Below are 57,671 nucleotides of genomic sequence, written 5' to 3'. Positions count from 1 at the left end.
TGCTGAGTTTACTGCGAATATGGAACAGAATTTGGACCATGTTGAAGAAGGTGAAGAGAACTGGGTTCATGTTTTGAGCGAGTTTTACGAGTCTTTTGAAAAGCGCTTAGAATTTGCAGAAGAAGAAATGAAAGAAATCGAAATTGAAGACGAAGTGTCTGATGAAATTTGTGATAAATGTGGATTACCACTTGTATATAAATTAGGACGTTTCGGTAAATTCTTAGCTTGCTCAGGCTTCCCAGATTGTCGTAACACGAAGCCTATTATTAAAGACATCGGCGTAACCTGTCCAACATGTAAAGAAGGACATGTCGTTGAACGTCGCAGTAAAAAAGGAAGAGTCTTTTATGGTTGCGATCGTTACCCTGATTGTGATTTTGTATCATGGGATCGTCCATCGCCTAAACCTTGTCCAGTCTGCGAATCGATGATGGTCGAAAAACGCAACAAACAAGGTGTGAAGTTGCAATGTACTCATTGTGATCATACGGAGATGGTTGAAGAACAAGAAGATGAGGCATTAGAGGTGGATTGACGTTTAGTTGCTAAGAAGTAGGATTTTGAGACTTTTTCACGTATAATACGTATCATTAAATAAAGTGTGGATCATTGTATCCACTTTACCTATAACTTGTATCTTATTTATTCATTTAAATAGGGTACAAGTTATAACTATTTAGATTAAGTGCATTATGCAGGAGGTTTTTTATTGTGTCAGATATTCAAAAAGTAACGGTTATTGGGGCAGGACTTGCAGGTAGTGAAGCGGCTTGGCAAATCGCAAGTCAAGGTGTGCCTGTCACTTTATATGAAATGCGTCCTGTTGTAAAAACACCAGCGCATCATACGAATCAATTTGCAGAATTGGTATGCAGTAATTCATTACGTTCGAATACATTAGCAAATGCAGTAGGGGTAATGAAAGAAGAAATGCGTATGCTGAACTCTTTGGTACTTGGAGCAGCAGATCGTCATGCCGTTCCAGCAGGAGGAGCTCTTGCTGTAGACCGTGATGGGTTCTCCGGTGAAATTACATCTACTCTTCATAACCATCCGTTGGTGACTGTAGTCAATGAAGAATTACAACAAATTCCTACAGACGGTATTGTAGTTATTGCTACAGGCCCGCTAACTTCACCTGCATTGTCACAGCAAATTCAAGCTTTATTAGGTGAAGAATATTTCTATTTCTATGATGCTGCGGCACCTATCGTTGAAAAAGATTCTATTGATATGAATAAAGTCTACTTAGCTTCACGTTATGATAAAGGTGAAGCCGCTTACCTGAACTGTCCGATGAATGAAGAAGAGTTTAATGCGTTTTATGAAGCACTGATCGAAGCAGAAACCGCTCAATTAAAAGATTTTGAAAAAGAAATCTATTTTGAAGGTTGTATGCCTATTGAAGTGATGATGAAACGTGGTAGACAAACTGCTTTATTTGGACCGATGAAACCTGTAGGTTTAATTAATCCTCATACAGGTGAATTACCTTATGCGGTTGTTCAATTGCGTCAAGATAATGCAGCAGGTACGTTATATAATCTAGTTGGATTCCAGACGCATTTGAAATGGGGCGAGCAGCGTCGTGTATTTTCAATGATTCCTGGTCTTGAAAATGCAGAATACGTTCGTTTTGGAGTAATGCATCGTAATACATTTATCAATTCGCCTAGACTGTTAGAAGATACGTATCAGCTTAAAAATGATCATCGTATTTTCTTTGCTGGACAAATGACAGGTGTAGAAGGATATGTAGAATCTGCGGCATCTGGATTGATAGCAGGTATGAACGCAGCACGTCTAGCTAAAGGGCAAGAATTGCTTCATTTACCTTTGGAGAGTACACTAGGAAGTATGGCTCACTATATTACACATGCTGATCCAGATCATTTCCAACCGATGAATGCGAACTTTGGTCTACTACCTAAACCAGAAAAACGTATTCGTAATAAAAAAGAGAAAAACGAAATGCTGGCGCATCAAGCTTTAGAAAGTATTAAAACATTTTTTGAGCTAGAGCCATCAGAAGTTACACAATAATTAACGTTTGACTATGTAAAGGAGGGGAAGTATAAATGGATCTCTCATTTCACGCTACAACGATATGTGCTGTTCGTCACAATGGTAAAGCAGCTATCGCGGGTGACGGTCAAGTTACATTCGGACAAAATGTTATTATGAAGCAACATGCCAAAAAAATACGTCGCCTCTATCGCGGACAAGTACTCGCTGGATTTGCAGGTTCTGTAGCTGATGCGATTACGTTGTTTGAAAAGTTTGAAGAAAAGCTTGAAGAACATCATGGTAATTTGCAACGTGCTGCTGTAGAGCTAGCGAAAGAATGGCGTTCTGATCGTGTACTTCGCAAACTAGAAGCTTTATTGATCGTTATGGATCAAAGTGGTATTTTATTGATTTCAGGTGGCGGAGAAATTATTGAACCTGACGATGATGTGATTGCTATCGGTTCTGGAGGCAATTTTGCATTGTCTGCGGCTCGTGCACTTAAACGTCATAGTAAAGATATGGAAGCTAAAGATATCGTAGAAGCCTCTTTGCATATCGCTGCGGAGATTTGTGTATATACGAATGATAATATTATTGTAGAAGAATTGTAAGAGGGACCGGTGCTACTGCGTACTTTAGTAACAGGTGCGACGAAGCACCGGTTTTTATATAATCGTATCTTTGTTTAATAATGATCATTAATATCAGTTCACTACTTTTATCGATATGGAGGTAAGATCATGACAACCACTGCTTTGACCCCTAGAGAAATAGTTACCGAATTGGATAAGTATATTGTTGGACAAAAAAATGCTAAAAAATCAGTTGCGGTCGCACTTCGTAATCGTTATCGTCGTAGCCTATTACCGGAAAATATGCAGGATGAGATCGTACCTAAAAATATTTTAATGATCGGTCCAACAGGTGTAGGTAAAACAGAAATTGCTCGTCGCTTAGCGAAGTTGGTTCATGCTCCGTTTATTAAAGTAGAAGCAACCAAGTTTACTGAAGTAGGTTATGTAGGACGAGATGTTGAATCTATGGTACGTGACCTAGTAGAAACAGCTATTCGTATGGTGAAATTAGAACGTACTGAAAAAGTAAAAGATCAAGCAGAAGAAATGGCGAATGAACGTATCGTCGAAATCCTAGTACCTTCTGGTTTTAAAAATAAATCACAACGTAATCCGCTTGAAATGCTATTTGGTAATCAAAGTCAGCCTGAAGAACCTCAGACGAATTTTGAACAAGAGGGTTCGATTCAAGATAAAAGACGTAGAGTACGTTTTGATCTGTTGGCAGGCAAGTTAGAAAACGATGTGATTGAAGTTGAAGTTGAAGATTCTATGCCATCTTTGATGGATATGTTTGCAGGTCAAGGCAACGATCAAATGGGTATGAATATGCAAGAAATGTTAGGTAGCTTTTTACCTAAAAAAACAAAAAAACGTAAACTCCCGATTAAAGATGCTCGTAAAATATTAACGCAACAAGAAGCGAATAAATTGATGGACATGGACGATGTGAATCAAGAGTCGCTACGTCGTGCAGAACAGACTGGTATTATTTTTATCGATGAGATTGATAAAGTAACCAGTTCTGGGCGTGGTACAGGACCTGACGTTTCGAGAGAAGGGGTACAACGCGATATCCTTCCAATCGTTGAAGGTTCTACCATTATGACCAAATATGGTCCGGTCAAAACCGATTATATTTTATTTATCGCAGCTGGAGCTTTCCATACGTCCAAGCCTTCAGATTTGATTCCTGAATTACAAGGACGCTTCCCGATTCGGGTAGAATTGGATAGTCTAACTCTAGAAGACTTTGTAAATATTTTAACAGAGCCTGAAAATGCGTTAACAAAACAATACATTTATCTTTTACGTTCGGAAAATATAGAGTTAGAATTTTCTGCTGAAGCGATTCGTGAGATTGCTTCGATCGCAGCAGCCGTTAATCAGAATACTGAAAATATTGGTGCACGTCGATTGCATACGATTTTGGAAAAACTGCTTGAAGATTTATCTTTTGAAGCACCTGAATTGACGTTAGAAAAAATGATTATTACCCCTCAATATGTTCAAGAGAAATTAAGAGAAATTGCTCAAAACAGAGATTTGAGTCAGTATATTCTGTAAATTTCTATGGCTATAGTACTTGTACTAGTCGCTAAAGACTAAAATTGAATAGGAAATCATCTTTTTAGGAAAAAGGTGGGGTACTGTTTCTCAAAGTTCCCCGCCTTTTTCCTATATTTTCATACTCGCGAAAGTTGTATGATGAGTACAGAAAGAAAAACACAGTACAAGATCAGTTGAGATGATCCGATATAGTAAAGAACACGTATATATTATACTAGCCAATTTACAATGAATACGTTATGATTGATTCATTTTCGCAAACATGCAAATTCTTTTTCCCCAGCATGCACTATTCTCTAAAAAGCACATTTAGTCAAAAATAAAATGGATAAATGAAATAAAATTCACAAAACCTTAAAAAATTATTTTTCAGTAAGTAATATGCACTAGGCTATATGTCGCTAAATCGTGCTAAAAGTTGTTCAATTAACTAATCTTCTTAATTTTTATCAGGACGCTATAGATGATAAAAGACCTAAAATATTTAAAATTAAATAAAACCTTTAAAAGTTAAGTTAGTTAATTTCGTGCATAATCGACAAAAATTACATGGTTTAATTCATCTTAAATGGTATTTTCTTCATGTAATTTGGAAGAATTTTTTTAAAACAAGACAAAAAGACTCAGTTTTTGTCAAAAGATAGGGCTTTATTCTCATTGTGTTATGTCCAATTCTCTAGGAAACTTATGGTATAAGATTTTAGGAAGAATGACGCACAAAATAACTTCAACTACGAACATGATTTGCAATTATTTTGTCGAAAAAAAAGGAATTATGATAAAAATATGGAATTTACTTTCCAGATCAGCATGGATATTGAAAGGAGTGATGTCAATGAACCTTTTAAATGATGTTGGATTTAAAAGATTAGAAGGAGCAATGGGAGCAGCTACACTCAGACAGCAAGTTATTTCAAATAACATTGCCAATGCAGATACTCCTTATTTTAAAAGATCAGATGTATCTTTTGAAAATATGCTTAAAAGCCAAATGGATGATTCTCAGATGCCATTTAGTGGTAAAGTTGAAGATAAAAGACATTTTCAATTAGGTAATACAAATTCTATTCCTCAAGCAATGGTCACTAGCAACGAAAGCACAGTCATGAATAACAACTTAAACAATGTGGACATGGATGTAGAAATGAGCAATCTTGCTGAAAACCAACTTCGTTACAATGCTTATATTGAACAAATTAATCATCAGATTAAAATGATGCGAACCGCTATTCAAGGAGGAAGCTAATCCATGAGAATTAGTAGCAGTTTTGATATTAGTGCTTCTGCGTTAACAGCACAACGACTTCGAATGGATGTTGTCTCCTCCAATATTGCGAATGCAGAGACAACAAGAGCACAAGTCGTTAATGGTGAAGCTGTTCCTTACCGTCGTAAAGAAGTTGTGTTATCGACAAACAAACCATCTTTCGCAGATACACTTGATTCCGCAATGAATGGAAGCCGCAACGGGATTAACGGTGTTAAAGCTTCAGCCATTCAAGAAGATCCAGAACCTTTCAAACTTGTATATAATCCGACACATCCAGACGCAGACAAAGATGGCTATGTAAAAATGCCTAACGTCGATAATTTAAAAGAAATGGTGGACATGATATCGGCTTCGCGTTCATATGAAGCTAACGTAACTGCACTCAATGCTTCTAAAGCAATGATTACCAAAGCACTACAAATTGGTAAATAAACGATCAAAGATAGAAAGGCGGGGTAAATAATGATAGAGAACACAATGTTCAATGCTGCATCCCCTTTGAAGATGACGACGGGAATGACGACACAAGCCAAAGCAACACCTGGTGAAGCAATGGAACAATTTGGTTCTTACTTAGAAGATGCTATGAATCAAGTTGGACAACAGGAGAAAACAGTTCACCAGATGAACGATAAGTTCTTGCTAGGACAAGTAGATGTGGATCAAGTAATGGTCGCCTCTGAGAAATCACTACTTAGTCTACAAATGGTTTCTCAAGTTCGTAACAAAGCGCTTGAAGCTTATCAGGAAATCATGCGTACTCAATTGTAAGTAGCTGTATATGTTCCATAGCATAGTTTCGAGTGGGGTGACATTGTGAATGAAAGAGTTGCCCAGTATAGAGATAAACTTGTCCAATACTGGAAGAATTTTAATAAAAACCAAAAAATATTACTGATCTCAACGCTGGCATTTATTATTATTGCTATTGTTGTACTAACTATTCAATTTTCTAAAGTCCAATATGAAGTAGCATTCCAAAACTTAGATGCTACAGATTCCGCTTCGATTATGGAATACTTAGATGGACAAGGTATTCCTTACCAGTTAAGTAGTGATGGTACAAGCATTTCTGTAGCAAGTGAAAGTGCTGCTAGAGCCAAAGTCGCTGTAGGATCACAAGGATTAATGCAAAACGGAACAATCGGATTTAGCGAATTTAATGCAAGCTCTTCTGCTATTGGTATGACAGATAATGAATTTAATGTGAAATATAATAACGCTTTGAATGGCGAAGTATCGCAATTGCTCAAACAGATGAACGGAGTAAGCAATGCGAAAGTATTGGTAAATTTGCCACAAGAAAGTCTTTTTGCTAGTACAGAAGACGAAGATACAGGAACAGCATCAGTAGTTATGCAGTTCAAACCAGGATTTCGTGTAACGCAAGAAGCAGTTGATGGTTATTACAATTTAGTAAGTACTGCTGTTCCACATTTACCGATTGCGAATATTACAATCACGAATGGGACAGATGGTAGTGAACTAGTATCTACCGTTAAAGGTGGCGGACCTTCTGGGCTGGCTGGAGCAGTACAAGAAAATATGGCTTTACAGAAAAAATATGAAGCTGATGTTGAAAATAATGTAAGACAGTTTTTGGGAAGATTGCTAGGACCTGAACGTGTAAATGTACTGGTTGCTTCGAACTTGAATTTTGATCAAAAAAATTCTAAAGAAGATCTTGTACAACCTGTCGATACGGAAAATATGAAAGGTATCGAGATCAGTGCACAACAGATCCAAGAAAGCAGTACAGGTACTTCTACTCCAGATAGTGGTGTTGCTGGAACAGGAGGTACAGATACTCCGACGTATCCAGGTGGCTCATCATCAGGTAGTAATGAATCCGAAAAATCTCAAAGTACAATCAATTATGACGTAAACAAAATTCATAATGAAATTGTATCTAGTCCTTATTTTGTTAAAGATTTAACAATTAATGTAGCTATTGATCCAGTAGCAGGTCAAACAGCAGCACAACAAACAGCTGTGAATACAGAAGTTCAAAAAATGCTTGAAAGTATTGTTAGAACTTCATTAGCCGAAAACGGTGTAACATATGCAGCTGGTGATGTGAATCTTACTTCAAAAGTAAATGTGTTCTCACAAGCATTCGCTACAGATACAACAGATCAAGGATTTTTTGCTAATAATATGACTTGGATTATTGCAGCAATCGCAGCACTTGTTATCGCGGCTGTTGTGTTTATAATCTTACGTCGTCGCAAACAGCAACAAACAGGAGACTATGAAGAAGATATGCTGTTACCAGTAGTAACTGAGCTTCCTTCGATTAGTTTGGACAACTTGACGAATGATAGTCAGGTACGTAAGCAACTTGAATCACTTGCCAAAAAGAAACCGGATGAATTTGTTAACTTATTACGTACATGGCTTGCTGATGAATAAGAGGTGAATCGATGGCAAAGGGAAGTACTCAGGCGCTTAACGGAAGACAAAAAGCAGCCATATTATTAATCTCACTCGGACCGGAAGTATCGGCTCAAATATTTAAACATCTACGTGATGAAGAAATAGAACAATTAACACTTGAAATTGCTAATGTACGTAAAGTAGAAAGTGCTGAGAAAGATTCAGTCGTTTCTGAATTTCATCAGATTTGCTTAGCTCAAGAATATATTTCTCAAGGCGGTATTAATTACGCTAAAGAAATTTTGGAAAAAGCATTAGGTGAGAACAAAGCTCTTGAAGTGATTAACAGACTAACAGCTACATTACAAGTAAGACCGTTCGATTTTGCTCGTAAAGCTGATCCTAGTCAGATTTTGAACTTTATTCAAAATGAAAATCCACAAACGATTGCTTTGGTACTTTCTTATCTACAATTTGAACAAGCGGCTGCTATTCTTTCTTCGCTACCTCAGGAAAAACAAGCTGAAGTAGCAAGAAGAGTGGCGATGATGGATAGTACATCACCGGAAGTTATCTCGCAAATTGAACGTGTATTGGAGCAGAAATTATCAGCTACGGTTACACAGGATTATACAAATGCAGGTGGTATCGAATCGATTGTTCAAATCTTGAATGGTGTTGACCGAGGAACAGAAAGAACGATCCTTGATTCACTAGAAATTCAAGATCCTGAACTTGCTGAAGAAATCAAAAAACGGATGTTTGTTTTCGAAGATATTGTCAATATCGACGATCGTTCGATTCAACGGATTGTACGGGATGTCGAGAATGCCGATCTTCAATTGGCACTCAAAGTGGCAAGCGAAGATGTACGCGAATCGGTATTCAAAAATATGTCCAAACGTATGGCTGAAACATTCAAAGAAGAAATGGAATTTATGGGACCTGTCCGCTTGAAAGATGTAGAAGAAGCACAGACTCGTATAGTTGGAATTATTAGAAGACTTGAAGAGTCAGGTGAAATTATCATAGCACGCGGTGGAGGAGATGATATCATTGTCTAATTTGATCAAATCATCCCAATATATTCCGGTAGAAGTGCTTAAAAAGCTCGATTTCAGCCGTGATTATTACAAGCAATCTGATGGAGCTACTCAAGACACTTATACGGTTTCTCATCCACATGCTTATGATCAACCTCATGTGGATGAACATACCGTTCGTTTAAAAGAAGAAATGCTGACAGATGCCAAAGAATTTGCAGAACGTCAAGTACGCGAAGCGGCTGAAGAAGCAGAACGTATTCTCCAAAATGCACAAGAAATGATTGCAGCTTGGTGGGAAGAGCGTCGTCAGCAAGATGAGCACTTGATTGAAGCGATTAAAGTACAAGCTTTTCAAGAAGGTTTTGAAGAAGGAAGAGAACGTGTTGAAGCTGAAATGCAAATTCACATGACTGAAGTGATGCAAGAAGCACAGACAGTTCTCGGTCAAGCTTATGAAGCCAAAGAGCAAATTATTCAAGAAGCAGAACCATTCTTAGTAAACTTAAGTTGTGGTATAGCTGAAAAAGTGATTAATAAAAAGCTTGAAGAACAAGAAGATTATGTGATTGATTTGATTAAAAGAACACTCGCTCGCAAGCGAGAGCAAGGTGTCATTACATTGTGTATTAGTCCAAGTCAATTCGATTTTGTACATGCTGCTAGAGAAGAGTTAACACTGTCAATCGACTCTCAAGCAGAACTTCAAATCTTACCGGATTCGACGGTAACCGATCGCGGCTGTGTCATTCGATCAGCATTTGGTAGTGTGGATGCTCGTATTGATACTCAACTAAGCGAAATTAAAAAAGAATTGGTTCGCTTAGCGCTTCATGATGAAGAGCGGGGGAATGGAAATGCAGGATCTTAATTCTTCACGATATTTAGAATATTTAAAGCAACTTGATCCGGTTCGTATCAACGGTAAAGTGACTCAGGTGATAGGATTAATGGTTGAGTCTGAAGGGCCGGACGCAAGCATTGGAGATGTATGTTATATCTATCCAACAAAAGGTATTGCTCCATTACGAGCTGAGGTAGTTGGTTTCCGGGATAACAAAGTTCTGTTAATGCCACTCGGTGAATTACAATCGATTGGTCCAGGATGCGATGTTGTCGGTACAGGGAAGCCGCTTACTGTTCAAGTAGGTTCAGAATTACTAGGTAAAGTGCTAGATGGATTAGGACAACCTTTAGATGGTTCATTGATTCCAGCAAGAATGACCCATTATTCTACTTTTAACACACCACCTAATCCACTTTCAAGACCCAGAGTTCAAGATCCTATAAGTATAGGAGTAAGAGCGATTGACGGACTGTTAACCATAGGTAAAGGTCAGCGTGTAGGTATCTTCGCTGGTTCTGGTGTTGGTAAAAGTACGTTAATGGGAATGATTGCTCGTAATACAGAAGCAGATGTGAATGTAATTGCACTTATTGGAGAACGTGGACGTGAAGTACGCGATTTTATCGAACGCGATCTAGGTCCAGAAGGGTTACAACGTTCTGTCGTTATCGTGGCTACATCTGATCAACCTGCACTCATTCGTATCAAAGGTGCTTTGATTGCTACAACGATAGCTGAATATTTCAGAGATCGCGGAATGAACGTGATGTTTATGATGGATTCAGTCACTCGTTATGCTATGGCTCAACGTGAGGTAGGATTGGCTGTCGGCGAACCACCTGCAATGAGAGGATATACACCATCTGTATTTGCTGGATTACCCAAGTTGTTAGAAAGAGCGGGTACAGGACCTACAGGCTCTATCACTGCTTTCTATACTGTACTGGTAGATGGTGATGATATGAATGAACCGATAGCTGATGCTGTCAGAGGAATCTTGGATGGTCATATCGTGCTGAATCGCTCTATTGCTAACAAAGGACAGTTTCCAGCGATTGATGTATTAGCCAGTATCAGCCGGGTAATGAAAGACATTGTAGAAGAAGAACAGACAGATGCAGCAGATAATATCAAGCGACTGATGTCTGTATTTAAAGAATCAGAAGATTTAATTAATATCGGTGCTTATCAAAAAGGATCCAGTCCTGATATTGATGAAGCGATTGAGCGTATACAAGATATCTGGAGATTCACCAAACAAAAAGTACATGAAAAAACGACACTTTCTGGAGCACAAGAACAGATGATTGCCGAATTTGCGAGGAGCTGATAATTTATGAAATTCCAGTATACTTTTCAAAAAGTTGTTGATATCAAATCGAGTGCAAAGAACCAGGCAGAATGGCTATTATCTTCAGCACTGGGAGAACTACAAGCACAGGAACAAACATTAGATCAACTGCTGGAAGATCAAGGCCGCACGTTGGAAATGATTAATCAAGCGATTGAAAATAGAGCGCCTATTTCTGAATTGCAAGATTTACAACGTTATGTCGTTTATCTCGATCAATGTATCTCACGCAAAATTATCGATATTCGTGAAGCTCAGGTAGAAGTAGAGCACAAAAAACTTCATTTAACTGAAAAAATGGTTGATGAAAAAGTATGGTTACAAGCCAAGGATAAAGCAAAGACTAAATTTACTCATGAACACATGGTTCGTGAGCAAAATGATCTCGACGAAATGGCTACAGTGCGTTATGTAATGAACTCCAAGTAATATATACACCAATTGATACCAGTATGACGCTAATTAGAATTAAGTATGTTTGGCTCAAGGAGGTTTACCGTGGCGAAGAAAAGTCCAGAAATGGAAGTGGAAAAGGAATCAGGTGGAATGGGAAGATTCCTTTTTATTGCAACTCCAATTCTGTTTACCCTTGTATTAGTAGGCGTAATCGTTATGTTATTCAACGTAGATTTACGTAATAGTATGTTTAATACACTAGACAAAATTCCTATAGTGAAAAATTGGGTGCCTTCTGCCGATAAAGGTAGTAGTGCTACTGCAAGTACTACTCAATCAGAAAGTGATAGTGCTACAGTAGATAAATTAAAAAAAGAACTTGCTGCTTCCAAAGCAACTCAAGAAGAACAAGCAAAAGAAATTGAGACTCTTAAAAAGAATGCTACAACAAATACGAACGGAACATCGACAACACCGGCAACGACTGGAACCACACCAGCAACTACAGGCACGACAACTGGAACAACAGCTACAGGGACTACGAGTACAGGCACATCAACACTTAATGATTATCAAAAACAAGTTAAAAATGTTGCGAAAATATACTCTAATATGAGTTCTTCCAAAGCAGCAGCAATTTTGCAAAATATGACTACACCTCAACAAGTAGAAATATTAAATGCAATGAATGCGACAGACCAAGCAGGAATTTTGCAAAAAATGGATGCCAAAGTTGCTTCAGTGACTTCACTAGCTTTGCAAAATGCTACAACAACAGTAGCTCCTACACCAGCTTCATCTACTACGAGTTCTAAATTAGATGATCAAGCATTGGCTCAAACATTTACAAGTATGCCAGCAGCTAGTGCAGCAGATTTATTATTGCAAACAGCTAAAGGTAGCCAGGCGAAAGTATTGAAAGTGTTAAACACAATGGATGACACTACAAGAGCAGGAATTCTTTCTGCGATGTCTACTAAAGATCCAGCAGCAACAGTGAAAATTATTAATCAGCTTATGGCAGGTAATTAATAATGATAAGAACAGTCGGAAGCATTTCCTATTGTATGGCTATAGGGCACAGTTGGGAAGTCTGTCTTATTAACCTTTTCCTTAAAGGAGGTGATAATAAATGAGTATGATACTTCAAAACTTATTAGGCAATGCAGGCGCAACGACGGCAACCAAAGCATCAGGTACGAATGTAGCTTCGGCTCAAGGATTTAATCAAGCTCTTGTGCAAGTGATGGGAACAAACGGTACACCAGCTAATCCACTAGCTCAAACAGCTTCTGGAATTATGGGTACAGCTGCTTCTTTATTAGAAACACTACAGGCGATGATTTCTGGTGGTCAGCAATCTACTGATGTTACAGGTGAGGGCACAGATGGAGAACAAGTTGAAAAAGTAGGTAAACTTCTAGATGACTTGTTAGACAAACTGCAAGATATGGACCAAGCGATTACAACGGATCCTGCTCTTGTTCAATCATTACAAGGTTGGCTAACACAAGTTCAACAAGTTTTATCTGGTTCTTCAGAACAGACTTCTTCTACAGAAGGAACAGAAGCACAAAATGTAACAGGTGCTAACGTTTTGAATACAGGTCAGGAAGCGATGAACAATCTAGCGAAAAACCCGGAAACACTTCGCTTTGCAGTTGCAGATGCTGTGACACAAATTGTAGATACTTTACAAGCTGTTAAAAATGGTACACAAGCTGCTAATCCTGAACTTGAACAATTGCTAACAGGATTACAAACGATGTTACAAAAAGCGAGTACTCAAACACCTGATGCATTAACAACTTCTGTAAATAATCAAGGAGCTATTATCACAGCACCTAAAGATGAAGCGAAAGCTAATACAGCGGCACAGATCACAGTAGTGGATGAAACGAAAAAAGCTGCTGAACAAGGTGCAGTACAAAGCATTGTTCAAAATGCTGCGAAAGATGCAAGTGGAGATCAAGCTGCAACATCTGATCAATCAGACGAGCAACCTGAACCAGTAGTGATGACTGTAGGACAATTTGCAATGCGTGCTGAAGCTGCTCCAACCGCTAAAGTTGTAGTGCCAACTACTACAGTGAACATTCAGAACTTTCCAGATGAAATGAGTAAATTTATCGTTAACAAATTAGACGTTCAACAAGTTAAAGGAATGTCTGAAGCGACTATCTCTTTAAACCCGGAAAACTTGGGTCAAGTGGATGTCAAAATTACGATACAAAATGGTCAAGTGTTGGCTCAGTTTATTACTGAAAAGCATATGGCTAAAGATATGTTAGATCAGCAAATGTCTCAATTACGTTCAGCACTTCAATCTCAAGGGCTTCAAGTTGAAAAGCTAGAAGTAACGCAAAGTTCTTCATTACAATCACAGATGTATAACGGCGGACAAGGATTTGGTTCTAGTGCAGGTCAACAACAATCCGGAAGACGTTCTAACGGAAGAGAAGAACAAAATGACGATGCAATCCTTGCTGTTGAGTTGAATGGTGAATTGAAAGAATGGCGCGAAGAAACAAAAGCAGCTACAGCATCAAGCACTATGAATTACGGTAGTACGTATGTAGCGAAAGCATAAACGAACGGAGGTGAATATAATTGGCAGATGCAATATCAACATCCAACATGTGGCCTAATTATTCAACAGGCAATGTACAAAAAGCAGCATCGACAAGTAAAAGTGAACTAGGTAAAGATCAATTTCTAACTATCTTAGTCGCTCAATTGAAAAACCAAGATCCAATGTCTCCTATGGAAAACACAGAATTTATCGGACAGATGGCTCAGTTCTCTTCACTAGAACAATTGATTAATATCGGTAAAAAAATTGATTCTGTAGGTTCATCTGTAGATAATTCACTCGGAGCTTCTTCACAATTGATCGGTAAAAAAATCACGTGGCCTGAAGAAAAAACCGATAGTGCAACAGGTGAGAAAACAACAACGTATCAATCCGGAGTTGTAGGATCAATCGTTCTCAAAGCTGGCGTGCAATATGCGCAGGTAGGAGAAAATGCGGTTCCGCTTAGTATCATTGCTATGGTAGAAGCAGCAAATGCAACGACAACACCAACCAAAACAGATACAACAACGCCTACACCAGCGACAACAACACCATCAGGCGTAACTGAGACACCAACAGCACCTGTAGAAACAACAACACCAGCTACAACAACTGAACCAGCAGCAACAACGCCTACTACAACTACTGAAGAAACAGCTACTCCATCTTCAGGAGAACAAGCAAGTACGCCTACAGAAGCAACACCGACAACACCAGAACCTGTAACGGATACAACAACACCGGCTAGTGAAGAAGGTTCATCATGAGTGGTCCTATCCAAGTAGGTCAGTTATATCCGACTAATCTCAATTCAGGTCTACTGGGACGTACTAAAAATGTAAACAACGAAAATTCAACATCTGACTTTCAAAATATTTTAGATAACAAATTACTAAAGTTCAGCAATCATGCTTCTAAACGATTAGAGCAGCGAGGAATCGAACTTAGTGCCGATCAGTTAAAAAGTGTAAATCAAGCAATAGATAAAGCCGCTGCCAAAGGTGCTAAAGAGTCACTGATACTCATGCAGAATAGCGTTGCTTTAATAGTGAATGTACCCAATCGGACCGTTGTTACCGCCATGGATGGCAAATCAATGAAAGACAACGTTTTTACTCAAATCGACAGTGCCGTAATTATTTGATTGCTGACTGGACCATCACTGGAAAGTCAGGAGACTGCCGACCGACTGAAGCAGTCTCAACCCACTAATTGAACATCCATAGGAGGAAACACAATGTTAAGATCTTTATATTCAGGAATTTCAGGTATGAAAGGCTTTCAAACAAAATTAGATGTTATTGGTAACAATATTGCCAATGTAAATACAGTAGGTTTCAAACAATCACGCGTTATGTTCCAGGATATTTTGAGCCAAACAGTCAAAGGAACTTCGGCTCCTACAGATACAGCCGGTGGTGTAAATGCTCAACAAATCGGGTTGGGTTCATCTGTATCTTCTATCGATACTCTTCATTTAGCAGGTAGTGCACAGACAACAAACAACCCTACAGACTTACGTCTAGATGGTGATGGATTCTTCGCTGTTAAATTATCGGCAGATCAAGAAACTCCTTATTTAACGCGCGCAGGGGACTTTCACGTCGATGCTAACCGTAACCTTGTAACTTCTGATGGTGCTTATGTAGTAGATAGTGATGGCGCTCCTGTAGTCGTTGGAGAAGAAGCAACTTCATTTACGATTCAGCAAAATGGTCAATTATTATACACATTGGCAGATGGTACGACAGCTACAGGTCAGACTTTAGCAGTTGCTAAAGTAACTAACCCTGAAGGTTTGGAAAAAATCGGAGGTAGCTTGTATCGTGTAACACCAAATGCGATTTTAGATGGACAAATTACTCTAACTACAGCAAATAATGCTGAAACAGGTACTGGTGCAATCGTAGCAGGTCAGCTTGAAATGTCTAACGTTGATTTAACAAGTGAATTTACAGAAATGATCGTCGCTCAACGTGGTTTCCAAGCGAACTCTCGTATTATTACAACTTCTGATTCTATTCTTGAAGAAATTGTTAACTTGAAACGATAATTAATGAAAGGTTCGAGAAGGATGATATTATCCTTCTCATCCTTTTGCTGTATAAGGACATTTTTTGAGGAGGGGCAAAATGATCCCTGTAACAAGATTAAATGGTTCGCCAATGTGGCTTAATTCACTCTTAATCGAGATGATCGAAGAAACACCTGATACGTATGTCACATTAACTACAGGCAAACGAATTATCGTTTTAGAAAAAGCAGATCAATTAAACAAACTCATCCACGAATACAACAAAAGTATAGGCACATTAACAGGAACTATTAAAGTGCAGCATATGGAGGAATTATCATGAAAAAGTTACTACCTTGGCTCGTTAGCGGGGTATTGGCAGTAGGATTAATCGGTGTAGTAGCCTATTTCTTAATGGGAAATATGTTCGGAGAGAAAGAACCCGTAAGTGCTGCCGCCGCAGCTGCTGCTGAAAAAGAAGCCTTATCTAAAATGACAGCTTCTGAAATAGCCGAGGTCTCTTCAACAATAGACGATATCAAAACAAACTTGGGTGATCCTTCATACGTAGTTAATATGAGTTTCTCCTTCCAACTTCAAGATGGTAAAACAAAAGAGGCTTTTGAATTGATCAAAGATTTGAAAGTAAAACCATTGATCATCAAAACACTTGCTGATACGAACCCTGATGCGTTAAATGGAGCAAAAGGAAAAGATGCTCTAAATGACAAGTTACTCAAATTGATTAACAGTTCTCTTCCAGAAGATGGAGGTAAAGTCGTAGATATTGAGATCACTAATTTTATTGTAAGTGCGATTTAATCTTGGAATAAGATGATCCTCATTACAAATAAACTAGCAAGGGGGGTGAGATTATGGTAGATGTATTATCCCAAAATGAGATAGATGCTCTTTTAGCAGCACTTTCTTCTGGTGAGATGGATGCAGAAGAACTGAAAAAAGAGGATACACAGAAAAAAGTTAGAGCATATGATTTTAAACGGGCTGTCCGTTTTTCTAAAGATCATATTCGAAGTTTGACAAGGATTCACGAGAACTTTGCCAGATATCTGACAACCTATTTTTCTGCTCAACTTCGTACTTTTGTTCAAATTAGTGTGGTACAGGTAGAACAACTTCCGTATGATGAGTTTATTCGTTCTATTCCTAAAATGACGATACTTAATATATTTGAAGCTGAACCGCTTGAAGGTCGAATGGTCATGGAAGTTCATCCTAATATTGCTTATGCAATGCTAGATCGTTTGCTTGGTGGTGTAGGTAATGCTCCTTCTAAAATAAACGCGTTGACAGAGATCGAGACGACAATTATTGAGCGAGTATTTAGCCGTACATTCGATAGTTTGCAAGAAGCTTGGAAAACGGTGATCGATCTTACACCGCGAATGGAAGCATTAGAGACGAATCCACAATTTATGCAGATTGTCTCACCCAATGAAACGATAGCCTTGATCTCACTAAGTACCAAAATCGGTGACACGACAGGGATGATCAACTTATGTATTCCTCATGTGGTTATTGAGCCGATTATGACGAAGTTATCTGCGCATCACTGGTTCGTTTCTCAGAAGAAAGAGCCTGCTCCAGAAGAAGTAGAAGCTCTACAACATCGTGTGAATCGTGCTACATTGCCTGTTATTGCTGAATTAGGAGAATCTAATTTATCAATTCAGGAGTTTATCGGCTTATCTATAGGTGATGTGATTTCACTGAACAAGCCTGTACATGATGCACTATCGATCAAAATAGGAAATAAAGTTAAATTTATTGGCAGTCCGGGAACAGTAAAAGACCGGGTAGCTATTCAGATTGATGAAATTGTGAGTGAAGGAGTGGAAGAATTTGACGAGTAAGGATTATTTGTCACAAGAAGAAATCGACGCTTTGCTTAAGCAGTCTGCAAGCGATGAAGATACTTCTTCGTCATCGTCTGTCAAAACGGTGGACGACTTTTTGACTCCTATGGAGCAGGATGCTCTTGGTGAGATTGGTAATATTACTTTTGGTAGTGCAGCAACAGCATTATCTACACTACTTGGACAAAAAGTAGATATTACAACTCCTCAAGTAGGAATTATTACACGTCCTGAGTTTGAAAATGAGTTCCCTAAACCTCATGTTGCTGTTCATGTTGAATATGTAGATGGATTTCAAGGGATAAATTCATTAGTGATTCAAAAAAGAGATGCACAAGTAATCGCCGATCTGATGTTAGGTGGCGAAGGAGAACCAAAAGACGAAGAGTTGAATGAGATTCATATCAGTGCGGTTCAAGAAGCGATGAATCAAATGATGGGTTCCTCAGCAACATCGATGTCGACTATTTTTAACCGTTTTGTTAATATTTCACCACCAGGAATTGATATCCTTGATGTAAGCAATGATCAAGGGGTAACGATGTTGCCTAATGATGAGACCTTAATCAAAATTTCATTCCGACTTTTGATTGGTGATTTGATTGATTCTACAATTATGCAATTGTTAACAGTCGAATTTGCTAAATATATGGTAGATATATTAATTAATGGAGGTGCTGAAGAAACAGTAGCCGAACCAGAAGTTCCAGTCGCACCACCAGCACCTACGGCTGCCGTACCACCTCAACAGGCTCCACAGCAACCTATGGCACCGCCTAATATGCCACAACCAGGTATGCCGGGTATGCAACCGGATTATAGCCAACAGCCTCCATACGGAGCGCCAGAACAGCCGTATCCGCCTTACCCACCGTATCCGCAATATCCACCAGGGTATGCGATGCCACCACAGGCTTACCCGCCTCAGGCTTATCCACCACAGGCTCCACAGCATTATGGTGGTATGGCTGGAAGAGAGGTTAATGTTCAACCTGTTCAGTTTGCAAACTTCCAATCACCGTCTGTGACGAACATGGATGAAAATAATTTGAACTTATTGATGGACATACCGCTCAAAGTAACCGTAGAATTAGGTAGGACCCAAAAGCAAATTAAAGATATCCTCGAATTGTCTCAGGGCGCAATCATTGAACTAGACAAATTGGCAGGTGAACCGGTAGACATCCTTGTAAATAACAAACTGATTGCTAAAGGCGAAGTTGTTGTTATTGATGAAAACTTTGGTGTTCGTGTTACGGATATCATCAGCCAATGGGACCGCATTCAAAAAATACAATAATGATCATTTAGGGAGGATTTTAAATCAATGGCAAACCGAATTCTTATCGTGGACGATGCAGCTTTTATGAGAATGATGATTCGCGACATTTTGAGTAAAAACGGATATGAAGTAGTGGGGGAAGCACAAGATGGCTCACAAGCTATCGAGAAATTTAAAGAACTGCGTCCTGATTTAATTACTATGGATATCACAATGCCTGAAATGGACGGTATCGCTGCTCTTAAAGAAATCAAAAAGCTGGATGCAGCTGCAAAAGTAATTATGTGCTCTGCGATGGGTCAACAAGCAATGGTTATTGATGCAATTCAAGCGGGAGCTAAAGATTTTATCGTTAAACCCTTCCAAGCTGACCGTGTTATCGAAGCAATTAGCAAAACGCTTGGCGTGTAGGAGATTATTCCCATGTCAGGTGAAACAGCCACAATGGGAGGAACAGGCGATTATTTCCTAAGCATAGTCTGGGTTATAATCGTCTTGGCTGTAATTATAGCCCTTATCATTTTACTACTTAAATTTCTTGGTCGTAAAAGTCAAACCTGGTTATCACGTCGTGCGATACGCACGATCGGCGGGGTAGCGATGGGGCCAAATAAATCATTACAAGTTATAGAAATTGGTAGCAGCATATATTTGGTAGGTGTTGGAGATGATATCACATTAGTGGATAAAATTTCTGATCCTGAAGAAGCTATGCTGATTATCCGTTCATTTCAAACAGAAGCAGTGGAGCAGAAAAATATTCTTTCTCCACTAATCTCCAAAATCAGTGCAAGATTTCGTCCAAAATCGGATGTACAAGAAGAGGAACTAGGAGAAACTGAAGCTTTTCAAGAAGTATTTGAAAGCAAGCTTCGCCAAATTCCTAATCGTAAACAGAAGATGGAAGAGCTGATGAAGGAGGAAAACTCTACAGATCGGTCGAGGGATTCATGAAAAAAAAGCTGATTATAACGCTCGTACTGCTTTTTATCGTTAGTCTGACATCTGTAAGTTCAGCATTTGCCACTGCCGATCCGATACCTAATATTGATATTCAGATCGGCAATGATAGTGGCTCAGGAGATGCAGCACCAGCAACTAGCTCGTTATCTATCCTGTTGCTGCTTACCGTTATAAGTGTTGCGCCAGCATTCTTAGTCTTAATGACTAGCTTTACCCGTATTGTTATTGTGCTCAGCTTTGTCCGGACTTCGCTCGGGACTAACCAGATGCCTCCTAACCAGGTATTGGTGGGGCTGGCTTTATTTTTAACTATTTTTATAATGTCGCCGGTACTATCCACTATGAACCAAACAGCGCTTCAACCTTATTTGAAAGGTAGTATTACACAGACTGAGGCTTTGAAAGCTGCTGAAATACCGATTAAAGAATTTATGTTTAAACATACACGTGAAAAAGATTTACTTCTTTTCCTCAATTACACTGGTGCAGAAAAACCAAGCAATATCCAAGATATTCCGCTTACGGTTATGGTGCCTTCTTACGCAATCAGTGAATTGAAAACAGCTTTTCAAATGGGCTTTATGATTTTCATACCGTTCTTAGTTATTGATATTGTAGTCGCCAGTGTACTTATGGCGATGGGTATGATGATGCTACCGCCGATTATGATCTCATTACCGTTTAAAATTTTACTGTTCGTTCTTGTAGACGGATGGTATTTGGTCGTTAAGTCCCTCTTACTCAGCTTCAATTAGCGAAGTTAGAGATGTTCCTAATTAAGGGAGGTTAATCATGAGTTCGGAGTTTATCATCGGTATGGCGGGACAGGCAGTGTATACAGTACTCAAAGTCAGCGCACCGATGCTTGTACTTGGACTTGTAGTGGGTCTGTTAGTCAGTATTTTTCAGGCTACTACGCAAATTCAGGAGCAAACGCTTGCCTTTGTACCTAAGATTGTGGCTGTTATGCTTGCACTTCTGCTATTCGGTCCATGGATACTGAGTGTTCTAGTAGATTACACGTATAATATTCTCGACAATTTATACAAATATGTCGGTTAGGCTGATTGCTTATGGAGATGTTACAGCAAAGTTTTCCTGTTTTTTTGCTTGTTTTTTGTCGAATGATTGCTTTTTTTGTAGTTTCACCCGTTTTTTCATCAAAAGGAGTGCCCAACACATTTAAAGTAGGCATTGCCTTTTTTATATCCCTTTTAATTTTTTTGATCAAAAGTACAACAGTAACCGTATCAGAAAGTCCCGAAATTTATGTTCTACTGGTTATCAGAGAAGTCATGATTGGATTGATGCTTGGTTATGTTGCTTATTTAATGTTTGCTGTTATACAAATGGCTGGTGCGTTTATTGATATTCAAACGGGTTTTGGTATCGCTAGTGTACTTGATCCGTTAACAGGCGCATCTTCACCATTGTTTGGTAATTTGAAGTACATGATAGCAATGCTGCTGTTTTTGAGCATGAATGGTCATCATTATTTGATTCAGTCTGTACTTTATAGTTACGACTGGATTCCAATTGATTCTGAGATCATGAGTAAAATGATGGATGGCTCGATTAGTGAATTTCTTATTCGAACATTCAGTAATTCATTTTTAATTGCTTTTCAAATGGCCGCACCTATTGTAGTAGCTATGTTTCTAACAGATGTAGGACTTGGATTTCTAGCACGTAGTGCACCGCAATTTAACATTTTTGTTATCGGTGTGCCGGTGAAGATTATTCTTGGACTATTTATGTTAATGCTGTTAACTCCAAGCTTTGGCTATCTGTTCGAACATGTTTTTGCTCAACTATTTCAAGCGATGCAATCGTTATTAAAAGTAGTAGGTAACAGACCACAATAAACTTCGTATGGAAGGAGGTTGTGAATTGGCATTCAGATTACGGATCAATCTGCAATTATTTTCTGGAGAAAAAACAGAAGAAGCAACATCTCAGAAAAAGCAAGAAACGCGTAAAAAAGGTCAAGTAGCTAAAAGTATGGATATACCCGGTTCTGCGGTATTGCTAGGTGGAATATTTTCTTTGATGATGTTCAGCAGTTTTTTTATGAAACGAATTGAATGGCTATTCACAGATTCTTTTCTACATCGTTTAACGATGGATGTTACCGTAGCTAATATTATGCAGATGCTTGGTCAATATGCGATACAGATTATGATGTTGGTTTCACCTGTATTCGGGGTTGTTGTAGTACTTGCATTAGTCGCTAACTATGCGCAGGTTGGCTTTTTGCTAGTCGGAGAGCCTATACAACCTAAGTTCAGCAAGCTTGATCCAATTAAAGGATTTAAAAATATTGCTTCTATGCGTTCAGTCGTAGAATTTTTGAAATCAATACTCAAACTCTCGGTCATCGGGTATCTAGTTTATCAGACATTGTCTGGTGCTTCTCATGAATTATCTAAAACAGCTTATATGTCTGTTGAAGCCATTCTTCACTATACGGCTGGATTAACAATGAGCTTGGGCATAAAAGTAGGTGTTGCTTTACTTGTACTTGCTATCTTTGATTATATGTATCAGCGATATGAGCATAATAAAGGAATACGGATGTCCAAACAAGATATTAAAGATGAATATAAAAAGGTGGAAGGGGATCCGTTGATAAAAGGGAAAATTCGCGAAAGACAGCGCCGTATGGCGATGCAGCGAATGATGCAGGACGTTCCCAATGCTGACGTTATTATTACCAACCCTACTCACTTTGCAGTAGCTTTGAAATATGACAATGGTCAGATGGCTGCTCCACAAGTGGTGGCGAAAGGTCAAGATTACGTCGCCCTGCGAATAAGAGAACTTGCCAAGCAACATGGTGTTGTCGTGATGGAAAACAAACCGCTCGCAAGAGCATTGTTTGCTAGATCAGAAATAGGAGATTCTATTCCGGGTGATCTTTTTCAAGCGGTAGCAGAAGTTCTTGCTTATGTGTACAAGATGAAAGGTAAAAACAAGTAAACCAGGGGATCGGAGGGCTGGATAGCATTGAAAACTAAAGATTTGGTTGTGCTTGCGGGTGTCATAGGAATTATTATGATGATGATTCTTCCGATCCCGACATGGCTACTCGATGTATTGCTGATTGTAAATATTTCCCTGGCAATGATTATTCTTTTGATTGCAATGAATACAAAAGAAGCACTGGAATTTTCTATCTTCCCGGCTATGTTGCTCATAACCACATTATTCCGGCTAGCTTTGAATATATCTACAACAAAATTGATTTTGGGACAAGGGGATGCAGGTTCAGTTGTTGCTACATTTGGTAGCTGGATTGCAGGTGGACAAATCGCTATTGGATTTGTTGTTTTCCTTATTCTCGTCGTTGTACAATTTATCGTTATCACTAAAGGTTCTGAACGGGTAGCAGAGGTTGGAGCACGTTTTACGCTCGATGCTATGCCTGGTAAGCAAATGAGTATTGATGCGGATCTAAATGCAGGTCTAATCAATGAACATCAAGCTAGAGAACGTCGTAGCAAAATCGAACGTGAAGCCGATTTCTACGGAGCGATGGATGGTGCAAGTAAATTTGTAAAAGGGGATGCTATTGCGAGTATTATCATCCTCTTAATTAATCTAATTGGTGGATTTATTATTGGGATGACTGTTCACGGAATGCCATTCGCTGAAGCACTTTCAACGTATTCTGTTTTAACTATTGGTGATGGTCTAGTCAGTCAGATTCCAGCATTGCTGATTTCAACAGCTGCGGGTCTAATTGTTACAAGAGCTTCTTCTGAAGGTAACTTGGCAGACGATATTACAGCACAACTATTCTCCTATCCAAAATTGTTATATATCGTAGCAGGCGTAATTACACTGTTAGGTATTTTTACACCGATTCACTTTTTAACTACATTCCCTCTAGCGATTCTGTTAGTATTCGCTGCTCGGAAGATGCAGTCTAATCTTGACTTAAAAGTAGTCGAAGCCGAACAGCAACAAGAAGAACAACAGATCGAAGAAGTACGTAGTCCTGAAAGTGTTATCAACTTACTACAGATCGATCCGATTGAATTCGAATTTGGATATGGCCTGATTCCTCTGGCTGATACACAGCAAGGTGGCGATTTACTGGATCGTATTATTATGATTCGTCGTCAATGCGCACTCGAACTAGGTCTTGTGGTACCTGTTATCCGTATTAGGGATAATATTCAGTTAAAACCAAATGAATATGTCATCAAAATTAAAGGGAATGTGGTAGGTGGTGGTGAATTACTACTAAATCACTATCTCGCTATGAGTCCTGGGTTTGATGATGATTCAATTACAGGAATAGAGACTTTAGAACCAGCCTTTGGTTTACCAGCTTTGTGGATTGATGAATTAACAAAAGAACGTGCTGAATTATCTGGATACACTGTGGTTGATCCACCTTCAGTTGTGGCTACACATTTAACTGAACTGATCAAAAAACATTGTCATGAACTACTAGGTCGTCAAGAAACAAGAGCATTGATTGACAACTTGCGCGAGAATTATCCTGTGCTTGTAGATGACTTGATTCCTTCGGTGTTAGCAGTAGGAGATATCCAAAAAGTATTTGTGAAATTACTAAGAGAAAAAATTTCTATACGGGATATGGTTACAATATTCGAGACACTTGCCGATTATGGAACATATACCAAAGATCCAGATGTATTAACTGAATATGTACGTCAAGCTCTATCCCGACAAATTACGCAGCAATTTACAAGCCAGGGTGAAACACTACGTGTGATTACAGTAGGACCTAATCTGGAGAAAAAGATTGCCGAAAGTGTACAGCAATCTGAACAAGGAAGTTATCTGGCTCTTGATCCGGTATCGACCCAATCGATGTATCAGAAGATGAATGAGCAAGTGAATCGTCTTTTACAAATGGGACAACAACCGATCGTGTTGACTTCGCCAGCTATACGCATGTATCTGCGTCAAGTGATTGAACGCACGATGCAGGATATTCCAGTTCTTTCTTACAGTGAACTTGAACCTAACGTTGAAATTCAAAGTGTCGGGGTGGTGAACTTATGAGGGTAAAACGATATATCGTTGATACAATGCCCGATGCGATGTTAAAAATTCGAACTGATCTTGGTAGCGATGCAGTTATTTTAAGTACCAAAGAACTTAAAACAGGCGGCTTTCTAGGGATGTTTCAGAAAAAGAAGATTGAAGTGATTGCAGCCGTAGAGAAAGAACAAGCTGCTGAACCAGTAAAAGCACAGCCGGAGATTAATATTCCGGCTGCGGTGCCTAAACGTGTAGTACCAGACGCCTACCGTAAATCAAGTGAAGCTTTTGCTGAATCGATGCGACAAGCATTAGCAGGAGAACCAACCGATTCAGCTGAAGGTAACTCGGTAGCTTCAACACCATTCTCGGCTCCACTGGAACCAAGCATTTCAGACCAAGCCCAATCTTCTTTACGTCATGTTCCATTCGTTGCTGAACAGCCAGTGTATAAGGCTCCAGAATCTAATGGTGCAAGTCAATCGGATCAACAAGACAAATTGTTTGAAGAATTACGTGAAATGAAAAAAATGATGGCTGACTTAAGTCGTGAAAAAGAAATGGCGACGTTACCAACATCATTGGTTGAAATCGCAGACCGTCTTAAAAAGCAAGGATTAGATCAAGAATTGCTTGATTCATGGTTAAGTGAAGCCATGGGACAATTTCCAGCTCCAGAATTAATTACCAATGTCGATGCCAAAGCAGCTATGAAGTTTCAGATCGAACAGTTTACGCAATCACGCATCGGTGGTGGGATTGATCCGGCTACCAAAATTGTATATGTCGCAGGTCCTACGGGTGTAGGGAAGACTACTACAATCGCTAAGCTGGCTGCTGAACAGTTATTTAAGTATAAACGTAAAGTAGGTCTTATTACTTCGGATACGTACCGTATATCGGCAGTAGAGCAGCTTAGAACGTATGCCTCTATTTTGGGAGTACCTTTAGAAGTGGTTCAATCTCCAGGAGATTTGCAGCGCTCACTACAACGTTTAGATGAATGTGATCTGATTTTGATGGATACAGCGGGTCGTAATTACCGTAATGAATTACTGGTATCTGAATTACAAAGCTTATTAGCTCCATTGGAAAATAGTGAAACGTATCTGGTTTTATCTTTTACTTCCAAAACAGAAGACATGAGAACGATCACAGAACATTTTAGTAAGTATCCATTGGACAAAGTCATTTTTACCAAAGCAGACGAGACAGGAAGTTATGGTGCTCTGTTCAATCTTCTTCAGGAATATCCATTGCGACTCTCTTATATGACCAATGGACAGAATGTACCTGACGATCTATTGATGCCAAGTCCAGACTTTCTTGCCAATCTATTGCTTGGAGACATATTGCCATGATGGATCAAGCCCAATCACTAAGAAATTTGATGTCGTCCAAAACGGTGCAGGCTCCTAAATCAGAACCACGTAGTGCGAAGTTTATCACGATCACTAGCGGTAAAGGTGGAGTAGGCAAATCCAATTTCACTCTTAATTTTGCACTTGCTCTTCAACGGCTCGGGCGAAAAGTGTTGGTATTTGATGCAGATATTGGAATGGCGAATATCGATGTACTGATGGGTGTACGATCTAAGTTTAACTTGTCTCATCTACTTAGTGGAGAGAAACAGATCAATGAGATTATTGAAAAGGGAGCAGGATCATTACCTTATATCGCTGGTGGATCCGGGCTAACCTCATTGTTCTCTTTATCCGATAAAGATTTAATCTACTTTACAGACCAGATTCAAAAAGTAGCAACAGATATGGATTATATTTTGTTTGACACTGGAGCAGGTTTGTCGAAAGAAACACTACAATTTATCATGTCAGCTGACGAATGTATTGTAGTAACGACACCAGAACCAACTTCGATTACAGATGCGTATGCATTGATCAAAGTGGTTCACGGAATGGAAGAAGATGTTTCTTTCAAATTAGTCGTGAATCGAGCTGAAAGTGAAAAAGAAGCAGTACAGACTTCAGATAAAATTAGATTGGTTACCAGTCGCTTTCTGAACTTAGAAATTCCTCTCTTGGGATTTGTAAGCGATGATTCTCATGTAAGTCAATCCGTAAAAAAACAAGTTCCTTTTTCAATCTACTCTCCTGGATGTATTGCATCCAAAGACATTCAAAATTTGGCTCAACGTTATATGGTTGCACCAAACGCAAGTCCAGAAGGAACCTTAACAGGAATCAAAGGATTTATGCAAAAATGGCTTAAACGTACTAAATGATTCTGTAGGGAACAGAGGTGCTGATATGACAACTTATAAAATATTAGTTGTTGACGATTCTCCTTTTATGAGAAAAATCATTTCGGATTTAATTGAGACAGATCCTCTGTTTCACGTGATAGATACTGCAAATAACGGGCGTGAAGCTGCTAAAAAAGTAGTCGAACTTAAACCCGATGTTGTTACAATGGATGTAGAAATGCCAGAAATGAATGGGCTAGAAGCACTAAAAATTATAATGTCTCAGCGTCCTCTGCCGATAATTATGTTATCAGGCATTAATGAGCAGGGTATGCGTGAAACAATTATGGCTTTGGAAAATGGTGCTTTTGACTTTATTCGTAAGCCTTCGGTCAGTAATTCGCAGGATATTGAAGAGGTTGGGCAACAGCTACGAAGACAACTTCATACCGCTGTTCATGCACTGGAAAGAAACCGCAAAAGAGCTGAACAAAAAAACATGGCGGCTGACGTTGCTCCGTCGCCATATCTGCAAGACAGTCAAGAGCTGCAAGAAGAAGGCAAACAACCTTCAACAGAACCTCAGGCAGCCCCTTCTGAGAAAAAAACATCTAAACGTGACATTGATAAACGTCTGGAACAAGGTCGTCCAGAACGGTTTCAGGTCAAACCAGCATCGCCAACACCGAATACAACTGCACGTCCTTCACGTCCAGAAGTAACAACAGACAAGCAAGCACAAGACAAACGTCCTGTAGCACCTAAGCCTGCGGACCCGCGTCATGTGTCTAAGCCTTCCTTTGTTACTGGAACACCGGTTAAAAAGCAACCGGAGATACCGACTAAGCCTGTTCGTGAAGAAGAACCGAAACGCACCAAACCAGTGGTTACTCTACCGGCGGCTTCTTCTTTCAAAAAAGAAATCGAAAAACCAGTAGCACCTGTTTCACCATCAATGTCTACTCCGGCTGTAAATCGCCCAGCAGGCGTTGAACGCAATACAGCTCCTTGGCGTCAGTTGGTAGCAGTTGGATGCTCTACCGGCGGTCCTAGAGCGCTTAAAAGCTTATTAGAAAATATCCCGGCTAACTTTCCTGCTCCGATTGTGATTGTTCAGCATATGCCGCCGAATTTTACACGATCTCTGGCACAGCGTTTGAACAGTTTAAGTCGTATTACTGTCGTTGAAGCAGAACAGGGAATGGTTCTTCAAGCAGGTACAGCTTATATTGCTCCTGGCGGTTATCATATGACTGTCGCTCGCAATCAAGGAAGTTACCGGATACAGCTTACACAAGAACCACCACGTAATGGACATCGCCCTTCAGTGGATACGCTTTTTGCCTCTATCCAACCTTTTACCGAGCTACAGCGTCATGCTGTATTAATGACAGGTATGGGAAGCGATGGCGCAAGAGAAATGAAAAATTTATATGATAGCGGTATAAACTCTACAATCGCAGAAAACGAAGATACCTGTGTAGTGTACGGAATGCCGCGGTCGGCCGTAGAGCTTGGATGTGTGAATCACCTCCTGCCATTGCCGGAAATTGCGCCTAAACTTATACAAATCGTTAAATAGTTTACAACAAGCTATATGCTATCTTATGGAGGAGGTGTCTCACGGTGGACATGAATCAATATCTAAACATGTTTATTGATGAGTCGAACGATCATCTACAATCGTTGAACGAAAAAATGCTGGAATTGGAAAGCAGCCCGGCTGACCTTGGGATCGTCCAAGTTATTTTCCGCTCAGCACATACACTTAAAGGTATGGCAGCAACAATGGGTTTTGAAGATTTAGCAGCACTAACGCACCAAATGGAAAATGTACTTGATTTGGTACGTAATGAAAAATTAGCAATGCAAGAATTTATTTTTGATACATTGTTTAAAAGTTTGGACGCTTTGGAATCAATGGTTCAAGATATTACACAAGGCGGAGAAGGTAAAGCAGATGTAACCGCAATCGTAGAATCTTTACAAGCGATTGTACGTGGAGACATGGCACCAGCTGCATCTAAAGCAGTATCTGCTACACCAACATCATCAACACCAGCTGAAATTGTTCAAGAGAGCAAAGGAATCCAATTGGATGAGTTCCAACAATCTGTTATTGAACAATCGATGTCTGAAGGTCATCAAGCGCTTTACCTTGAAGTCTTTATTCGTGAAGATTGTCAACTAAAAGCGGTTCGTGCCTATATGGTGTTTGATATGTTAGAGCGTTTCGGCGAAGTTATCAAATCTGAACCTTCTACACAAGATATCGAACAGGATAAATTTGATCGTAGCTTCTCTCTCTATTACATCACGCAAAAAGATGAAGCAGAACTCAAAACGATGATCCTTGGCGTATCTGAGATTGAAAATGTAACGATGACACGCTTGGATGCAGAATCGTTGCGAGAAATGTCTGCTACAGCAGCTAAATCATCTCCAATTTCTTCTGAAATCTTGCCTGTAGAAACAGCATCTGTTGCTTCAGCTCCAGTCGTTGAAGAATCTAAAGTCGCAGCAGCGCCACCAGCTGCACCGAAAGCGGCTGCCAAAGCAGCGGTTGCTGCTCCATCTCGTACAATCCGTGTAGATATCGATCGCTTGGATGTTCTTATGAACTTGTTCAGCGAATTGCTTATTGACCGTGTACGTCTAGAACAGCTTGCAAGTGAAGTGAAAGTACCTGCACTAACAGATGCTGTAGAGCATATGGGTCGTGTAAGTAGTGATTTGCAAAATATCGTACTCAAATTGAGAATGGTTCCGGTAGATACTGTATTTAACCGTTTCCCTCGTATGGTACGTGATTTGGCTAAATCATTAGACAAAAAATTAGACTTAATTATCACAGGTGCTGAAACAGAGCTAGACCGCACAGTTATTGATGAAATCGGTGATCCACTGGTTCATTTACTGCGTAACTCAGTTGACCACGGTGTTGAGCCTATTGCAGATCGTATTGCAGCAGGTAAAGATGAGACAGGCGTTGTCAAACTAAGCGCATTTCATAGTGGTAATCATGTATTTATTGAGATTGAGGATGATGGACGTGGAATCTACCGCGACAAAATTCTTCAAAGTGCAATCAAAAAAGGCGTCGTAACTCAAGAGCAATCTGTTACGATGAAAGATGAAGAAGTATATCAACTTCTTTTCGCACCAGGATTCAGTACAGCTGAAGTGATCTCTGATATTTCTGGACGTGGTGTTGGTCTAGACGTGGTTAAATCCAAAATTTCATCACTTGGCGGACATGTAACTGTGTACTCCACACCAGGTAAAGGAACCAAGTTCTCTGTACAACTTCCATTGACATTGTCTATTATTTCAGCGATGTTGATTCGTGTAGGTTCAGAGAAATATGCGATTCCATTAACTTCAATTGTGGAAACAGGTATTATCAAATCCAAACAGGTACGTGATTTGCATGGTAGTCAATTAATTCCTTATCGTGAAACGCATATTCCGTTACTTTCATTGAGTCGTGTATTCGAAGTTCCAGACTTTGATGAGCGTGAAGAAGAAGAAACAGAAATTGTCGTAATCCGTAAAGGTGACAAACTAGCAGCACTAGCTGTTGAGAACTTTATTGGTCAAAACGAAATCGTACTGAAAAGCTTGGGCAAATATCTTCCAGATATTCAAGGGGTTTCAGGAGCAACGATTCTTGGGGATGGCCAAGTGGCTTTGATTATTGATCCGAACGCATTTATCAAGTGATGTAGTTTATAACAAGGAGGATTTACCCATGGCAGAAGATATAAAAGTTATCGTTTTTAAGCTTGCAAAAGAAGAATACGGTATTGAAGTAGATAAAGTACAAACGATTGAACGTATGTTACCAATTACACGTGTACCGAAAACATTTGATTTTGTAAAAGGTGTTATCAATTTACGTGGTGTTGTTATTCCGGTTATTGACCTTCGTGGACGTTTTAACCTTCCGGAAAATGAATATAACGATCAAACACGTATTATCATTGTAGACGTAGATACAACTCAAGTTGGATTTATCGTTGATTCTGCTAATGATGTAGTGGATCTAGATCGTGGTCGTATTGAGAAACCGCCTGAAGTTGTAGGTGGAGTGAAAGCTAGATATCTTGATGGAGTTGCTAAGCTGGACGAAGAACGGCTGCTGATTATGCTTAACCTTGCTGAAGTCTTGAACCGAAGCGAAGTCAGTCAACTAGAAAATATCGAGGACTAAACTTATGAACCTTTTTGATGATCTTGAAGGGTTCAAAATGGATGTTCTAAAAGAAGTGGGAAACATAGGGGCAGGCAATGCAGCCACTGCCCTTTCCCAACTTTTAGATAAACCGATTGATATGGCAGTGCCTAAAGTGCAGATTTTACCTTTTGAAAAGATTGCGGATAAAGTTGGAGGACCTGAACAAATCGTACTTGCTGTTTTCTTTCGTGTAGAAGGTGAAGCACCAGGGAATTTGTTCTTTATTCTAACTCCTGAAGCGGGTAAAGGATTACTTCATCGTTTAGCAGGAATTGAAGCAAGTGAAGAAGAGTTTTTCAACGAAATGGAACAATCTGCATTATCTGAGATTGGAAATATTTTGGCAGGCTCGTATCTATCTTCATTAGCTGATTTCACACAACTTTCAATGACACCGACTGTTCCTGGCTTAGCAATGGATATGGCGGGTGCTATTTTAAATTATGGTCTGATCCAATTCGGTGAAATGGGCGACGATGCACTGTTGATCGATACGACTTTCTTAGAAGGAAAAGAAGAAGTGGAAGGGCAGTTTTTCTTGATTCCGGACCCTGAATCTTTTGATAAAATTTTTAAATCATTAGGAGTTCCATTGACTGATGATTGAAGAGCAAAACATTGTTAAAGTGGGTATGGCGGATTTAAACGTCGTGAAAACATCCGGAATTATTCGAACGACGGGACTTGGTTCTTGTGTGGGCCTAACGCTATATGACAAAAACATTCAACTTGCAGGGATGGCTCATGTGATGCTTCCTTCATCGGATATTGCTAGAGACGGACAATTGAATATAGCCAAATATGCAGATACAGCACTTCCAGAACTTGTTCGCAAAATGACAGCGTTGGGTGCTTCGCGCTCACGAATCGTTGCTAAAATGGCTGGCGGTGCTCAAATGTTTAACTTTTCTAGTGGTGGTGATCACATGCGAATTGGTCCTCGCAATGTGGAAGCGTGTAAATTGTTTTTAGAAGAATACAAAATTCCATTGTTAGCTGAGGATACTGGCGCTAATTACGGACGAACGATAGAAATGGATTGTATTTCTGGGATTTTGTTCATAAGAAGCGTACAAATGGGTAAGAAGGAATTATAGCCTATGGTAGGGAATATTAAAATTAATCTCTGGTTAGGCTTAATCGGTTTTTTGATTACCTTTTTTGCTTCTATCGAAAACAATTTATGGACCACTAGCTTATTTAGAGGCGTTTTAGGATTTGCATTATGGTTTTTCCTGGCATTCGTGCTGCGCTTTGTTCTTGGGATTCTAGCCAATCCTGCAGGTGCAGCCACGAATAAGCCTTCTACTCCAACTTCTTCGGAAAATGGACAACCTGATTCTTCCGTAGATGATCCAAGCAGAGGGGGCCAATTTGATGTAGTAACGCCTGATCAAGATCAGGAGTTAAGCGATTTGCTAACACCGAAACCAACAGACACAGTGGACAAGGGTGGCTTTGCACCTCTTAATCCGCCAAAACTGGTTTCAAATAAGCAACAAGATCCGGAGGAAATGGCGAAGGCTGTTCGTCACCTGACACAAAAGTAAGGAGGGTGAAAGCAATTGAGCGAGCAAAAGGCAGCACATCTAAATCACTCAGAATTGTGGGTACAATGGAAGGAGTATGGAAACGTAGAAGCCAAAAAGAAGCTGATTGAAAACTACTATGGCACCGTTGAATATGTTTCCAGCCGCCTTGCAATTGGATTACCCAAAAATGTTTCTAAAGATGATCTGATGAGTAATGGGGTCATGGGTTTAATTGATGCTATTGAAAAGTTTGATTATAAACGTGGACTTCAATTTGAAACGTATGCTTCTTGGAGAGTACGTGGTGCCATATTGGATGGTCTTCGTCAAGGAGATTGGGTTCCAAGATCGGTACGTGAGAAAGCACGCAAAATTGAAGACGCTTATCAGCAACTAGAGCAAAAATACTTGCGTTCCGTATCCGATGCAGAGATCAGTAACTATTTGGATATTACGGAAAAAGATTTTCAAAATATGCTTCAAGATGTAGCTGTAATGACGATTACTTCTTTGGAAGATCCTATTCGTGAAGAAGAATCAGAAACAAGAATGTCTTTGATTGTAGATGAGAAAGCCAAAAATCCAGATCGCGCTGTAAACGATTTTGTACTTAAAGAATCGCTTATGAAAGGGATCGAAAAGCTTACCGAGAAAGAGAGAACGGTTGTATCACTGCTCTATTATGAAGACCTATCACTCAGTGAGATTGCTGAAGTCATGTCATTATCACCATCACGAATCTCTCAACTTCATTCCAAAGCTATTCTACGTTTGCGTGGAGCACTGGATAAGCAAAAAGGTCTATTAATGCAAGACATGTGAGACGCCGCTACTTGTATGAAAGGGTGAATTAGGCGTGACCTCTCAATTAGCAATAGACCCATATTTAAAAGTTATCTTTTCTGAAGACAAATCTATCGCTTATCTTGAATTTACAAAGTTTGATGAAGAATTTGAATGCACAGCCGAACAACTGGAGGGATTTTTGCGTACGCAAGGTTTGAGTCATGGGATCGATTCAATGATTTTACAACAAATTTCTAGTCAGCCTGAAGCTTATACTTTGGACAAAGCAATCGTTGCTCAAGGGCAAAAGCCGGTGAATGGAATAGATGGAAGAATTGAATATACCGTATCATTTGATGATGTAGGTAGAAGACCACTTGAAACTCAAGATGGTAAAGTAGATTACAAAGAATTAGTCCAACTTAACAATGTTCGTAAAGGGCAAATGATCGGTAAGAAAATCGATCCATTACCTGGAGAAGATGGAATATCGGTTACAGGTGAACCTATTCCTTACAAACCGGGCAAAGAAGCTCGATTCAAAGTTGGTAAAAATATTGTATTAAATCCAGAACATACCGTTATTTATGCTGCTTTAGATGGTATGATATCATTGACCGAAAAAAGTAAAATTAACGTATTTCCTGTCTATGAAGTTAACGGAGATATTGATTATCATACAGGCAATATCGACTTTGTAGGTACGGTCGTTATACGTGGTAATGTGTTATCTAATTTTCGTGTCAAAGCATCGGGTGATATTCGTATCGTTGGTGGTGTAGAAGGTGCAGAACTCGAAGCAGGGGGTTCAATCGAAATCACAGGCGGAGTTATCGGTTATCATAAAGGGTTAGTCAAAGCTGCGGTAAATGTGAAAAGCTCATTTATTCAAGATGGAAATGTAGAAGCAGGCGAAGCGGTTATCGTATCTCAAAGTATTATGCATTCCAATGTACGTGCAGGTAAAACGATTGTATGTAATGGACCTAAAGGATTAATAGTAGGTGGGCAATTACAAGCAGGTGAAACAGTTGTTGCGCGAACAATCGGAAATAGCAGCTTTACGGTGACTGATATTGAAGTGGGTGTTCTTCCTGAATTACGCAATCAACTGGGTGTACTACGCAAAGAATTAAAAACCCATGTAGAGAATTTGGAAAAAACAGAAAAAGCACTTCATTTATTAGATCAACTTGCTTCTGCTGGACAACTTGGTTCAGATAAATTGGCTTTGCGTATTAAATTATCAGCGACTAAAAAAAGCCAACTGCGTGAACATGATGAAATCAAAGAAAGTATTTGGGAAATCGAAAGAACACTGGAAGAATCGGCGAAAGCTAAAGTTGAAGTCATTCATACTATCTTCGGTGGTTCTAAAGTGGTTATCGGTAGATATACCAAATATATTAAGGATACTTCAGAACGAGTTAGCTTCACATATGATGATGGTGATATTGTGATGGTTTCTAACCATTAATTAACCATAAGGTGGGGTGTTTGAGATGAGCTTACGAAATATTGAATTGCAAATTGCTATTCCTAGAACCAGTGAAGTGGGTAAAATTCAACAAGCACACTTGTTACGTCCGGCGATTGATCAGACTTTACTGGCTGAGCAAATCAATGAGCATACAGAACGTATGCGTAACCGTAGCGGAGAAGTGAACGAGTCGTCCTCTAACTTTATCCATGATGGAGAACCCGGAGAACATCACCATACGGCTAGTGAGCATCATTCTGACGAACACCCTCATCCAGAAGTGAAGCCAGCGGAACATCCTTACAAAGGTAAAAATATCGATTTGTCTTTCTAAAATTTAAACCACACAAAAGGTGAGTTGAATGAATTTGCCAGGATGGATATATATTGTTCTGATCGGAGCAGTCGCGATTGTATATGGATTTTTGTTACCCAAAGCTCGTAATGTAGCAGCAACCGCTCAGTCTATGGCTACAGTAGATAAAGTCGAGGATACATTAGAACATTACATGGCTGAGATCGAGAAGGAAAATGAAGAAATTATTGATCTAGTCTCTAAAATCAAGCAAGAGTCTACTGCCAAGCAGTTAGCTCTTCAAGAACAATTAACAGAGATGAGACAACGCTTGATCCAGCTGGAGCAAAAGCCTGATCCTGTTATCATGCCATCTGCTGTTCCACCTGTAGCTACCATGCAGAATCCTGCATATACGCAAACACAGGGTACAGGAACACAGGGAGACGCGTTGCGGGAATCAGCTGCACGAATGGCGCAACAGTACAGTGAACCGGTTGTAGAAGAGCAACCAGACACGACAGAACGTATTCAGGATCGTTATCAAGAACTGTTTGCCCTTTATGAAAATGGGAAATCTATTGATACTATTGCCAAAACTGTAGGTTTACAGCGAGGCGAAGTGCAATTGATTTTGCAGTTGGCTAAACAGGAGGATCATAAGTGATTAAAAATCGTTCTTTAATAATGGGCATAGGTATAGGAATTATTATCGGTGCTGTTTTGCTTCAGCTTTTTAATATTGGTAATGGTCAGACCATGTTAGATGGTACCCAGTTAACCGCTGAACAGATCAGAGAAGCAGCACAGACTCAAAATATGCAGGTGTATGATTCGACAGAAAAAGTGTATAGCAGTGATGAATGGAAACAGTTGCAGCAAGAAGAGAAGCAAAAAGAAGAAGCCGCTAAAGCTCAAAAGGCAGAAGCGAGCAAGACAACAACCAAAGAGCCGACTAGCGAGCAACCAACAACTCCAGAAAATCCAGCCACACCAGAGTCGACAGAAACCAAAAGTACAACGCAGTCTACAACGCCAAAAACAAGCACTCCAAGTTCTCCAACGCAACCGAATACACCGACTACGTTTAAAATTACAAGTGGAGAAATGCTAAATGATATCGCTTATAATTTAAAAACAAAAGGTGTTATTGATAGCCAAAAAGAATTTGTGAATCGGGTCTCTGAACTTAAAGCCAATACGAAATTACAAATCGGCACATTCAATTTGAGTGCAGGTGAAGATTTGGATTCAATTATTGATAAGATCACGCATGAGCCGTCTCAATAATGTGATTGCTGCATTATAAGGCGGCTTCACGTCTGAATATGATGACTACTACATATCAATCAATTTGGGTGTTGCACAATATGTATTTGATATGATATATTAACTAATGGTGTTAAAACACACGCATTCTGATTTCAGGTAAAGGTGCTTTTCAGACGAAAAGTTTTACCGAAAGTTGACGTTTGCGGAGGCACACAAAAAACCAAAATAATAGGAGGTACATGGATATGGCAGTTATTTCCATGAAACAGCTTTTAGAAGCTGGCGTACACTTCGGTCACCAAACACGTCGTTGGAACCCGAAAATGGATCGTTACATTTTTACAGAAAGAAACGGAATTTACATCATTGATTTGCAAAAAACAGTGAAAAAAGTTGATGAAGCTTACAACTTTGTAAAATCCATCGCTGCTGACGGCGGTACAGTATTGTTCGTTGGTACGAAAAAACAAGCTCAAGATTCTGTTAAAGAAGAAGCTGAGCGTTCTGGTCAATTCTACATCAACCAACGTTGGTTGGGTGGAACTCTAACTAACTTTGAAACGATCAAAAAACGTATCAATCGTTTGAAAGAGTTGGAAAAATGGGAAGAAGACGGTACTTTTGAAGTTCTTCCTAAAAAAGAAGTAATCTTGCTTCGCAAAGAAAAAGATCGTCTTGAGAAATTCTTGGGCGGTATCAAAAACATGAAAGGTTTACCTAGCGCATTGTTCATCATCGATCCTCGTAAAGAGCGTATCGCTGTTGCAGAAGCACGCAAATTGGGTATTCCAATCGTAGGTATCGTTGATACTAACTGTGATCCAGACGAGATCGATTATGTTATTCCTGGTAATGATGACGCGATTCGCGCTGTTAAATTGTTGACTGGAAAAATGGCTGATGCTGTGGTTGAAGCTAACCAAGGCGAGCAAACTGCATAATTGTTTCTATTTATATGTCTTTAAATGAATGACAAAATAAAAAGGGTGGTTGGCAGGTGGATAACCTCTCACTGCCCTTTTTTTAAGATGATGTATAAAAAACTAAATTTCTAATTATATGGAGGTTACAAAAATGGCAGTTAATGCTAGCGCAGTAAAAGAGCTTCGTGAAAAAACAGGCGCAGGAATGTTAGATTGTAAAAAAGCGCTTGAAGAAACAAACGGTGATATCTCTAAAGCAGTAGACGTACTTCGTGAAAAAGGTCTTTCTGCAGCAGCTGGTAAAGCTGGACGCGCTGCAACAGAAGGCGTAGTTGAATCTTACATCCACGCTGGCGGTCGTATCGGCGTATTGGTAGAAATCAACTGTGAAACTGACTTTGTTGGTAAAACAGACCAATTTAAAGAGTTTGCACGCGATATCGCTATGCAAATCGCAGCAGCTAGCCCATTGTATGTTCGTCGTGAAGAAGTTCCAACAGAAGCACTTGAGAAAGAAAAAGAAATTTTGAAAGCTCAAGCGTTGAACGAAGGCAAACCAGAAAAAATCGTTGAAAAAATGGTTGAAGGCCGCATCGGTAAATACTATGAAGAGTATTGCTTGATGGAGCAAACTTTCGTTAAAAACCCTGATAAAACAATCGATCAATTGTTGAACGAAAAAATCAGCACAATTGGTGAAAATATTTCTATCCGTCGCTTCGTTCGTTATGAACTAGGTGAAGGTCTTGAGAAAAAACAAGACAACTTTGTTGAAGAAGTTATGGCACAAGTAAATCAATAATCGCTACTAGCGAACTAAAGATTTACAATAACCGGAACACGATTTAAGAATAGAACAGAAGGAAGGGACACAGACTGTGTTCCTTCTTTTGTAAAATCTTATCATTCCGAGAACCTCATGGCAGAGCCGGAACAGGCAGTATCAGCGCCCTATCCGGCTTTATCACCATTAGGACTAATTTTCACAAAGTGGAGGGTATACAATTGAATAAACCTGTATTTAAAAGAGTTGTCTTGAAAGTCAGCGGTGAATCATTATCGGGTCAAAACGGATACGGTATTGATGCCGATACAATCGTCTCAATTGCCAATCAGATCAAAGAAGTTGTCGCATTGGGTGTAGAAGTTGCGATTGTATGTGGAGGAGGCAACATCTGGCGTGGAATCGCGGGCAGCGCAAACGGTATTGACCGTGCAACAGCCGATTATATGGGTATGCTTGCCACTGTAATGAATTCTTTAGCTTTGCAAGATGCATTAGAGCAGATTGAAGTGCCTACTCGTGTGCAGACTTCTATTGCAATGCAACAAATCGCAGAACCTTATATCCGCAGAAGAGCTATTCGTCACTTAGAAAAAGGTCGAGTTGTTATTTTCGCAGCAGGTACGGGTAATCCTTTCTTCTCTACAGATACAACAGCTGCTTTACGTGCTGCTGAAATCGAAGCAGAAGTTATTTTGATGGCTAAAAATAAAGTGGATGGCGTATACTCAGCAGATCCATTTAAAGACGAAAATGCTCAAAAATTCGAACAACTTACATACCTGGATATCTTGAATCAAAATCTAGGTGTAATGGATTCTACAGCTTCATCGTTGTGTATGGATAACAATATTCCACTCATCGTGTTTGCGATTACCGAAGAAGGAAACATCAAACGGGTCGTGCTCGGCGAGAAGATCGGGACGATCGTTAAAGGGAGTGTAGATTAATGCCACAATCAATCAAAACAAGTGCAGAAGAGCGCATGGAGAAAGCTATTCAAGCTTTAAGCCGCGATCTGTCCACGCTTCGTGCTGGACGTGCTTCATCTTCTATTTTAGATCGTGTACAAGTTGAATATTACGGTGCTTTGACACCTCTTAATCAGTTGGCAAATATCAGTACACCGGATTCACGTACATTGATTATTCAGCCTTGGGATAAATCTTCTTTAGCTGAGATTGAACGCGCAATTATGAAATCAGACTTGGGTCTTACACCGGCTAACGATGGTAACATTGTTCGTCTAAGTATTCCAGCTCTAACAGAAGAGCGTCGTTCTGAATTGGTTAAATTAACTAAAAAGTTTGGCGAAGAATCCAAAGTAGCGATTCGTAATATTCGTCGCGATGCTAATGAAGATATTAAAAAGCTTGAAAAAACAGACATTTCTGAGGATGAATCACGTCGTCATCAAGAAGATGTGCAGAAACTTACAGACAAATTTATTGCAGAAGTTGATAATGTACTAGCTTCAAAAGAAAAAGAGATTATGGAAGTGTAAGAGACTTACGACCCCTCCGAATAGGTGGGGTTTGTCTCTTTTCACTACTCGCATGGAGGAAAAGTGATGCTCAAGCGTGTTCGCTCGTGGTGGAAAAAGGAAGAGATACAGGTTTCCTCCGAGCTTTCGCAAGATAATATTCCAAAGCATATCGCTATCATTATGGATGGCAATGGACGATGGGCGAAAAGTTTGGGATTACCGCGTGTAATGGGTCATCAGAATGGTATGAAGGCTGTAAAGCGTGCCACAATTGCTGCGGATGACTTGGGAGTTCAATATTTAACCATGTATGCCTTCTCTACTGAAAATTGGAAAAGACCCAAAGAGGAAGTCGATTTTTTGATGAAACTTCCTGGTGAATTTATAGCATCTGAATTGGATGAATTGATTGCAAAAAATGTACAGATTCGTTTGATGGGACATAAAGATGTATTACCCCCTCATACGATTGAGCCTTTAGAAAAAGCGATTCGCGATACTGCTAATAATACAGGGCTGGTTCTTACTTTTGCTCTGAATTATGGAAGTCGTGATGAAATTACTGAAGGTGTGAAAGAAGTCGCTCAAGCTGTACAAAAAGGTACAATGCGTATCGAAGATATCACTTCTGAAAGTTTTGAACGTGTTTTACAATCTTCAGGGATGCCTGATCCTGATTTACTTATACGAACAAGCGGAGAACTTCGCCTGAGTAATTTTATGTTGTGGCAACTTGCCTATACAGAATTATGGTTCACTCCTATTTTTTGGCCAGAGTTTGGCAAGCAGCATATGATCGAAGCGGTATTAGAATACCAGCGTAGAACTCGCAGATATGGTGGTTTGAAATGAATGGTGATCTCTGCATAGGCAGGGAATATCCATTTGTTCGGATGGAGGATGGATTGTGAAAGAGCGGATAATCACTGGCATTGTAGCCGGAATACTCTACTTAGGGCTTTGCCTGCTCGGTGGCTATGCTTATCATGGGCTGCTCGTGGTGATGGCTCTTATTGGATATTATGAATTTGTAATCATGACAAAGTCGGCTCCGTTCGGAGCACCGGCAGTGATTGGTTATATTAGTGTGCTATATATGCTTTTACCATGGACATTAATGAATCTTGAACCGCCGTTGTCTGTTGATCACAGTATGTGGATTGTGATGCTGTTATTATTGTCCATTACTGTTATTTCCAAAAATAAAGTGGATATTAAACAAATGGCATTATTGTTCATCGGAGCCGTTTATATAGGTACAGGGTTTGCATATATTGCAGATACACGTCAGACACCAGACGGACATGGATTATTTTGGACGTTTATGTTGCTAGCTTCGATTTGGGCTAGTGATATTGGAGCTTATTTTACAGGCAAAATGCTAGGCAAAAATAAGCTATGGCCTTCGATCAGTCCCAATAAAACGGTTGAAGGTGCGATTGGTGGAGTCGTATTTGCTATTATTGTAGCTATCATTTTCTCACTGATATCACCAGAACTTCTTCCAATGACCAATGCGATATTAATAGGTATAGCAGCGGCAGTCGTAGGACAAATGGGTGATTTGATTCAATCGGCATACAAGCGCATCTATGGAATCAAAGATTCTGGAAAATTGTTACCAGGCCATGGTGGTATTTTAGATCGCTGTGATAGCTGGTTAATGGTATTTCCACTGGTTCATATTGCGTTGCTTTTACCTTTCTAAATGATACGGATTTAAATGATAACCTATTGTAATCTAACGGGGTGCACAATGAAAAAATTAGCGATTCTTGGCTCTACAGGTTCAATCGGTACTCAAACATTAGATGTTGTTCGTGCGCATCCTGAAGCTTTTGAAGTTGAAGGACTAGCAGCAGGTAATAATATAGAATTGTTGATTCAGCAAGTATTGGAGTTTAAGCCATCTAAAGTTTCTGTAGGTTCTAAACAATCAGCAGAGCAGATCAAGCAACAACTACCTTCTCATATCGAAGTATTCTATGGGGAGCAAGGATTGATTGAAATTGCAGCAGGAACAGATGCAGATACCGTTGTTACAGCAGTTATGGGTAGTATGGGGCTTCCATCTACACTTGCAGCGATTGATGCAGGCAAAACGATAGGATTAGCGAATAAAGAAACATTGGTAACAGCAGGTCATCTAGTTACAGCTCGTGCTAGACAAAAAGGCGTTCAATTGTTGCCGATTGATAGCGAACATTCAGCATTATTTCAATGTCTAAATGGAGAACCCCGTGAACGTGTACATCAATTAACGTTGACTGCTTCGGGAGGTTCATTTCGTGATCGTACACGAGAGCAATTGAAGCATGTGACTGTGGCTGATGCACTGAAGCATCCTAACTGGTCTATGGGTTCAAAAATTACGATTGATTCTGCAACGATGGCGAATAAAGGACTTGAAGTGATTGAAGCACACTGGCTATTTGATATGCCTTATGATCAGATTTCAGTACTGTTGCATCCTGAAAGTATTATTCATTCATTTGTAGAATTTGTAGATACCAGTATTATTGCACAATTGGGTAATCCAGATATGCGTGTACCGATTCAATATGCATTAACGTATCCTGATCGTCAGCAAGCTCCTTCTTCGCGTCTGTCTTTAGCTCAGATCGGACAGCTTAATTTCCGTGAAATGGATTACAATCGTTTTCCTTGTCTAAGCATGGCTTTTGAAGCAGGACGTTTGGGCGGAACAGCACCGACAGTATTTAATGCAGCGAATGAAATTGCAGTAGCTCGATTTTTAAATGGAGAAATTCCATTCTTATTGATCGAAGATATTATTGCGGATGCTCTACAACAGCATGAAGTGATTGCCAATCCAGAGCTAGAAGTCATCTATGCTACCGACGCACAGACTAGAGCAAGAGCCAGTGCATTTTCAGTATTGTAAAAGGAATGGTATGTTGTATAGATAATGTGATAGTGGTTTTGTATCATGACGATTATGCCTATAACCGGGATTATCAACAGAAATGGAATTTATTTCTTGATGTTCGCCATGCTCTGCTTGTATCAGACCGTACAAAAGTGATAATCTAAAAGTGCAGACCTTCGGTCGCAAGCGAAAAAGGAGGATTTGGCGATTTGGAGACACTTCAAGTAGTAGTTATGACGGTACTCATGTTTTTTATTATTGTTACAGTGCATGAGTGGGGGCATTATTATTTTGCCAAGCGTGCAGGAGTATTAGTACGCGAATTTGCTATTGGCTTCGGCCCAAAACTGTTTTCATATAAAAAAGATGAGACTGTATTTACATTGCGTTTACTGCCGTTTGGTGGTTATGCCCGTATGGCTGGTGAAGATCCTGAACTGGTTGAGATTCAGCCCGGACAGACGATCGCTATTCGTACAGCCAATGAAGTCGTTAAAACGATTTTTGTAGATCAATTAGATAATCGTAAAAATGTTATTCGTGGCGAAGTACAATCAATTGATATTATTGATGATCTCAAAATTGTATTGGATGTTGATGGTGATATTCAAACATTTAATGTAGATCCCAAAGCAATGATGTCGATCAAAGGGCAAGATATTCAGATTGCACCACGTAATCGTCAGTTTAACAGTGCAACTGTAGGTCAACGGGCATTGTCTATTTTTGCAGGCCCTGCAATGAATTTTATTCTTGCTTTTATTCTTTGTCTGATCTTGGTGCGTATGACAGGTGTACCTGTTGAAAATCCAACAGGGGTTATTTTGGGTCAGGTCACTTCGGATTCTCCAGCTCAATCTAGTGGGTTGCTAAAAGGCGATCTAGTGGAGAAAGTCAACGGAACCGAAATTGCAGGAGATTCTGTCAAAATGATTAGTTTGATTGAATCTTCGGCTGGTAAACCTATGGAGTGGACGATTGAACGTGGTGGTCAAGAACAGACGGTTACTATTACTCCTAAAGCAAACGAAAAAAATGTAGGTAAAGTAGGGGTCGCTGTAGAACCTCAAACTCGTTCAGCTTCTTTTGGTGAAACATTTAGCTATGCAGGCGAACGCTTTATCGATATGAGTACAACGATTTTAACAAGTTTAAAAATGTTAATTTTTGGACAGTTCCATTTAGATGATCTAGCAGGACCTGTAGGTACGATTCAAGTTACGACTGAAGTGGCAAGACAGGGACTTGATAGTATGATTCTTTGGACAGCACTAATTAGTACCAACTTGGGAATATTCAATCTATTGCCTATTCCAGCATTAGATGGAAGTCGTTTGATTTTCTTGTTGGTGGAATGGATACGTCGTAAGCCACTTGAACCAAGCAAAGAAGGTCTGGTTCATTTAATCGGATTCGGTATGTTATTCTTGCTGATGATCGCTGTAACCTATAATGATATTGTACGTTTAATTAAAGGTTAATATCTGTGCTGTAGCGTATAGACAGACATGATATACTCAAAGAAAGACCACGGAAGCAGAAGGGTGGAAATGCAACATGTACGCCTCAGCGTAAAGTTGAAGGATGTTGCAGATCATCACTCTTTTGCTTCTTTGTCTGAAATCATTCAACAAGCACTCACAATCATGATACAATAAGGTAAAATGAGCGACTAATAATAACAGATATCGATTCTGATATTATTCAGATCTGCTCGCTAAATATTTGGTTACTTACAGGAGGATATCCATTTTTATGTCGAATGATAAGCAGGACAAACAATTCGTAACTGAAATTACACCACAAAGCGAAGACTTCTCACGTTGGTATATTGACGTGATCAAAAAAGCTGAATTAATGGACTATTCACCTGTACGCGGTTGTATTGTTTTCCGCCCGGATGGATACGAAATTTGGGAGCATATTCAGCACGATTTAGACCGTCGTTTTAAAGAAACCGGTCATCGTAATGCGTATTTCCCATTATTTATTCCAGAAAGCTTTTTTGAAAAAGAAAAAGAACATATCGAAGGATTTAATCCTGAATTGCCTTGGGTAACTGAAGCAGGTGGAGATAAGCTAGAAGAACGTTTAGCTATTCGCCCTACATCAGAAACCATGTTCGGACATATGTATTCTAAATGGATTCAATCTTACCGGGATCTTCCAGTATTGATTAACCAGTGGGCTAACGTTGTTCGTTGGGAAAAACGTACATTGCCTTTCTTACGTACAAGTGAATTCTTGTGGCAAGAAGGTCATACTGCTCACGAAACAGAAACAGAAGCACGCGAAGAAACAATGCGTATGCTTGAAGTGTATCGTGATTTTGTAGAAAGTTTCTTAGCGATTCCTGTAATTACAGGGCAGAAGAGTCCTTCTGAGAAATTTGCAGGCGCACGTGACACGTATTCTATCGAAGCGATGATGAAAGACGGACGTGCTGTACAAGCAGGTACTTCTCACTTTATGGGTACTAACTTTGCAGAAGCTTTTGAAATTCAATACTTAAGTCGTGACAATACACAAGAGTATGCACATACCACTTCTTGGGGTGTAAGTACACGTCTAATCGGTGCGCTTATCATGGTGCATGGTGATGATCGTGGATTGGCTTTGCCTCCTAAAGTGGCTCCAAAACAAGTCATCATTATCCCAATTGGACCTCCTAAAACACGTGATATGGTTGTAGGACGTGCAGATGAATTATTTGCTGAATTGAAAAAAGCCGGAGTACGTGTAGGTATTGATGATCGTGCCGATGTACGTCCAGGTTGGAAATTCAATGAATATGAAATGCGTGGTATTCCAGTTCGTTTGGAAATTGGACCTCGTGATATGGAAAATGGAGTATGTGTATTGGTTTCTCGTATTACAGGCGAGAAAAAACAAGTGGCTCTTGAAAATATCGTAACTGAAGTTCAAAATATGTTAGATCAAGTACAACAAGAAATGTACGACCGTGCGCTTGCTTTCCGTGAAGAAAACATGCACCAAGTCGATACATTGGATGAAATGAAAGCTATTATGGAAGAAAAACGTGGCTTCTTTATCGCAGGCTGGGATGGTACAATCGAATCCGAAGCGAAAGTAAAAGAGGAAACAGGAGCAACGATCCGTAATATTCCTTTCCAATTAGATGTACAAAAAGAAAAATGTCTTGTTACAGGTGAACCTGCGAAACATACTGTTGTATTCGCTCGTGCTTATTAAGATATCTTATAGATCTAGACTGTCATCTATCTAGATCGGATAAATGTATAATTCAATTTCTAGCTGCTGTTGGTATAGGGCTGAAATGAACATATAGCTAACGATGTAAAGCTATTGAAGCAGGCAAGCTTCCAACAGAGTGGAGTAGACGGCAGTCTGATACCAACTTTAGTGGAGGCTTGTTGCTTTTTGGAAAGGGGGATCTTATGAGCGTTAGTGGAGAGAAAAGAACACGGTTCGAACTGTTAATGAAACAGGCACAAGTACCTGCTGGATTAATGGAGCCTCATTTTGCAGATGGTATGATCGATCGAGTAGAGATTAGTCGTAGCAATAAAGAATGGAAAATCGTGATTGCGAAAGAAACATTAGTAGCAGCACCAACCTATCGTGCGTTTTGCTTGCATATTCAAGAGAAGATGGGGCATATCGCCAAAATTCGCTTTCTGTTTCAATACGATGAAGCTGTCGATGTGGTACAGATTGTAGAAGAATATTGGAATATGTTTTTGGAATGGGTACAACGTGAAATCCCTTCTGTTAATGGATGGATGACACGTGCTAAATATATGGTAGACGATCATACAGTTACAGTGACGATGAGTGATAATATGTCACTAGAACTTGCCAAAAAGAAACAAATTGATCAAGCTATCGTACGCTTTTATCAAGATTACTTTAATCTTACGTTACGGATCAAGCTTCAAGTGGGTGAAAATACGACTGAAGCTGTAGAAGAATTCCATGTACAGCGTCGTAAAGAAGAACTGGAAGAAATCGAGAAATTGATGACCAGTATGGAATCCGAGTTCGAAGAAGATACCGATGCAGATGGAGAGCCTGTACGCTTACAAGTCGGCTATGAGATCAAAGAACAACCTACACCACTTCAAGATATTCAAGATGAAGAAAAGAAAATTACGATTCAGGGAACTATTTTTGGCTTAGAAAGCAAAGAGCTTCGTAATGGTAGTACATTATTTACGTATTTCTTAACAGACTTTAGTGATTCCTTGCAAATGAAAATGTTTGCTAAAAATAAAGAAGATCTCAAAATCATGAATCTACTAGCCAATGGAAAATGGGTAAAAGCTCGTGGTAGAGTAGAATACGATCGCTTTATGACTATTCCAGAACTTGTCATGATTCCATCGGATCTAAGCGAAGTTAAAGCTCCTGCTGGACGCAAAGACGATGCTGACGAAAAACGGGTTGAATTTCATTTGCATACAACAATGAGTTCAATGGATGGGATTACACCGATTGATCAATATGTCAAAACAGCCGCGGCATGGGGACATTCTGCCATTGCAGTTACCGATCATGGTGGAGTTCAATGTTATCCTGAAGCCTACAAAGCTGCTAAAAAGCATGGTATCAAAATGATGTACGGACTTGAAGCGAATGTAGTGAATGATGCCGTAGCGATTGTACTCAATCCTCAACCGATTGATTTGAAAACAGCTACGTATATCGTTTTTGATATAGAAACAACCGGTCTATCGGTTACACAGAACAAAATTATTGAAATTGCAGCGATCAAAATGGTAGATGGTAAAGAGTTAGATCGCTATGCGACTTTTGTCGATCCGCATGAACGTATTCCTTACAATATTCAGCAGTTGACTAATATTACGGATGAAATGGTTCGTGGAGCACCAGAAATTGATCAAGTGATTCGTGAATTTGTAGAATTTGCGGGTGATGGTATTCTAGTTGCGCATAACGCACGTTTTGATATCGGCTTTATTCAAGCTACACTAAAAAATCACGATTTACCAGAAATGGAAAATCCGGTGTTAGATACTCTTGAATTAGCACGTTTACTGTATCCAACATTGAAAAATCATCGTCTAAATACATTAGCTTCGAAATATAAAGTCTCTTTGGAAAGCCATCACCGTGCGATTGACGATACACTAGCACTTGGAGGCATTTTGTTTGGACTGTTGAGTGATGCGGATAAAGAACGTCGCTTAACTCGTCTGGATCGTTTGAATGAATTTGTAGGGCAAGATTTATCCAATGTACGTCCTTTCCATTGTGGTATTTATGCATTGAATGAGATTGGCAAAAAGAATCTATTTAAATTAATCACTTTATCACATACTCAATACTTCAAACGGGTAGCTCGTATACCTAAATCGGTATTGACTGAATATAGAGAAGGATTGTTAGTTCTCTCTGGTTGTGAAAAAGGGGAGTTCTTCGAAGCCGTTCTTAATAAATCAGTAGAAGAAGCCGAGGAAATTGCTCAATTCTATGATGTATTAGAAATTCAGCCGCTAACGATGTACATGCATCTCGTAGACAAAGGATTAGTAGCCAGTCCACGTGAGTTAGAGATCGCTGTGAACAAAATTTATGATATCGGAGCTAAATTAGACAAGCCGGTAGTCGCAACAGGAAATGTTCATTATTTGGAACCGAGACAGAAATTGTTCCGTGATATTACGATTAACGGTATTACCGGTTTTAGTCCGCTTAAAGATCAGCGTAAACCGGATGCTCATTTACGCACAACGAACGAAATGATCGAAGAATTCAGCTTTATGGGTGAAAGCAAAGCCAAAGAAGTCGCCGTTACCAATACACAAGCATTAGCAGAACGTTTTGAATCGTTTGAGCTGTTCCCTGAAAAATTGTTTACACCTATTTTGGAAGGCGCAGACGAAGAAATTCGAAATACTTGTTATGATACAGCGAAGTCGATCTATGGCGAAGAGTTACCAGATGTTGTTGTAAAACGTCTTGAAAAAGAATTAGAACCGATTATCAAGTTCGGATTTTCTGCCAACTATTTGATTTCCGAGAAATTAGTTAAAAAATCTAACCAAGATGGTTATTTGGTAGGTTCACGGGGTTCTGTAGGTTCTTCTGTTGTAGCTACGTTTCTAGGTATCTCTGAAGTAAATCCATTACCTGCTCACTATATCTGTACCAACCCAGAATGTAGACATAGTGAATGGTTTTTAGATGGTAGTATCCCGAGTGGATTCGATTTACCCGACAAAGACTGCCCTGATTGTAATGGTAAGCTTAAAGGGGAAGGTCAAGATATTCCGTTTGAAACGTTTTTAGGATTTAAAGGGGATAAAGTTCCCGATATCGATTTGAACTTCTCAGGGGATTATCAACCGAAAGCTCATAATTACACCAAAGAATTGTTTGGCGAAAAAAATGTATTCCGTGCGGGTACCATTGGTACAGTAGCGGAAAAAACAGCATTTGGTTTTGCTAAAAAATATGAAGAATTGCATCAGAAGAAATGGCGTAATGCTGAACTTAGCCGTCTAGCTTCAGGATGTACAGGCGTCAAACGGAGTACAGGACAGCATCCCGGTGGTATCGTTGTTGTACCGGATTATATGGATGTAGAAGATATTACACCTGTTCAGTTCCCGGCAGATGATGTGAATGCAGAGTGGAAAACGACACACTTTGATTATCATGCTTTTGAAGCCAACTTGCTCAAGCTAGATATACTAGGACATGATGATCCGACTATGATGCGGATGTTACAGGATTTGACAGGCGTAGATCCGACGAAGATTCCGATGAATGACCCCAAAGTCATGAGTATGTTTAACTCGACAGAAGCATTAGGGATTACAGCAGAGCAATTACGCAGCCCTGTTGCTACTTATGGTGTACCTGAGATGGGTACTAAATTTGTACGCCAGATGTTAATTGAATCGCTACCTTCTTCCTTTGCCGATTTGTTGCAGATATCAGGTCTGTCTCATGGAACAGGGGTATGGTTAGGAAATGCACAAGATTTGATCAAAAATAATACCTGTAATATCAAAACAGTAATCGGTTGTCGTGATGATATTATGTTGTTCTTAATTTACAAAGCAGGTATGGATGCCAGTCTTGCTTTTAAAATTACTGAAAGTGTACGTAAAGGGAAAGGGTTGTCCCAAGAGTGGATTGATGAGATGAAGAAATGCAAAGTACCGCAGTGGTATATTGATTCCTGCCTCAAAATCCAGTACATGTTTCCGAAAGCCCATGCCGCAGCTTATGTTATTTCAGCAGTGCGGACGGCTTACTTCAAACTGTATTATCCAATTCAATACTATGCGACTTATTTTACAGTACGGATCGAAGACTTTGATCCTGATCTATGTTGTCAGGGATATGAAGCGATCTATCGTAAAATTGTCGAGATTGAACAAATGGGATTCCAAGCTCCAACCAAAGAAAAAAATATGATTCCTATGTTAGAAATGGCACTTGAAATGACAGCACGTGGATTCAAATTCCAACCGGTGGATCTGTATCGCTCTGAAGCGACTACATTTACAGTGGATGGAGATAGCTTGATTCCTCCATTTTCAGCTGTACCGGGGATTGGTGATAATGCAGCACGTAATATTGCGGCTTCTCGTCAACACGGAGAATATCTGTCGATTGAAGATTTCCAACAGAAATCCAAAGCGACTAAAACGATCGTGGAATTGATGACGCAAATGGGTTGTTTCCGTGGCTTGCCAGAAAGCAATCAGCTGTCTCTATTTTAAATCAAGACGATGCGTCATGTACCAAGCATTAACACCTTGTAGTCAAGGTTATTTACTTGTCACTCCTTTGGAATTATGATATAATTTTAAGGTGATAAGGAAGATAAAACCGTTTTGTGAAGAGTGGGGAAACCCACTCTTTACTCTTTGGTATACGGTTGTTGAATACATTTACAGGAAATAATGACGCAGAAGATCGAACCGAGAGAAGTAAATTGGTTCGATTTTCTACAAAAAGCGGCAATAATGAATTGGTTCAACAACATGTTTTGTATATAGGATTTTAAGGTGATGGAGGGTTGAATTGTTTGAGCACACCGAAGATTAAAACGACCGTAGAAGAAATGGTACAGCCATTTTTGAGTGAGCATGGCTTCGAGTTGGTCGATGTGGAATATGTAAAAGAAGGCAGTAACTGGTTTTTGCGAGTGTTCGTGGACAAGGACGGCGGTATTGATATCGAAGATTGCAGTCGGATCAGCGAATATATGAGTGAACAATTGGATGGCAATGATCCGATTACGGGAGCTTATTTTCTAGAAGTATCTTCTCCAGGTGCAGAACGTCCACTTAAGAAGAGTGAAGATGTTGCAAAAGCAGTTGGCAAAGATGTTTTTGTAACAACGTATGCAGCTTTGGATGGACAGAAGGAATTTGAAGGACGATTGCTTTCATTTGATAATGAAGAATTACTGATCGAAGCGGGCAAAAAAACTCACACTATTCCATATGAAAAAGTAGCCAGCGCAAGACTGGCAATCATTTTTTAAACGGTAGTTTTTTGAAAGGGGGAACTTGAAGCACATGAGTATGGAGTTTATTGAAGCAATGAACGAATTGGAAAGAGAACGAGGAATCAGCAAAGACATCGTGTTCGAAGCGATCGAGGCTGCCCTAATTTCCAGTTACAAGCGTAATTTTAATGCAGCACAAAATGTACGTGTTGATATGAACCGCAATACAGGAGTTATCAAAGTATTTGCACGTAAAAATGTAGTGGAAGAAGTCTTGGATGCACGTACAGAGATTTCTATAGTATCTGCGCACGACATCAACCCGAACTTTCAGTTGGAAGATGTTGCTGAGATCGAAGTGACTCCGCGTGACTTTGGACGTATTGCTGCACAAACAGCGAAGCAAGTCGTAACTCAACGTATTCGTGAAGCAGAACGTGGTTTGATTTACAATGCTTTTATCGACAAAGAAGAAGATATCGTAACAGGTATCGTTCAACGTCAAGATGCACGTAATATTTATGTGGATCTTGGTAAGATCGAAGCTGTACTTCCTCTAACTGAATTAATGCCTAACGAGAAATTCACAATGAATGAACGTATTAAGGCTTATATCACTAAAGTGGAAAATACAACTAAAGGTCCTCAGATCATTTTGTCACGCACCCATCCAGGATTGCTTAAACGTCTGTTCGAACTTGAAGTACCTGAGATTTTCGATGGTGTGGTTGAGATTCGTTCTGTAGCACGTGAAGCAGGCTTCCGTTCTAAAATTGCTGTGTTCTCACGCAACGAAGAAGTAGATCCAGTTGGTTCATGTGTGGGTCCTCGTGGTATACGTGTACAGATGATCGTTGGTGAACTTCGCGGTGAAAAAATCGACATTGTTCGTTATTCTGATAGTGTTGAAGAGTATGTTGCTAATGCTCTTAGCCCATCCAAAGTACTGGAAGTTCAAGTATTTGAAGATGAGAAAATGGCACGCGTAATCGTTCCTGATTATCAACTATCTCTGGCGATTGGTATCAAAGGGCAAAATGCTCGTCTTGCTGCCAAATTAACAGGATGGAAAATTGATATTAAGAGCGAGACACAAGCAGAAGAAGAATATGGTCGTCCAAAAGAAGCTAGCGAAGAAATGCACCAAGATTCGATATCGGTTGACTAAACATTTTCATTTGTATGCCTGATAGGACTTTCCCTCAAAATGGCAGGGGACAGGTGCCGCTTTGGATGTTGATGTTATGATAACAATATGGGGAGTTCGAAGGGGGACATGAGATGATGATAAAAACCAAGAAAGTACCGCTGCGCAAATGTGTAGCTTGCCAGCAAATGATGCCTAAGAAAAGTCTAGTGCGTATTGTACGTACGCCAGACGATCAGGTGGAAATGGATTTGACCGGTAAAAAATCGGGACGTGGTGCGTATATTTGTGGCAACATGGCCTGTTTTCGTTTGGCACAAAAGAGTCGTGCGTTTGATCGTGCACTCAAAGCGCCTGTTAGTGCGGAAATATATGAGCAGCTTGCCCATGAATTTAGCAGTGTAGAGAACGATTTTTGCACAGTACAGGAAAGAGGCGCTAATGAATAACGAACTATCCCTACTCGGGCTTGCGATGCGAGCCGGCAAAGTGTTATCTGGAGACGAATTGGTTCTCAAAGCGATTCGTTCTCAAGAAGCCACCCTTGTCGTATTAGCTGGAGATGCTTCAGATAATACACAGAAAAAATTCCGTGATAAATGCGGAAGTTACAGTATTCCGCTTCTTATCGGGTATGACCGTGATCAGCTCGGCTCAAGTATTGGTAGAGATGGACGAGTCGTGTTGGCTCTGACAGACAAGGGTTTCGCAGAGTTATTCCGCAAACGAATGGGGAATTCCTCGGAGGTGGAATATATTGAGCACACAGGAGCAGAAGGATAAACTGAGAGTTTATGAATATGCGAAATCTCTCAATATGAGTAGTAAGGAAATCATTACGATCTTGAAAAGACTGGATGTACCGGTCAATAATCATATGAGTGTTATGGAAAATGATGCTGTATCCAAAGTGGAAAAGTTTTTCAAAGATATCAAATCAAATGCTGCGGATAAGCATGTCAATTCAACAACCCAAAACGCGAGTGCGGATCGTACTCGTGAAAAAATTCAACAGGAAAAGCAGGTAGGTATGGATACGAAAACGCAGAACAACTCAAATAGTGGGAATAACAAACCCCAAAACGGTTCCTCTAGCAGTAACCGTAGTAACTCGTCGTCTAGTCAATCAAGTAACCGTCCAAGTACGGGAAGCAACAACAGCAGTTCTAGAACATCTTCAACATCAGGACAAAGCAGTCGCCAACCAAGCAGTGCTTCTCGTCCGCCATCTCAATCCAGTTCTCAGAACCGTCAGCCTTCAGGTCAAGTAAGAAGCGCTGGTCCTACAGGTAACAGCAGTACAAGTAGCAATGGTAACCGCAATGCTAGTGGCGGTACTGGAAGTAGTAATGCTGGTCCTAAACGCAATAACAGTACTGGTGGCGGTCAAGGCGGAGGCAATCGCTCCGGTGGCGGCGGTGGTAACCGTTATGGTAGCAACAATAATAGTAACCGTAACAGTGGACGTGGTGGTAAAGGTCGCGGTAAAAATCAATATAGCAACCAACCTCCTCGTGAGAAGATTGATAATACACCTAAGAAAATCATCGTTCGCGGTGAAATGACTGTTGGTGAAACAGCTAAATTGCTTCATAAAGATGCTTCAGAAGTTATCAAAAAGTTGATCACAAGTGGCGTAATGGCTACGATTAACCAAGAGCTTGATTTGGATACGATTCAGTTGCTTGCTAGCGACTATGGCGTAGAAGTTGAAATCAAAATCGCAGTTGAAGATGATCGTTTTGAAACCGTTGAAGAAGTCGATGATGAAGCTGATTTGAGCACACGTCCTCCAGTTGTAACGATCATGGGTCACGTCGATCATGGTAAAACAACATTGCTTGATGCTATCCGTTCTACGAACGTAACTGGTGGCGAAGCTGGTGGTATCACTCAGCATATCGGTGCATATCAAGTTGAAATCAACAAAAAGAAAATTACTTTCTTGGATACACCGGGTCACGAAGCGTTTACAGCTATGCGTGCTCGTGGTGCACAAGTTACAGATATTACAATTATCGTAGTTGCAGCAGATGATGGCGTTATGCCACAGACAGTAGAAGCGATTAACCATGCGAAAGCAGCGGGTCTTCCTATTATTGTTGCTGTAAACAAAATTGATAAACCAGGTGCGAACCCTGATAAAGTAAAACAAGAGTTAACAGAGTATGAATTGGTACCGGAAGAGTGGGGCGGAGATACAATCTTTGTTAATGTATCTGCAAAACAACGCGAAGGTATTGAAGACTTGCTTGAAATGATCTTGTTGGTTGCTGAAGTGAACGACTATAAAGCAAACCCTGACAAACGTGCTCGTGGTGCGGTTATCGAGGCAGAGCTAGATAAAGGTCGCGGTCCGGTTGTACGTATTCTTGTACAAAACGGTACACTCAAAATCGGAGACGCATTTGTTGCAGGTAACTGCTTCGGACGTATCCGTGCCATGGTAAATGATAAAGGTCGCCGTCTTAAAGAAGCAGGCCCTTCTACACCAGTAGAAATTACAGGTCTGACTGAAGTTCCTTTAGCGGGAGATCCATTCATGGTGTTTGAAGATGAGCGTAAAGCTCGTTCAATCGCTGACAAACGTGCGATTACACACCGTCAGTCTGAATTGGGTGCTAACACTCGTGTAACATTGGATGATCTTTTCCAACATATCAAAGATGGTGAAATCAAAGACCTTAACGTGATCATCAAAGGTGACGTTCAAGGCTCGGTTGAAGCTCTTAAAGGTTCATTGGAAAAAATCGAAGTCGAAGGCGTTCGCGTCAAAATTATCCACCGTGGTGTAGGTGCGATTAACGATTCTGATATTATCCTTGCTGCTGCTTCTAATGCGATCGTTATTGGTTTTAACGTTCGTCCAGATAGTCAAGCAACGCAAACCGCTGAGCAAGAAAAAGTAGATATCCGTCTACATCGTGTTATCTATAATGCTATTGAAGAAATCGAGCAAGCTATGAAAGGCATGCTGGATCCAGAATATAAAGAAGTTGTTGTTGGTCACGCTGAAGTACGTAGCGTATTCAAAATCAGTAAAGTTGGAGCTATTGCAGGATGTATGGTTACTTCCGGTAAAATGGTCCGCGCTGCTGAAAGCCGTCTGATCCGCGATGGTATTGTTATCTTTGAAGGTAAATTAGATTCACTTAAACGTTTCAAAGACGATGCTAAAGAAGTGGCTCAAGGGTATGAATGTGGTATTACATTAGATGGCTACAATGACCTCAAAGAAGGCGACATTATCGAAGCATTCATAATGGAAACCGTAGAGCGCTAAGTGCGAGGTGAAAAAACATGGCTAAAATCCGAACAGGTAGAGTCGGAGAACAAATCAAAAAAGAATTAAGCTTGCTTATTCAAAGTGAAATGAAAGACCCACGTATCGGTTTTGTAACGGTAACAGGTGTAGATGTCACTAATGACCTATCACAAGCTGAGGTATACCTTAGTGTGATGGGTGATGAAGAGCAAAAAGCGAATTCTGTAAAAGGTATCGAAAAAGCAACAGGGTTCCTTCGTTCTGAATTGGGCAAACGTATCCGTTTGCGTCACACTCCAGAGTTGATTTTCAAAATCGACGAATCGATTGCTTATGGTAGTCGAATCGAAGAACTTTTGGGTGAGATCAAAAAAGACGAAACGAACGAGTAATTTTAATCACTTTTACAAGGATCAAGCCATATAGCTTGATCTTTAAAGGAGACGGCGATGCAGACCTATGAACAAGGGCTTCTGAATGCGAAAGCATTTATTGAGGAGCACGATGATTTTCTAGTGGTTTCGCATGTTCAGCCGGACGGAGACGCAGTCAGTTCCACTGTAGTAGTGGGCTGGCTTCTGTCTTGTCTAGGCAAAAAATTCACACTGGTGAATGAAGGACCGATTCCCAAAAGAATGCACTATCTAACCTTATCTGATCAGATTATTGATCAACAAGAGGATGGTAGTGAACGTCAATATCAACATATTATTTGTGTAGATTGTGCAGATTTCAAACGTGTAGGTTTAGTTAGCCATTGGATGAGTGATACAGCTTCTATTTTAAATATTGATCATCACCCGACCAATGATAATTATGGCGAAGTTAATCTGATCAAAGCAGATGCAGCTGCATCTGCTGAAATTTTATATGACTGGATTGAATGTTTTGATGTGAAATGGACCAAAGAAGCGGCTGAAGCTATCTATACGGGTCTGTTAACAGACACAGGCGGATTCCGTTACTCCAGTACTTCTCCTAAAGTAATGGAGATTGCTTCACGATTATTGGATCTTGGTGTAAATGGACCGGATTTAGCAGAAACATTGCTAGAAGAAGTGACTTTACCACAAGTGAAAGTATTAGGGATGGCATTATCGACATTACAAATGTGTGAAGATGGCAAAATTGCTCATGTCCATGTTACACCTGAACATATGATTATAGCTGGAGCCGATAATGAAGACTTAGAAGGTATTGTTAACTATCCTCGTAATATTCAAGGCGTCGAAGTGGGCATCTTTTTTAAGGTAATTAATGATACTGCTGTTAAAGCAAGTCTCCGTTCTGCAGGTAAAGTCAATGTGGCAGCCGTTGCTCAGCATTTTGGCGGTGGAGGTCATATTAAAGCTGCAGGTTGCCGTTTGGAAGGGACTCTGGAAGAAGTTACAGCACAGGTGATCCAGCAGGTGAAGGAGTCATTATGAATGAATTTGATGGAGTGCTTGCGGTACATAAACCGGCGGGCTTCACTTCTCACGATGTGGTTGCCAAAGTTCGGCGTCTTGTAAGCATGAAAAGAATAGGACATACCGGTACACTTGATCCAGCCGTAACAGGTGTATTACCATTATGTCTGGGACGTTCAACACGAATTGTTGAATATTTGCAAGAAATGCCCAAAGAATACGTAGCTACACTTCGATTAGGATTAGCTACAGATACCGAAGATATGACCGGTACGATTACAGAGCAGATCGATACAGTAGAGGTATCAGAAGAACAAGT

59 protein-coding genes (2 of these 59 cut by a window edge) are annotated in these 57,671 nt (G+C 39.9%); all 59 read left to right on the top strand.

The genetic code is table 11. From position 1 onward, the window contains the following. A protein-coding gene (gene topA / locus PTI45_RS09860; protein ID WP_069327393.1) for a type I DNA topoisomerase crosses the window boundary here: on the top strand, positions 1–538 show its 3' portion. Its footprint begins 1,571 nt before the window's first position; only the last 538 of its 2,109 coding nucleotides appear in the window; its start codon lies off the left edge, out of view; its stop codon occupies positions 536–538. Positions 539–714: 176 nt separating this feature from the next. Beyond that, positions 715–2,046, top strand: coding sequence for an FADH(2)-oxidizing methylenetetrahydrofolate--tRNA-(uracil(54)-C(5))-methyltransferase TrmFO (trmFO, locus tag PTI45_RS09855; RefSeq protein WP_069327392.1), 1,332 nt, complete (start codon positions 715–717; stop codon positions 2,044–2,046). 35 nt (positions 2,047–2,081) lie between these two features. Further along, positions 2,082–2,624, top strand: coding sequence for an ATP-dependent protease subunit HslV (gene hslV, locus PTI45_RS09850; RefSeq protein ID WP_069327391.1), 543 nt, complete (start codon positions 2,082–2,084; stop codon positions 2,622–2,624). A gap of 129 nt (positions 2,625–2,753) precedes the next feature. Continuing rightward, positions 2,754–4,154, top strand: a complete 1,401-nt coding sequence (gene hslU, locus PTI45_RS09845; RefSeq protein WP_069327390.1) for an ATP-dependent protease ATPase subunit HslU — start codon at positions 2,754–2,756, stop codon at positions 4,152–4,154. An 838-nt stretch (positions 4,155–4,992) separates the two neighbouring features. Next, the gene (gene flgB / locus PTI45_RS09840; protein ID WP_069327389.1) at positions 4,993–5,403 is read left to right on the top strand and encodes a flagellar basal body rod protein FlgB; all 411 of its coding nucleotides are present in this window, start codon (positions 4,993–4,995) and stop codon (positions 5,401–5,403) included. A gap of 3 nt (positions 5,404–5,406) precedes the next feature. Then, the gene (gene flgC / locus PTI45_RS09835; RefSeq protein ID WP_069327388.1) at positions 5,407–5,859 is read left to right on the top strand and encodes a flagellar basal body rod protein FlgC; all 453 of its coding nucleotides are present in this window, start codon (positions 5,407–5,409) and stop codon (positions 5,857–5,859) included. Positions 5,860–5,889: 30 nt separating this feature from the next. Then, entirely contained in the window at positions 5,890–6,198 is a 309-nt protein-coding gene (gene fliE / locus PTI45_RS09830; protein WP_069327387.1) for a flagellar hook-basal body complex protein FliE, read from the top strand. A gap of 45 nt (positions 6,199–6,243) precedes the next feature. After that, the gene (gene fliF / locus PTI45_RS09825; RefSeq protein ID WP_069327386.1) at positions 6,244–7,839 is read left to right on the top strand and encodes a flagellar basal-body MS-ring/collar protein FliF; all 1,596 of its coding nucleotides are present in this window, start codon (positions 6,244–6,246) and stop codon (positions 7,837–7,839) included. Positions 7,840–7,850: 11 nt separating this feature from the next. Continuing rightward, the gene (gene fliG / locus PTI45_RS09820) at positions 7,851–8,867 is read left to right on the top strand and encodes a flagellar motor switch protein FliG (protein ID WP_069327385.1); all 1,017 of its coding nucleotides are present in this window, start codon (positions 7,851–7,853) and stop codon (positions 8,865–8,867) included. Beyond that, positions 8,860–9,717, top strand: a complete 858-nt coding sequence (locus PTI45_RS09815; RefSeq protein WP_069327384.1) for a FliH/SctL family protein — start codon at positions 8,860–8,862, stop codon at positions 9,715–9,717. Before fliG ends, PTI45_RS09815 begins: the two co-directional genes overlap by 8 nt. Beyond that, positions 9,704–11,023: a flagellar protein export ATPase FliI gene (fliI, locus tag PTI45_RS09810; RefSeq protein ID WP_069327383.1), complete on the top strand. Its 1,320-nt coding sequence runs from the start codon at positions 9,704–9,706 to the stop codon at positions 11,021–11,023. The genes PTI45_RS09815 and fliI overlap by 14 nt, the downstream gene beginning before the upstream one ends. A 6-nt stretch (positions 11,024–11,029) precedes the next feature. Next, positions 11,030–11,473 (top strand): flagellar export protein FliJ, encoded by a 444-nt coding sequence (gene fliJ, locus PTI45_RS09805; protein WP_069327382.1) that lies wholly within the window; start codon positions 11,030–11,032, stop codon positions 11,471–11,473. Positions 11,474–11,542: 69 nt separating this feature from the next. Beyond that, positions 11,543–12,472 (top strand): magnesium transporter MgtE N-terminal domain-containing protein, encoded by a 930-nt coding sequence (locus PTI45_RS09800; protein ID WP_083243446.1) that lies wholly within the window; start codon positions 11,543–11,545, stop codon positions 12,470–12,472. A gap of 100 nt (positions 12,473–12,572) precedes the next feature. Next, positions 12,573–14,030, top strand: a complete 1,458-nt coding sequence (locus tag PTI45_RS09795) for a flagellar hook-length control protein FliK (protein WP_069327380.1) — start codon at positions 12,573–12,575, stop codon at positions 14,028–14,030. A 20-nt stretch (positions 14,031–14,050) separates the two neighbouring features. Beyond that, entirely contained in the window at positions 14,051–14,782 is a 732-nt protein-coding gene (locus PTI45_RS09790) for a flagellar hook capping FlgD N-terminal domain-containing protein (RefSeq protein WP_069327379.1), read from the top strand. Continuing rightward, positions 14,779–15,159 carry a TIGR02530 family flagellar biosynthesis protein gene (locus tag PTI45_RS09785; RefSeq protein WP_069327378.1) on the top strand — a complete coding sequence of 127 codons (381 nt, stop codon included), beginning with the start codon at positions 14,779–14,781 and terminating at the stop codon, positions 15,157–15,159. Before PTI45_RS09790 ends, PTI45_RS09785 begins: the two co-directional genes overlap by 4 nt. Before the next feature lie 93 nt (positions 15,160–15,252). Further along, a complete protein-coding gene (gene flgG / locus PTI45_RS09780; protein ID WP_069327377.1) occupies positions 15,253–16,068 on the top strand; it encodes a flagellar basal body rod protein FlgG in 816 nt (271 codons plus the stop codon). A gap of 79 nt (positions 16,069–16,147) precedes the next feature. Next, entirely contained in the window at positions 16,148–16,372 is a 225-nt protein-coding gene (locus tag PTI45_RS09775) for a flagellar FlbD family protein (RefSeq protein WP_069327376.1), read from the top strand. Next, positions 16,369–16,851 (top strand): flagellar basal body-associated FliL family protein, encoded by a 483-nt coding sequence (locus PTI45_RS09770; RefSeq protein ID WP_069327375.1) that lies wholly within the window; start codon positions 16,369–16,371, stop codon positions 16,849–16,851. Before PTI45_RS09775 ends, PTI45_RS09770 begins: the two co-directional genes overlap by 4 nt. A gap of 53 nt (positions 16,852–16,904) precedes the next feature. Next, the gene (gene fliM / locus PTI45_RS09765) at positions 16,905–17,903 is read left to right on the top strand and encodes a flagellar motor switch protein FliM (RefSeq protein WP_069327374.1); all 999 of its coding nucleotides are present in this window, start codon (positions 16,905–16,907) and stop codon (positions 17,901–17,903) included. Beyond that, complete coding sequence (gene fliY / locus PTI45_RS09760) at positions 17,893–19,206, top strand: flagellar motor switch phosphatase FliY (RefSeq protein WP_069327373.1); 1,314 nt, start codon at positions 17,893–17,895, stop codon at positions 19,204–19,206. Before fliM ends, fliY begins: the two co-directional genes overlap by 11 nt. A 27-nt stretch (positions 19,207–19,233) precedes the next feature. Then, entirely contained in the window at positions 19,234–19,599 is a 366-nt protein-coding gene (locus PTI45_RS09755; protein ID WP_069327372.1) for a response regulator, read from the top strand. Positions 19,600–19,611: 12 nt separating this feature from the next. Continuing rightward, complete coding sequence (locus tag PTI45_RS09750) at positions 19,612–20,142, top strand: flagellar biosynthetic protein FliO (RefSeq protein WP_069327371.1); 531 nt, start codon at positions 19,612–19,614, stop codon at positions 20,140–20,142. Then, entirely contained in the window at positions 20,139–20,906 is a 768-nt protein-coding gene (fliP, locus tag PTI45_RS09745; protein WP_069327370.1) for a flagellar type III secretion system pore protein FliP, read from the top strand. Before PTI45_RS09750 ends, fliP begins: the two co-directional genes overlap by 4 nt. A 37-nt stretch (positions 20,907–20,943) precedes the next feature. Continuing rightward, a complete protein-coding gene (gene fliQ, locus PTI45_RS09740) occupies positions 20,944–21,213 on the top strand; it encodes a flagellar biosynthesis protein FliQ (protein WP_069327369.1) in 270 nt (89 codons plus the stop codon). Between the two features lie 11 nt (positions 21,214–21,224). Further along, positions 21,225–22,016, top strand: coding sequence for a flagellar biosynthetic protein FliR (gene fliR, locus PTI45_RS09735; RefSeq protein WP_069327368.1), 792 nt, complete (start codon positions 21,225–21,227; stop codon positions 22,014–22,016). A gap of 25 nt (positions 22,017–22,041) precedes the next feature. Continuing rightward, on the top strand, positions 22,042–23,130 hold the full coding sequence (flhB, locus tag PTI45_RS09730; protein WP_371748216.1) for a flagellar biosynthesis protein FlhB: 1,089 nt from the start codon (positions 22,042–22,044) through the stop codon (positions 23,128–23,130). 27 nt (positions 23,131–23,157) lie between these two features. Further along, a complete protein-coding gene (flhA, locus tag PTI45_RS09725; RefSeq protein WP_069327366.1) occupies positions 23,158–25,191 on the top strand; it encodes a flagellar biosynthesis protein FlhA in 2,034 nt (677 codons plus the stop codon). Beyond that, positions 25,188–26,531: a flagellar biosynthesis GTPase FlhF gene (flhF, locus tag PTI45_RS09720; RefSeq protein WP_069327365.1), complete on the top strand. Its 1,344-nt coding sequence runs from the start codon at positions 25,188–25,190 to the stop codon at positions 26,529–26,531. The genes flhA and flhF overlap by 4 nt, the downstream gene beginning before the upstream one ends. Continuing rightward, positions 26,528–27,412: a MinD/ParA family protein gene (locus PTI45_RS09715; protein ID WP_069327364.1), complete on the top strand. Its 885-nt coding sequence runs from the start codon at positions 26,528–26,530 to the stop codon at positions 27,410–27,412. The genes flhF and PTI45_RS09715 overlap by 4 nt, the downstream gene beginning before the upstream one ends. Before the next feature lie 25 nt (positions 27,413–27,437). After that, entirely contained in the window at positions 27,438–28,955 is a 1,518-nt protein-coding gene (locus PTI45_RS09710) for a protein-glutamate methylesterase/protein-glutamine glutaminase (RefSeq protein ID WP_069327363.1), read from the top strand. Between the two features lie 44 nt (positions 28,956–28,999). Then, positions 29,000–31,096 (top strand): chemotaxis protein CheA, encoded by a 2,097-nt coding sequence (locus PTI45_RS09705; RefSeq protein ID WP_069327362.1) that lies wholly within the window; start codon positions 29,000–29,002, stop codon positions 31,094–31,096. A gap of 28 nt (positions 31,097–31,124) precedes the next feature. Next, positions 31,125–31,586, top strand: coding sequence for a chemotaxis protein CheW (locus PTI45_RS09700; RefSeq protein ID WP_069327361.1), 462 nt, complete (start codon positions 31,125–31,127; stop codon positions 31,584–31,586). 4 nt (positions 31,587–31,590) lie between these two features. Beyond that, positions 31,591–32,217, top strand: coding sequence for a chemotaxis protein CheC (locus PTI45_RS09695; protein WP_069327360.1), 627 nt, complete (start codon positions 31,591–31,593; stop codon positions 32,215–32,217). Beyond that, the gene (locus PTI45_RS09690; protein ID WP_069327359.1) at positions 32,210–32,707 is read left to right on the top strand and encodes a chemotaxis protein CheD; all 498 of its coding nucleotides are present in this window, start codon (positions 32,210–32,212) and stop codon (positions 32,705–32,707) included. The genes PTI45_RS09695 and PTI45_RS09690 overlap by 8 nt, the downstream gene beginning before the upstream one ends. Before the next feature lie 3 nt (positions 32,708–32,710). Beyond that, on the top strand, positions 32,711–33,160 hold the full coding sequence (locus PTI45_RS09685; protein WP_069327358.1) for a hypothetical protein: 450 nt from the start codon (positions 32,711–32,713) through the stop codon (positions 33,158–33,160). Between the two features lie 15 nt (positions 33,161–33,175). After that, entirely contained in the window at positions 33,176–33,964 is a 789-nt protein-coding gene (locus PTI45_RS09680; RefSeq protein ID WP_069327357.1) for a FliA/WhiG family RNA polymerase sigma factor, read from the top strand. 34 nt (positions 33,965–33,998) lie between these two features. Further along, positions 33,999–35,405 (top strand): flagellar assembly protein A, encoded by a 1,407-nt coding sequence (locus PTI45_RS09675; RefSeq protein ID WP_069327356.1) that lies wholly within the window; start codon positions 33,999–34,001, stop codon positions 35,403–35,405. 25 nt (positions 35,406–35,430) lie between these two features. Continuing rightward, positions 35,431–35,742, top strand: coding sequence for a hypothetical protein (locus PTI45_RS09670; protein WP_069327355.1), 312 nt, complete (start codon positions 35,431–35,433; stop codon positions 35,740–35,742). Positions 35,743–35,770: 28 nt separating this feature from the next. Next, entirely contained in the window at positions 35,771–36,370 is a 600-nt protein-coding gene (locus PTI45_RS09665) for a DUF6115 domain-containing protein (RefSeq protein WP_069327354.1), read from the top strand. Then, positions 36,367–36,993 (top strand): hypothetical protein, encoded by a 627-nt coding sequence (locus tag PTI45_RS09660; RefSeq protein WP_069327353.1) that lies wholly within the window; start codon positions 36,367–36,369, stop codon positions 36,991–36,993. Before PTI45_RS09665 ends, PTI45_RS09660 begins: the two co-directional genes overlap by 4 nt. Before the next feature lie 227 nt (positions 36,994–37,220). Beyond that, a complete protein-coding gene (rpsB, locus tag PTI45_RS09655; RefSeq protein WP_069327352.1) occupies positions 37,221–37,916 on the top strand; it encodes a 30S ribosomal protein S2 in 696 nt (231 codons plus the stop codon). Between the two features lie 133 nt (positions 37,917–38,049). Continuing rightward, a complete protein-coding gene (tsf, locus tag PTI45_RS09650; protein WP_069327351.1) occupies positions 38,050–38,700 on the top strand; it encodes a translation elongation factor Ts in 651 nt (216 codons plus the stop codon). Positions 38,701–38,903: 203 nt separating this feature from the next. Next, entirely contained in the window at positions 38,904–39,632 is a 729-nt protein-coding gene (gene pyrH / locus PTI45_RS09645; protein WP_069327350.1) for a UMP kinase, read from the top strand. Next, complete coding sequence (gene frr, locus PTI45_RS09640) at positions 39,632–40,186, top strand: ribosome recycling factor (RefSeq protein ID WP_069327349.1); 555 nt, start codon at positions 39,632–39,634, stop codon at positions 40,184–40,186. Before pyrH ends, frr begins: the two co-directional genes overlap by 1 nt. Before the next feature lie 66 nt (positions 40,187–40,252). Continuing rightward, entirely contained in the window at positions 40,253–41,020 is a 768-nt protein-coding gene (locus PTI45_RS09635) for an undecaprenyl pyrophosphate synthase (protein ID WP_069327348.1), read from the top strand. Positions 41,021–41,075: 55 nt separating this feature from the next. Continuing rightward, positions 41,076–41,876, top strand: coding sequence for a phosphatidate cytidylyltransferase (locus PTI45_RS09630; RefSeq protein WP_069327347.1), 801 nt, complete (start codon positions 41,076–41,078; stop codon positions 41,874–41,876). A gap of 48 nt (positions 41,877–41,924) precedes the next feature. After that, the gene (locus PTI45_RS09625; protein ID WP_069327346.1) at positions 41,925–43,073 is read left to right on the top strand and encodes a 1-deoxy-D-xylulose-5-phosphate reductoisomerase; all 1,149 of its coding nucleotides are present in this window, start codon (positions 41,925–41,927) and stop codon (positions 43,071–43,073) included. A 194-nt stretch (positions 43,074–43,267) separates the two neighbouring features. Then, a complete protein-coding gene (gene rseP / locus PTI45_RS09620) occupies positions 43,268–44,539 on the top strand; it encodes an RIP metalloprotease RseP (protein ID WP_069327345.1) in 1,272 nt (423 codons plus the stop codon). Positions 44,540–44,813: 274 nt separating this feature from the next. After that, positions 44,814–46,271, top strand: a complete 1,458-nt coding sequence (gene proS, locus PTI45_RS09615) for a proline--tRNA ligase (RefSeq protein ID WP_069327344.1) — start codon at positions 44,814–44,816, stop codon at positions 46,269–46,271. A 206-nt stretch (positions 46,272–46,477) separates the two neighbouring features. Continuing rightward, a complete protein-coding gene (locus PTI45_RS09610) occupies positions 46,478–50,797 on the top strand; it encodes a PolC-type DNA polymerase III (protein ID WP_069327343.1) in 4,320 nt (1,439 codons plus the stop codon). A 308-nt stretch (positions 50,798–51,105) separates the two neighbouring features. Then, complete coding sequence (gene rimP / locus PTI45_RS09605) at positions 51,106–51,567, top strand: ribosome maturation factor RimP (protein ID WP_069327342.1); 462 nt, start codon at positions 51,106–51,108, stop codon at positions 51,565–51,567. A 34-nt stretch (positions 51,568–51,601) separates the two neighbouring features. Further along, the gene (gene nusA / locus PTI45_RS09600) at positions 51,602–52,699 is read left to right on the top strand and encodes a transcription termination factor NusA (RefSeq protein ID WP_069327341.1); all 1,098 of its coding nucleotides are present in this window, start codon (positions 51,602–51,604) and stop codon (positions 52,697–52,699) included. A 119-nt stretch (positions 52,700–52,818) separates the two neighbouring features. After that, positions 52,819–53,127 carry an RNase P modulator RnpM gene (gene rnpM, locus PTI45_RS09595; RefSeq protein WP_069327454.1) on the top strand — a complete coding sequence of 103 codons (309 nt, stop codon included), beginning with the start codon at positions 52,819–52,821 and terminating at the stop codon, positions 53,125–53,127. Then, positions 53,120–53,461, top strand: a complete 342-nt coding sequence (locus PTI45_RS09590; protein WP_069327340.1) for a L7Ae/L30e/S12e/Gadd45 family ribosomal protein — start codon at positions 53,120–53,122, stop codon at positions 53,459–53,461. Before rnpM ends, PTI45_RS09590 begins: the two co-directional genes overlap by 8 nt. Further along, positions 53,436–55,961 carry a translation initiation factor IF-2 gene (gene infB, locus PTI45_RS09585; protein ID WP_069327339.1) on the top strand — a complete coding sequence of 842 codons (2,526 nt, stop codon included), beginning with the start codon at positions 53,436–53,438 and terminating at the stop codon, positions 55,959–55,961. The genes PTI45_RS09590 and infB overlap by 26 nt, the downstream gene beginning before the upstream one ends. A 17-nt stretch (positions 55,962–55,978) precedes the next feature. Then, positions 55,979–56,335 carry a 30S ribosome-binding factor RbfA gene (gene rbfA, locus PTI45_RS09580; RefSeq protein WP_069327338.1) on the top strand — a complete coding sequence of 119 codons (357 nt, stop codon included), beginning with the start codon at positions 55,979–55,981 and terminating at the stop codon, positions 56,333–56,335. A 57-nt stretch (positions 56,336–56,392) separates the two neighbouring features. Beyond that, a complete protein-coding gene (locus PTI45_RS09575) occupies positions 56,393–57,370 on the top strand; it encodes a DHH family phosphoesterase (protein ID WP_069327337.1) in 978 nt (325 codons plus the stop codon). Further along, positions 57,367–57,671 carry the beginning of a tRNA pseudouridine(55) synthase TruB gene (gene truB / locus PTI45_RS09570; RefSeq protein ID WP_069327336.1) on the top strand. 634 nt of this gene lie beyond the right edge of the window, so the window shows 305 of its 939 coding nt (coding positions 1–305); its start codon is at positions 57,367–57,369; its stop codon lies beyond the right edge, outside the window. The genes PTI45_RS09575 and truB overlap by 4 nt, the downstream gene beginning before the upstream one ends.

The organism is Paenibacillus nuruki, from assembly GCF_001721045.1.
In the GTDB taxonomy this organism is placed as follows: domain Bacteria; phylum Bacillota; class Bacilli; order Paenibacillales; family Paenibacillaceae; genus Saccharibacillus; species Saccharibacillus nuruki.
Note: the sequence above shows the minus strand (reverse complement) of the source record. Positions and strands in the feature narration are given on the sequence as shown.

Coding starts and splice junctions, on each gene's coding strand:
- PTI45_RS09750 (WP_069327371.1), top strand. CDS start 19,612: ATGTCAGGTGAAACAGCCACAATGGGAGGAACAGGCGATTATTTCCTA.
- PTI45_RS09695 (WP_069327360.1), top strand. CDS start 31,591: ATGAACCTTTTTGATGATCTTGAAGGGTTCAAAATGGATGTTCTAAAA.
- PTI45_RS09785 (WP_069327378.1), top strand. CDS start 14,779: ATGAGTGGTCCTATCCAAGTAGGTCAGTTATATCCGACTAATCTCAAT.
- PTI45_RS09700 (WP_069327361.1), top strand. CDS start 31,125: ATGGCAGAAGATATAAAAGTTATCGTTTTTAAGCTTGCAAAAGAAGAA.
- flgC (WP_069327388.1), top strand. CDS start 5,407: ATGAGAATTAGTAGCAGTTTTGATATTAGTGCTTCTGCGTTAACAGCA.
- fliE (WP_069327387.1), top strand. CDS start 5,890: ATGATAGAGAACACAATGTTCAATGCTGCATCCCCTTTGAAGATGACG.
- PTI45_RS09715 (WP_069327364.1), top strand. CDS start 26,528: ATGATGGATCAAGCCCAATCACTAAGAAATTTGATGTCGTCCAAAACG.
- proS (WP_069327344.1), top strand. CDS start 44,814: ATGTCGAATGATAAGCAGGACAAACAATTCGTAACTGAAATTACACCA.
- PTI45_RS09635 (WP_069327348.1), top strand. CDS start 40,253: ATGCTCAAGCGTGTTCGCTCGTGGTGGAAAAAGGAAGAGATACAGGTT.
- fliG (WP_069327385.1), top strand. CDS start 7,851: ATGGCAAAGGGAAGTACTCAGGCGCTTAACGGAAGACAAAAAGCAGCC.
- rpsB (WP_069327352.1), top strand. CDS start 37,221: ATGGCAGTTATTTCCATGAAACAGCTTTTAGAAGCTGGCGTACACTTC.
- flgB (WP_069327389.1), top strand. CDS start 4,993: ATGAACCTTTTAAATGATGTTGGATTTAAAAGATTAGAAGGAGCAATG.
- hslU (WP_069327390.1), top strand. CDS start 2,754: ATGACAACCACTGCTTTGACCCCTAGAGAAATAGTTACCGAATTGGAT.
- PTI45_RS09590 (WP_069327340.1), top strand. CDS start 53,120: ATGAATAACGAACTATCCCTACTCGGGCTTGCGATGCGAGCCGGCAAA.
- fliR (WP_069327368.1), top strand. CDS start 21,225: ATGGAGATGTTACAGCAAAGTTTTCCTGTTTTTTTGCTTGTTTTTTGT.
- PTI45_RS09710 (WP_069327363.1), top strand. CDS start 27,438: ATGACAACTTATAAAATATTAGTTGTTGACGATTCTCCTTTTATGAGA.
- fliJ (WP_069327382.1), top strand. CDS start 11,030: ATGAAATTCCAGTATACTTTTCAAAAAGTTGTTGATATCAAATCGAGT.
- PTI45_RS09775 (WP_069327376.1), top strand. CDS start 16,148: ATGATCCCTGTAACAAGATTAAATGGTTCGCCAATGTGGCTTAATTCA.
- tsf (WP_069327351.1), top strand. CDS start 38,050: ATGGCAGTTAATGCTAGCGCAGTAAAAGAGCTTCGTGAAAAAACAGGC.
- PTI45_RS09795 (WP_069327380.1), top strand. CDS start 12,573: ATGAGTATGATACTTCAAAACTTATTAGGCAATGCAGGCGCAACGACG.
- flgG (WP_069327377.1), top strand. CDS start 15,253: ATGTTAAGATCTTTATATTCAGGAATTTCAGGTATGAAAGGCTTTCAA.
- hslV (WP_069327391.1), top strand. CDS start 2,082: ATGGATCTCTCATTTCACGCTACAACGATATGTGCTGTTCGTCACAAT.
- flhF (WP_069327365.1), top strand. CDS start 25,188: ATGAGGGTAAAACGATATATCGTTGATACAATGCCCGATGCGATGTTA.
- frr (WP_069327349.1), top strand. CDS start 39,632: ATGCCACAATCAATCAAAACAAGTGCAGAAGAGCGCATGGAGAAAGCT.
- PTI45_RS09665 (WP_069327354.1), top strand. CDS start 35,771: ATGAATTTGCCAGGATGGATATATATTGTTCTGATCGGAGCAGTCGCG.
- PTI45_RS09685 (WP_069327358.1), top strand. CDS start 32,711: ATGGTAGGGAATATTAAAATTAATCTCTGGTTAGGCTTAATCGGTTTT.
- PTI45_RS09625 (WP_069327346.1), top strand. CDS start 41,925: ATGAAAAAATTAGCGATTCTTGGCTCTACAGGTTCAATCGGTACTCAA.
- PTI45_RS09770 (WP_069327375.1), top strand. CDS start 16,369: ATGAAAAAGTTACTACCTTGGCTCGTTAGCGGGGTATTGGCAGTAGGA.
- PTI45_RS09575 (WP_069327337.1), top strand. CDS start 56,393: ATGCAGACCTATGAACAAGGGCTTCTGAATGCGAAAGCATTTATTGAG.
- PTI45_RS09755 (WP_069327372.1), top strand. CDS start 19,234: ATGGCAAACCGAATTCTTATCGTGGACGATGCAGCTTTTATGAGAATG.
- fliI (WP_069327383.1), top strand. CDS start 9,704: ATGCAGGATCTTAATTCTTCACGATATTTAGAATATTTAAAGCAACTT.
- nusA (WP_069327341.1), top strand. CDS start 51,602: ATGAGTATGGAGTTTATTGAAGCAATGAACGAATTGGAAAGAGAACGA.
- PTI45_RS09610 (WP_069327343.1), top strand. CDS start 46,478: ATGAGCGTTAGTGGAGAGAAAAGAACACGGTTCGAACTGTTAATGAAA.
- fliQ (WP_069327369.1), top strand. CDS start 20,944: ATGAGTTCGGAGTTTATCATCGGTATGGCGGGACAGGCAGTGTATACA.
- fliP (WP_069327370.1), top strand. CDS start 20,139: ATGAAAAAAAAGCTGATTATAACGCTCGTACTGCTTTTTATCGTTAGT.
- PTI45_RS09690 (WP_069327359.1), top strand. CDS start 32,210: ATGATTGAAGAGCAAAACATTGTTAAAGTGGGTATGGCGGATTTAAAC.
- rbfA (WP_069327338.1), top strand. CDS start 55,979: ATGGCTAAAATCCGAACAGGTAGAGTCGGAGAACAAATCAAAAAAGAA.
- PTI45_RS09670 (WP_069327355.1), top strand. CDS start 35,431: ATGAGCTTACGAAATATTGAATTGCAAATTGCTATTCCTAGAACCAGT.
- fliM (WP_069327374.1), top strand. CDS start 16,905: ATGGTAGATGTATTATCCCAAAATGAGATAGATGCTCTTTTAGCAGCA.